A 56,646-nucleotide genomic window follows, 5' to 3' on the forward strand; every position below is an offset into this window, starting at 1 on the left:
GATTTTGTCCTATACTAGTAGACATAGGTAGGGCATCTCCTCTCGAGTTGATTTGGTCGTTAATTCTGAGGATACCCTACCTCTTTTTTTGTCTCAAGGAACTTACACAAACTATCTTACGCTATCAAAAAGAACTGCTGTAACTGCTATTATAGTGAAGCCTAGCTGTTTATCAGCAATTGACATTCCATAAATTAAAATACCCATAAACACTAAAACTAATAAAATATTGATAATTCGATACCGACTAATCCAAACACCTCCTAGTCGTAATCTTTAATCCTAACTGTTGTTTCCCCTTGGTAATCGGTATGTTCATAAAAAACTGTCTTAACCCTTATTCTCTTTCCTTCTACTGGACTCCTCTTGTAATAACTTTTAAAAGATAAATTACCGTGAAATATCTCTCTATAAGAATAAGCGGCACCTCCTAGAAAACTTGCTACCGCTGAGGGAGTCCCACCTATTAAGCCAACTCCTGAAATTACATTTCCTCCTGAATAAGAGCCAGATCGTCTATATGGTTGTTTGTATGAGTACTCGTAAGAATCAGGTAAATGCATAGGGTGTACACACTGGTGAGCTGGATAGCATGATGATGCTTCAGTTTTTTTTTGTGGTACTGTAAATTCGTATGCTGTAAAATAAGAATAACACTGAGAAGAGCCATTATGAGCTTTTTCAATCATATTCCCCTCCATTTTGCTTTAACGTACCAAACATTCATTTTTATGGAAATGGGGAATAAATAATAAAAAAAGACGCACCCTCTCATAGAGAAGAATACGTCTTTTTTGCTGGCTTCACCCTCAGCCTGATAAAAGTGAAGTGTGTATTTTTGCCCCCTGAACCGAGAGCGTGCTTTCGTTTATCCTGCTTCATTTGTTTTCATCCTGACTCTTTGTCGCTCTCAATTCAGTAGTAGGGCCTATGGTATTATGAGAAACCATAATATTTATGTATAAAACAGAGGAAAATCCTAGAAATATATATTCTCTAATATATTTCGTTAGGATATTTTTGGAAACGGCTCTTAACTACTCTTCCTCATTTGTTTCAACAATAACAATACATTCATTATCATTCACCGGTTAGTACCTGCCTTGACATTTATCAGTTGTTCGGAATACTCTGATTTTTACATTGAGATTTACTAATACTCTTTAAACCTATTTCTTGTTGCACCATTTTATTGCGTTTTACCGTTTCACTAATACGTCTAAGACTGGATAGACCTTTCAACTGGGCAAGAATGAACAGTTTCATAAACGATAGAGTATCCAACTTTTTAACATATCGATCGGTCTTGGAAGAATCTATCATTTTTTGTACTACCTTTGTTTCTAATGGATGAATGTATTTCTTAAATACAGTTTTTGTGGTATGATTGTCCATGCTATCTCCTTATAGTTAGAGATTTGGACTGGACTACCACTCTCTAATTATAAGGTTTTTTTATGCATTTCGTAGTTATAATTCACAATATTGACAATATTAGAAATGTGTTATTTCGCTTGACATTTTTATTTTATTTTCCTGCAACGCTAGTGTATTTAAATGGATTCTCATGTTTTGTTATATTTTTTAAGTTTTCACATATTTTTTGTAAAATTTCGGTTAAGGTTAATGTGAATGAAAAAAAGAACTTCTACTTATGTAACGTATGGCCATGTTTTAGAAGCTGCCAAATGAAATGGTCTTTTCTCAAAGAAGAAAATCAGAAATTCATAACTTTGGTCAACAAACGGTCAACAAGGTTAGTTTTTCATAACATCTACCACTCATTATAGTAAAACTCAAAACAAAAAACCCCTCTACCACGAGGGGTTTAGCATTCTTATGTATGGTGTCCCGTACTGGGCTCGAACCAGTGACCTCCACCCTGTCAAGGTGGCGCTCTCCCAACTGAGCTAACGGAACAATTATTTAAATATATGTTTTTACGACACTATTTATTATAGCGCTAGAATCAGAAATCTGCAATACTCGTCATTAAAAAATTTTTTCTATTGATCTTAAAAAGGCGGTTGAAACCGCCTTACAGCCTGCTTTTTATATAATTGTGTATTTTTTTATCGCAGCAATATAAATAACAGCCCTTCATTCCCTCTGGTCAGCAGGGTTTTGTAAGTGTTGCGTACGATATCATACAGGGGATCCCTTTCTCCCTTTTTGGGTTTTCGCGGGCGTGCTCCTCTGTCATGGAATTCTTCTCTTCGCACGATAATGGAATCTGTTTCTTCGTCACAGCCTAAATCTTTACCTATTATTACTCCGACATAATCCATCTCTAGGCCTTGGACGGTATGAATGCAGCCTACCTGGTTTTCGCATTCCGGGTGGATGGCCCAGTCTATTCTATTTGGGTCGTTCCATGGCATCTAACTCTTTACTGGTTTTATTTTTTGTCCATTCCCAGGCGTAGCCGGCTACTAATCTACCGTTTTTCTTATCCACGATTTCTTTTTTTAATTGATGCGGATCGTCTATCACTTGAAAGTCAAAGTCACCTTCTAGCTTTACCTCATTATTTTCAAAGCTTAGCAAATGTTCTATCCAGGAAATATAATTTCCCGAACCAGAGCATCTAAATTGAGATTCCAGCTCCAAGGTATGCACATCCGCTCCTGCTTTTTCTGCTTCCTGCTTCACCATTTCATAGCTGCCCACGTCCTTTCTTGAAACGACCTGGCTGTCATCTACAAAAAAGACGCTTAGCTTGGAGGAGCGGATGATTTGGGTTGCCTGATTTTCTCCCTCGATTTTTCTCTGCATATGCCCGAATTGTTTTAAACGGTGCGCTTCATCGCAAAGCAGCACATCAAATTGACTTTCTGGTGTGTTGACATAATTGGCGGATCCTTTAAAGAGATCTCTTACTTCTACGCGGCCGGAGGTGCCGATTAATTTTTTGCGAAGGACTTCACGGAATGCCTGGTTCGGCGTGATGTATTCCATATTGGCGCCTGCTTCGAGCATATATCTCATTAAATGCAGACCGATCACAGACTTTCCTGTGCCAGGCCCGCCTTTAATTAGTATTACTTTCTTCAAATCTGTTTGGTTTCGAAATTGATTGTAGATAGAAACTACTTTTTCATAAGCGACTTTTTGCTCGTCCAATAAAACAAATTCTTCATTGCCGCTTAGTAATGTTCCTACGGTTTCAACCAGCTTTTTGGACGGCCTTATTTTTCCTTCTTCTATTTTTTCCGCAATCTCCCTGCCATTGCCATTTGCTACGTGGCTTTTTATTTTTTCCGTTAATTCACGATCGTTAAACTTAAAATATAACGGAGATTCTGCTAAATACTTTCGATATCGATCATTTAACAGAGGCTCTGATTTATTCATAATGTAATTATGTAAATAAGCGCAGGAGTGCATCTGGATAAAAGTATTGGAATAAAGAGATTCATTAAAGTTTTGAAGGTATCTTCTATATGAAGTGGCCTGGTAGGACGGGTGAATGGTTTCTCGTTCCCTTCCGCCAAGAAATGTATGCACCACACCGTCTCCTTCAGCCAATGCAGCCTGCTGCCACTGCTTCAACTTTATAATAAGTACATTTTCTCTTCCATTAGAATCGTGGCCTGTAATAAGAAAGTCTATTCTCTTTTCGGTAGATGGAAGCTTGTATTCCAGCAAAACATGAGAGTCGTTTGTAAGATTGGCATCCCTGATAACACGTGCCATCTCCGGCAAAGAATTTTCCCAGGAACGGATTTCACTGTCTGAAACGACTTTGTTTGTTTTCTTCAGCATATTTTCTTTTAATACATATCCTATTTTGTTGTCGTAGATTTGCTCCAAAAAATCAGAAGAGCGTTCGTTGTATATGATCATTTGAAAAAACTCCCATTGATTAGCACTTTAACATATCATCGGAATGATTTTTGTGTATTTTTCATCATTCCAACACTTCCTTTTTTAAAATTTTAATCTATTTCTTCTATTTTGTTAAACAGGGGTATTTATGAACTGCCACTCCCCGCTTCCTGCTGCTTCTGACGCAGCATTCTTTTTTCCACGGTCCAGTTGACTCCTGGGAGCCTAAAATAACCCCGAAACAGGCTCGGGGTTATCCTTCATCGTATTTTATGAAATCATTATTCTTCTTCCCAGTGCAGCGCCTTAATTTTTTCTTTCACAATCTTTGCTTCTTCATAGTCGGTGGTGAGAAAGGCATCTTTTTCGATGCCCTGGTGTTTTCCGACATAAAGCTTAATGGTTACTGCGTAATGGGGCTCGAGATCGGGGTATGTTAATGTATTGATCTCTACCGTCCCCCTCGTCTCGAGCGGATCCTTTTTGTTGAACAATGACATGGTTTCTCCCTCCTCTTTTTTCCTCTGTTCAGGATAGATATGAACGTTAGAAAATATATTAATGCTCGTCTCTCTTTATGTTTCCAACACCTTATTAGACAAGGAGTTGTCCCAAAAGGTAATCAGTTATGGCTTCTTCGGCAGCCATGGAGAACGGACATTTGTTCCGCTAATTTATATAAAACACGGGGAACGAAAAGCATTGGCGGACATCCTTTCCGTCATTGCGTCCCAAGCAATGTATGTTGCTTCCTCTGCAGTAAATAGCGGATTCAATGTCTGCATGACCTCCGTTTTACAAAGATTTCAATGAAATAACGTACCATATGTCCGCGGCTGCGTCCTCCTTCCTCCTAACATGTAAAAAAAGAGAAACCGCAGGGGGCAGCTGTTTTTTGCTGATGGTTCCCTTTTTTTCTCGGTTTCTCTTATGCTGTTTCATGTATTGTTTTTTCTATGAAGTCGTGGTGATGTTATTCTGCTATTTCTTCTTTGTCAAATTCCCAGATTGCTTGCCCGCTTGTGAACGGATCGTCAAAGATGAATTCGTAATACTCGGAGTCTTCTGCGTCAAAGACGACTTCGCCTTTTAAGTTGCGCCCCGGCCCGATTTCGCTGTCGAGATTGCCTTTGCTGTCACCCATCACGGTCTGGTCCTGTTCATATGCATTGGCAGAAAGCAGGCTCATGTTTAGCATGGTGGAAATATCAGCTGATTCTTCGCCGTTATTCTCGATGTCAAGCTCGATTGCAATGAAGTGATCGTTTTCCGGGTCGGAAAATTCATCTGATGTGTATCTAACGTTTGTTAATGTAATAGTTGTATCATCAAAGTTTACAGCATCGCCAAGGCCGTATGTTTCGTTTTCTGGTGCTTCTTCTTCAGCTTCTTCTGTTTCTTCCGCTTCTGCCTGGTTTTCTTCTTGCTGCTCTGTGTTTTCCTGCGATTCTTGGTCTTCTTCTTGGCTGTCTGCTGGAGCTACTTCAGATTCCCCGCAAGCGGCTAATGTTCCTGCGATGGCAACGGCTCCGATCATCATGCTGAATTTTTTCATTGATAATTCCTCCTGTTGTTTTTTCTCATTTCAAACCGGCAGCAATGCGTTTGCGAGATAGCTGCTCTTTTCCTTTGATTGACGTTAAAGCCAATCAATTAGAATGAATTGGCAGAGTTCATATAAAGCAGCTGCTCCGATATCCCTCCCTTTGTATATTTGGATATTCATATTTTCCAATATATTCTAAATATGTATGTTACATGCCAGTTTGACAACTACCTTTCATATATTACACTTTTGTAATCTTTCTGTAAAACTATGTAACGTACTAATTTTGTGGTAATTAATTCCAATTAATGTGAAAATATAATCATTCTAAGAACAAAAGCGCAAGCGCCCTGATCAGCCTCGACAGGTAATCACTTTCGTCGCCAAAAACGCCACGTCCTGTGGCATTGGCGACTTTAGCACGTCCTGTGCGTCGACGTGTGCGTCTTTTAGCAGAAAAGTCCTAAAGGATGTTCGACTAAGAACGTCACGTCCTGTGACAACGTCGAACTGGCTTGCACAGGATGTGCTGACTTTTGCGTTGCGAACACGATGTTCGCGATTCTAGCAAAAGTTCCTTAAACCGTCTTGGGCCTCCGAGAGGCTGGGCAATGAAGCTAGATGCGGATCAAACAATATGGGGATAGTTATCCAAAACTTGTAAAAACATAATTTCCTAAACAATAAAAAAGAGACTGATACATGATCAGCCTCCTTTGTATATCGAAGGGTCATCGGTTGGTGACCACTCCTACTTTTTCGTCGTTTCTCCTGGTTTCAACAAGCGCTGCCGGTTTTAAAAAGGGGCTTACTCTTCTGCGAAAGCAGAAGCGGTGACAAAATAATCGGAAAGCGCCTGCTGCAGGCTTCCTTTGGTTTCTGCTTTGCTTTCAAAGGATATACCTAAATCAATCATTTTTCTGACGACATCTGGGCGCACTCCGGTAACGATTGGGGTGCTTCCCATAATCGATACGCCTTCGATTACTTTCATTAAATGATTGAGGACGTCTTCTTCTAATTCTACAATTCCGGATAGGTCGAGAATAAGCGTCTGGATCCGCTTTTCCCCAATTTCCATAAGCACTTTTTCTTCGATTGAATTCATTCTCATTTTATCAATCGTTCCGATTAAAGGAAGTACACACATTGTTTTTGTGATCGGAATAATCGGCACGGATAAATTTTCAACAAGCTTGCTTTGGGTTTCAATTAATTTATCTTTGTATGTAGAATAGCTCAGGAAGAAGGAATTTAGAAACTTATCCACGAAATCATTGATTTTTTTCTCCATGGCAAAAAATTCATCAATACCTTTTTTTTGATCGGTTAACTGATAATAATATTGTAAAAAATTCCACAATGTTCTTCTTATCGCCTGCACCCATTCGAGCTTAAAGGTCAGGGTTAACGAATATTTCGCCCAGGCGACCCCTTCCTGCTTTGAAAATTCTATAAGCTCGGCTTCTTGTTCTTTAACCACATGCATCACTAATTTATGAGCGTTTTCTATCAGATTAATGTTGCCGATAAGCTGGATTTCTTCAATTTTTTCTCTGACATTTACGGCCTCTTCTAGTAATTGTTCTTCAAATAAATTGCGGTTTTGGATTAAAAATTCCTTCACATCAAGCCCTTCTTGATAAGCTAAGTCCATCGTTATCACTCCACCTTTAATATAAAATAGCCGGGTTAAAGATATTGTTATTTTCTAATGATAAAGAAAGAAAGCAATCAAAAGAGACACCAATGGTCAGCTACCTTATATTCCCTATTTGTTACAATGATAAACAACGATTTTTTTAGGAGGAAAGAAAAATGGACCATATTATATTGACGGGTGCTTCCCATGGGATTGGGCGTGCTGCTGCGGAGCATTTTTTAAACAATGACATCGTGCATTTATATACGTTGTCGCGTTCGAAAGATGAGGGGTTATTAGAAAAAGCCAGGCAAACGGGGGCTTCGCTTGATCATTTTTCCTGTGATTTGACCGATCGAGGTCAAGTCGAGGCGATTCTTCCGGTTATTTTTCAAAACATTAACCAGGAAACGGTTTCTTCACTTACTTTAATTAATAATGCCGGTACGGTGCAGCCTGTCTCCCCTGCTGAAAAATGGGATCCGGCAGACGCGGAATCGGCTGTGCAGCTGAACTTGCTTGCCCCCATGATTTTATCATCTATTTTCGTAAAAGAAACTGAATCATTCGAGGCTCCAAAAACCGTATTAAATATATCTTCCGGAGCTGCTCACTCTCCGATGCACGGCTGGAGTGTGTATTGCACAACAAAAGCCGGGTTGGAGATGTTTACCCATACGTGCGCGCTGGAGCAAAAACAAAGCAGCACCTCCCCGGTTCGTTTTCTCTCCTTTGCTCCAGGCATTGTTGACACCCCGATGCAGGAAAACATCCGCTCTGTTTCTGAAGAAGATTTTAAAGAGGTTGAAAGCTTCCAGGACTACAAAGAAAAAGGAAAGCTTCTATCTCCGGAATCGGTCGCGGAAAAAATGGACAAGTTACTATTTAAACAATCCTTTGAAAACGGCGCTTCCATTGATGCACAACAACTGTAAAATACACTTTTTTAAAACATCCGGTCAGAAAGCCGGATGTTTTTTCTCGTAAATTCGTTGACATTCAAATGATCATTTGAGTAATATGATGGTATATTCAAATATTCGTTTGATTGTTCGTTGCAGAAATGGAGGTGGGCTTTGTGCCTGAAACTGATCAAAAACAGATTTACCGCATCGAAGGTTTGACCTGAGCAGGCTGCGCAGACACGTTTAAAAAAAACGTGGAGCACCTGGATGGTGTGAATCATGCCGATGTCAATTTTGGAGCTTCCAAACTGACAGTATTTGGAGATGCGTCGGTGGAAGAGCTGGAAAAAGCCGGCGCCTTCGAAAACATTTCCGTCCGCCATGAAAAAGACGACACTCCTGTTCATCAAGAGCCTTTTTTTAAAAAGTATTTTTCCTTAATGCTTTCTTTTCTGTTGCTGCTTACTGGGATTGCTTCTCATTTTTTACATGGAGAAAATAACCCTTTTACGATACTGGCTTTTCTTTCTTCCATTATTGTTGGAGGACATTCGTTGTTCCGGACGGGACTTAATAACCTGTTTCGCCTCCAGTTTGATATGAAAACATTAATGACGGTTGCTATAATTGGTGCGGTGCTAATCGGCGAATACGGAGAAGGTGCCGTGGTTGTGATCCTGTTTGCGATAAGTGAAGCGCTCGAACGGTTTTCAATCGATAAAGCCCGCCAATCGATTACGTCTCTCATGGAAATCGCTCCAAACGAAGCGCTTATCCGGCGTGACGGGACCGAGCAAACCATCGCCGTTAGTGATATAGTAATCGGCGATACGCTGCTTGTGAAACCAGGCGAAAAAATTGCCATGGACGGTCGTATTGCAAAAGGCGTGTCGACGATTAACCAGGCAGCGATTACCGGGGAATCCGTTCCCGTTGAAAAACAAGCCGGAAATGAAGTATACGCGGGAACCCTTAATGAAGAAGGATTTTTAGAAATTGAGGTCACAAAGCGTGCAGAAGATACGACGCTTGCGAAAATCATCCACCTTGTCGAAGAAGCTCAGGCGGAAAAAGCTCCTTCCCAAGCGTTCGTCGACCGTTTCGCAAAGTATTACACCCCTGCTATTATGGTGGTTGCTTTCCTGGTGGCTGTTGTTCCGCCCTTATTCTTCGGGGCAGCATGGAGCACCTGGGTGTATCAAGGGCTGGCCGTGCTTGTCGTCGGCTGTCCGTGTGCGCTCGTCATTTCGACCCCGGTTTCTGTCGTCACAGCGATTGGCAGTGCCGCCAGAAACGGCGTTCTTATTAAAGGCGGGGTTTTTTTAGAGGAAATGGGAGCGATACGAGCAATTGCGTTTGATAAAACGGGAACACTCACCTATGGAACTCCTGCTCTAACCGACATCAACTTTTTTACCGACAATAAAGAAGAAACATTTTCGTACCTGGCTGCTTTGGAGCATTATTCCCAACATCCGCTGGCAGAAGCGATCACCAAAAAAGCGGCCCAGGAAAATATTGATTACAAAAACGTAGACGACTTTCAATCGATCACTGGAAAAGGCATACAAGGACGCATCCACGGTACGATGTACTATGTGGGTAAACCTGCTTTGTTCCAGGATTCCTTACCAGCACATGCCGAACAGATCATCGCCGAATGGACGAATGCTGGTAAAACCGTAATGATGATGGGAACAAACGAGGAAATTTTAGGCGTGTTTGCAGTGGCGGATGAAATCCGCAGTTCGAGTCGTGCTGTTCTTCAGCGCCTGCACGAATTAGGAATAACAGATACGGTGGTGCTTACAGGAGACAACGAACAAACCGCAGCAGCGATTGGAAAATTGGCCGGCGTCCAACACGTGCAATCCGACCTTTTGCCTCAAGACAAACTGAACTTCATTAAAAACATGATGAAACGTAACCGAAAAGTGGCTATGGTTGGAGACGGGGTAAATGATGCCCCGGCCTTAGCCAATTCGACTGTTGGAATTGCAATGGGAGGCGCTGGCACCGATACGGCCCTTGAAACCGCCGACATTGCTTTAATGGCAGACGATTTAGAAAAGCTTCCATTCACCGTAGAGCTAAGCCGCAAAGCGCTTAAGATCATTAAGCAAAACATCGCTTTTTCCATTGGAATTAAGCTGCTGGCGTTGCTGCTTGTGATTCCAGGCTGGCTGACGTTATGGATTGCGATTTTTGCCGACATGGGTGCTACGTTACTTGTTACCTTAAACGGGCTCCGGCTTTTAAAAACAAAAACGAAAGAATAAGGCTATCCTTGGGTGGGTCCCACCTCATAGGATAGCCTTTTCCTGTAAGGATGAACATTTAGCTTTCTTTTTTCAGCGTAAATTGATCAACGACCTCTTTTAGTTCTATTGCCATTTGGCTTAGTGATTGGGCTGATGAATCAATCTCTTCCATGGCTGCGAGTTGTTCTTCTGACGCGGCCGCAACGTTTTGGGTGCTGGCTGATGTTTCTTCGGATATGCGTATCATTTCTCCAAACGCTGCAGAGATTTCCTGGCTGCTCGAAGACAATTGTTCGGATGCCGCTGCAATCTGTTCCATTTGCTGATTCACTTCTAGAGTGGAAGTGCGGATGTCTTCGAATTTTTCTTTCGATTCATTAACTACAGTCATACCATCCTCTACTTCTTTCGTTACATGATTGGCTGATTTGGAGGATTCCTCCATATCGGTTTGGATATCTCTTATAATATCAGCGATTTGACTGGAGGACTGCTGAGATTCCTCAGCGAGCTTTCTCACTTCGTCCGCCACGACTGCAAATCCTTTGCCATGCTCACCTGCTCTAGCTGCTTCAATGGCAGCATTCAAAGCGAGAAGGTTTGTCTGCTCGGCAATATCCGAAATGACATTTAAGATTTTTTCAATTTCTTTGGAACGCTCCCCTAATGCCTGGTTTACTTTATTCGATTGATTAACGGCTCCAAGAATCGACTGCATTTTGTTATAGGTGTTTTGAACGGACTGCCCGCCTTCTTTTGCTTTTTCCATCGTTTGAGTAGATGTTTCTGTAATTTCCGAAGCAGAAGAAGCCATTTGCTGAATACCGTCTGACATTTCTTCTAACGCTTGAACATTTTCCTGTGCTTGCATTTTCTGCGTTTCGGCTCCGCTTGCAACCTTCTGGATGGACGTTGTTATATCTTCAGAGGAGGAACTGGACTGCTCTGCGCTTGCGGTTAATTGCTGGGACGAGGAACTAACTAATTCCGCATTTTGTTCGACCTGCTGAATGATGCCTTTTACATTTTTTGTCATGTTGTTAAAATGATCCGCTAATTCTCCGATTTCATCGCGCGTGTTTACGACGGTTTCATCTTCGGACAAATCACCCTGGGCAACCTGTTTTACTTTTTCTGTAATGATTTGAACCGGTCTGCTGATTTTCCGGGCTACCCATAAAGCCGTTAACACAATAAGCACTCCTGCAGCAGCGATAATAATCATCGAGTACAGCTGAATATTATCGGCCACGGTTAAAATATGATCCATCGGGGTTGCCAAATATAAGCCGTAGCCCGCAAGAGATACAGGGGCATGCGATAATACATATTTTTCTCCATTAAGATTTAGCTGGGACGAGCCAATAGACTCTTTTCCTACTTCAAACGCTGACACCCAATTTCCATTTAACCCAGAGTTCTCCACTGTTTCTCCAATAAGCTCTTTCTCCGGATGCAGTTGAATAATGTTTTGTTTATCAATTAATATAGGTTCAGCTCCGTCTAGATTTTCATCTGTCATTTCTAAAAATTGGTCCACCAATGCTTCAAAGTTCACCGAAGCAGACATTACCCCAATGATTTGATCTTCTTCATTGGTTACAGGGGTGGCAATAACAACAATTCGGTTTCCGGTTGAATTGGAAGTGAGAACATCTGATATCGAATCCTCCCCTTCCATGCCGTTTTGAAAATAATCGCGGTCTGATAAATCCAGGGTATCAATATTTTCTTCTGACGTATGAGCGCGGACAATGCCTGTAGGATCGGTGAAAACCACGGTTTCGTAAATATCACCTTGATCTTTTACATAATTCATGATCTCAAGCTGGCTGTCTAATTCTTTAGACATCATATTTTCTGAATGAGCTGTTAACTTCATTTCATTTAGTCTTTTATCCAGCCATTGTTCTAAGCCGTCTGCTGTACTTAAAGAAATATTCTCCATGGCATCTCGTTCTTTTGCCACAATTTCATTACTGCTTAATTGATAAATAAACACAGATGAAATCATCATTGGAATAAGGCCGACTAGTAAAAAACTGAAGATTAATTTTTTTCTAATCGTAAATTTTTTTCTTCTTTTCATTTTACCACTCCTTTTGACCACAACTTAAAGTATAACAAAAGTCATAGGTCTCAGTGGAGGGTAACTTGTTCATTTGTTTATTTTTATTATAAAAGTCCTACGAGAAGTTTTGAAAAATTTACATGGTTTTTTTGCGGCGAAGCTAGTGCATCTTATTAACGAGGAAACATCCTCAGCAACTTTTTTTGCTTCCTTTAATACGCCTTGTGCTATTGAGGGAAAGCAGCTAACAGGAGATGATGATACGTGGCACATCGGGAGGATAAAAACCGACAGGACCAGAAAAACCGTGAGCTGAACAATGCAAACCGGGAGCGAAACCAAAATCATCAGCGTGAGCTGCACATGGACAACATGAATACGGAATTTGCCTGCGAATCAGAATTTCAAGATGATCTTGACAACCTGAATAACCGAGGCAACCGTGAAGAAGACTGCAGCGACTGCTAAATCTCCTGGAGAGCTGTCCCTATTGGGATGGCTCTCTTTTTTAGTTGGGTGTTGAAGGGATGGAAGTAAGGTGTTGAAGGCGAAGGGGTATGCTCAAGACGGCAAGCGTGGAATAAATTCCGCTATTTTCCTCAATTCCTTTCCATTCGGCGTGTTTGCGGACATCTTGGACCTCTGTCAAGAAAGTGTACACCTAAATCTCGGAATCAGTGTCCGCGATCCCCTCTAATTCAGGCTTTGGAAATTTAGCGGAACCAGTTTCCGTTCCCTAACACGGTCTTCTGAGAAGAACAAAAGCGCAAGCGCCCTGATCAGCCTCGACAGGTAAATGTTCTTCAGTCATGAAAGGCGCTCTTACTTCCACAGGATGTGGTGACTTTTGCGTTGCGAACACGATGTTCGCGATTCTAGCAAAAGTTCCTTAAACCGTCTTGGGCCTCCGAGAGGCTGGGCGCTGAAGCTAGGCGCGGATCAAACAATATGAAGATAGTTATCCAAAACTTGTAAAAACATAATTTCCTAAACAAAAACAAAAGCACCCGATTATTCGGATGCTTGGTAAAGGGCGTGACGTCTTAATTGTGATTCAGCTCTTGCGTAAATATTGCCGGCTTCCTCTTCAGAGATGTCAAATTCTTCGCTGGCTTTCTTTTCGACGAAAGTATCATTTTTTGCTTCGTCGTATTTTTCGCCCGCCTTCTTTAAAAGTTCATACTCTTTTTCCATGAAGAGGTATACATCTCTTTCAAATTCTGGTAAGGATTGAAGGCCATTTCTCACGTTTGCGTCGCTCATATGTAATCCCCCTTTTAATTACATGATAGTATATTTTTTCGATAAAGCAAGTACGTTTTCTCTATTCATTTGATAGTAAAAGAAAAAATAATTCCTTTGTTCTCATTTTTTCTGTATAATGAAAAAATTATTCAATAAATCTGAGAGGGAATTTCTTTTTTTCGAAATAATGTTCCAAGCCCGGTTTGAAAATCAAGACGGCCGGCAAGGCGCAAAGCTTCCCAAAAGCTGACTTGATTAGCGGTAAGTACCGGCTTTTGAATGGCTTCTTCTAAATCTTCGAGCCATTCTGCTGAGTGCAGCGCCGTGTCTGGAATAAAAACGGCGTCTGCTTCTTGGGTGTCGCTTTCTTTTGCAAATTGAAGCACTTCTTGTTTTTCTAACGTTCCGACTTCAGCTGCTGTAATAATGCCTTTGCTTTCATATTGAAGGACTTCCATATCAAACGACTCTAATAGCTGTTTGAAAAGCAGGGCCACATCCAGCGGATAGGTTGCCGCTACCGCTATTTTTTTGGCTTCTATCGTTTTGGCGGCCCGCACAAATGCGAGAGCGGTCGTTGAAGCTGGCACGTTAAGGTGTTCTTCAAGCGTTTGGATTTGTTTTTTGATCCCGCCCATCCCCAACACAAAACTTGCACTCGTCGACGTCCAGAGCACCGAATCAATCGGCTTTTCCTTTAGTTGTTCGGCTCCATCTTTTAAACGATTCACACTCCCCATCTCGCTCAGCGCTTCTACCGTGTGGGCATCTACTAAAAAGTCAGTATGAATCAATTCCACGTCCACAGCCGGTTCGACCATGTTTCCTAAGCGAGGATAATCATCTTCTGCAGCAAAGCCTGGATAAAGAAATCCGACGGTTATCTTTTCTTTAAGTTTTACCATTCCAGTTTCTCCTCCATTTTCTCTTTTCTATCTAAAACCATTATTGACATTTATATGAAAACATGCAAGCTTAAAAATATGAATAGTAAAAATAGAGAAGAATATTGTAAAGGAAGCGTGTGCAACCATGGAATATAAAACAACAGACGTATTAGTCATCGGTTCTGGAGCTGCAGGGCTTTCTGCCGCTGTTTATGCCGCCCAAAAAGAGGCAGACGTCCTCGTTCTTGACAAAGGTGCTTTTGGGAAAAGCGGTTCGACCGTTGGAGCGGTTCAAATTGCCGGCATCGGCTCGTGGTCTGTTCCAGAAGATAGCGCCGAAGCTTATGAAAAGGATATATTTAAAAGCGGACGCGGCTTAAGCGAGCCTGCTTTGATTAAGGCATTAACAGCGGATATCGAAAAGCGGCTGCAAGATGTGCTGGAATGGGGACTCAAGCTTGATCAAAATGAGGAAAAAGAAGTTGCCGTATCTTTAACATCTGGACATACGATCCCTCGTTCGATCAGCGCCAAAAAAGGAAAATCCGGCCTCGGTCTTTTGCAGGTTTTAACGAAAGCTGCCCGAAAAAAAGAATCCATTACCAGCTGGAGCGACGTGATCACGCTCGAGCTTCTTCAAATAAATGGCAGGGTGTGCGGAGCAGTGGTATATGATTTGCGAGAAAATAAACCGTATATCATACGAAGTAAAGCTGTTATTTTAGCGGCAGGAGGTATCGGGCAATTATATTCGATGACAAGTAATCCGGTACAAGCCACGGGCGACGGTTTCTCATTAGGCCTTGGCGCCGGAGCCGCTCTTATCGATATGGAGCAGCTTCAATTTTATCCGGTCAGCCTGATGAAGCCGGATTCTCTCGCTGGATTGTGTATGAGCTTTTACCACCTTGGTAAGCTTTATAATGACAAAGGCGAGCGCTTTATGGAAGCTTATGAGCCGGAAACCCTGGAAGATACGACCCGGGACAAGCTTGCTATCGCGATTGGGAAAGAAATTGCAGCCGGGCGCGGCACTACTAACCGCAGTGTCTGGCTCGATGCTTCAGACCAATTAGAAGCGATTCAATTTTATTTTTCTCATGAATATAAATTATGTGTTGATCGCGGGGTGAACCTGGCTGCAGACCGAGCGGAAGTTGGTCCAGCTGCCCATTTTATAATGGGAGGAATTAGAATCAACAGTGATGCTGCATCAGAGGTTCCGGGATTATATGCAGCTGGTGAAACGTCCGGCGGCCTGCATGGCGGCAACCGTCTTGGCAACAATGCTCTATCGGAATGCCTTGTGTTTGGCGCAAGAGCAGGAGAAACGGCTGCAGATTTTTCTAAAGAAGCGAAGCTTGAAGAAGAGCGTGTGCTGCCGGAAACAGTGGAGCACCTGCTAGCAAAGCTTTCTGAGCCTAGCGAAGGAAACCTCCGTCCGCTTCATATTAAAAATAAAATCCGCACCGTGATGGACAGCTATTTAAATGTGATACGAACGACAGAAGATTTAACTCAGGCAAAAAAAGAGCTTGAGGAGATTGCTGCTGATTTTGCGAACGTTTCTGTTACAAATCCTCATAACAGCTATTCTCGCGAAGTGCTGGATTATATTGAAGCTTTTCATATGATCCGTACCGCTCGTGCGATTGCTGAAGCTGCCCAAACCAGAAAAGAAAGCAGAGGAGCACACTACAGAAGCGATTTTCCTGTTCAAAACCCGGAAGCCTGCCATACCATCGTTTCTTTTAACTACGGAGTGCTTCAAAGAACATCCGGCAGGGTGAAAGGAGAGGAAATGCCATGGAAGTCGAAATAAAGCGGTCAGAAAGAGAGACTGCCTGCTATGATATAGATTTTAAACCGGGGATGACTGTATTAGATGCTGTTGAAGAAATTTACAAAAATCATGACCCCACGATTGCATACCGTTACTCTTGCCGCACCGGTCTTTGCGCGACCTGTAATATGATGATAAACAACAGGCCGGGCTTAAGCTGTATGACCCTGGCGGAACCCGGTGAAAACGGCAAGCTGATGATTGCTCCAATGCCTCGCGGCGAAACGATTAAAGATCTTGTGAAGGAAATGTAGCTTGAACGGTAGAAATGGCCCCTGGTTCGGTTATTTCTTGGAAATCGCCTTTTTTAGCAGCTCTTAAGGAAATCAGTTCCGTTATCATCCTTAAACAAGCAGATGGAAACAGCAGCGTAAAAATAATGGCAGGCAAGTACCTTTTCTTCATGTCATTCCCCCCCTCCTTTTGTAAACTTAATCCCACTGTAACATTTTCATAAAAAAACCCGGATCGTTTTCCATATAAACAATCCGGGTACATAACGAAACATCTATACTTTTTTTAAAAGTGCCGCTATTCCCATTCCCCCGCCGATTCCCATCGTGGCAATGCCGATTTCAGCATTGTGTCTTTTCATTTCTGAACAAAGCCTGGTCGTAATAATAGCTCCGGAAGCGCCGTACGGATGGCCGAGTGCAATGCCTCCTCCGCTACTATTCACCTTTTCAAGCGGCATGTCAAGTTCGCGCAGAGAAGCAAGCACTTGGGAAGCAAATGCTTCGTTAAATTCCATGAGATCGATATCCTTTATCGTTAACCCATTTCGGCGTAAGCATTGTTCCACGGCTGGTACCGGCCCGATGCCGAGCAGATTCGGATCAACTCCTGCTGTTACCGTATCCAGTATTTCTGCCTGCGGCTCAAGCTCTAATTCCCGTGCTTTTTCTTCAGACATCATAAAAACAACCGAAGCACCGTCATTTACAGGGCACGAGTTTCCTGCGGTTACGGTTCCATTTTCTACAAAGGAGGCAGGCAGACGGCTTAACATTTTCAAGCTCGTTCGTTTGCGCGGACATTCATCGGTTTGATGTTTCAGCCCGGGGACTGGCACGATTTCTGCATCAAACCTTCCTTCTTCCTGAGCTGCAGAAGCTTTCACATGGCTTTCTAACGCATATTGATCTTGATCCTCACGCGATATTCCGTATTCCCGGGCCACATTTTCTGCGGCTTCTCCCATTTCCGGGTCTCCAATGCTGTCTGGAGAAAATCGAGCTCTTTCATATAACCGCGGCATTCCTTTATGTAAATTTTTCGGCCTTTCCATTTTCCATGGTGCCAGACTCGTGCTTTCTGTTCCGCCTGCGATGTAGATATCCCCTGCTCCCGCTTGGATAAAACGGGCTGCTATGCTGATTGCTTCAAGGCCGGATCCGCACTGCCGATCCACTGTGACGCCTGGGACTGTTACCGGCAGGCCGGCTGTCAGCAGCGAAAGTCTGGCCATATTTCCGCCTGGACCGACGACATTTCCCAGGATCACGTCATCAATCTCTGCCGGATCAAGCTTATTTTCTTCTACCATATGCTGGATAAGCGTGCCCGCCATTTGTTCTGGGGGGACTGTGCGAAGGATTCCATCCACTTTTCCAATTGGTGTTCGTTTTGCGCTTACGATTACGGCTTTTTTCATTGTACCTGACCTTGCCCTTCTGATAGGAATTGGTTTTCCACATTCTTTTTCACTTTTTGTCTGGAAGGCTTTCCGCTTGTCGTAAGCGGAATGTTTTTAGCAGCCAAGATGAAGTGGGGACATTTGTAGCTGGCCAAATGCTTTTTACAAAAGGCTTTTAGGTCTTCTTTTATTGACTTGTCGTCTTTTAAAAACTCTTCTTTTACGACCACCATTGCGGCAACAGCTTCTCCCCAGTATTCATCCTCTATGCCGGTAACAGCTGCACCTTTCACCATAGGGCTCGATTTCAATACCTCTTCCACTTCCTCCGGGTACACGTTCAGCCCGCCGGTCACGATCATATTTTTCTTGCGGCCGGCAAGGTGTAAAAACCCGTCTTGATCCTGCTGCACTAAATCTCCTGAGGAAATAAATGCATCTGGCTTTGAAAAAGCTCCTGGATAGTAGCCGGCAAACACCATTGGACTTCGTACAAACAATTCACCGATCTCTCCAGGCTCAACTTCGTCTCCGGCTTCGTTTAGGACCGATACTTCTACGTTAGAAAATGGATAACCAAGCGCATTGGCACTTCTCAAACGATCATTATGGTGCAGGATGCTGACAAAACTGAGCTCCGAAGCCCCGTAAAATTCGATCCATTCGGCATCCGGCCAGGTGTTTTCTAACACGGTCTTTCTTTGCTGGGACATTTTCGCACCGGATGCGATGCATTTCCTAAGCATTCTTGCATTTCTTTCTCTTTGTTCAAGCGACTGAGCAATAGCTTCGTACATCGTTGGCACTCCGTACATCACAGAAATTCTTTTCGTATTTATTCTATCTATGACAGCTTCAGCTTGAAAACGTTCTTCGAGGAAGCAAACAGCTCCCCGATGTAAAGCATGGAGAGCAGCGAATAAAAAAAGCGAATGAACGAGCGGCCCTGGCACTAAAATATGATCGCCCGGTTGTAATTTCAGCTCTTTATCACATTCTGTAAAGCTTTCTTTCCAGGAGAAATGGGTTCTCATAAACCCTTTTGGAAGACCCGTCGTACCTGAAGTGAAACCCATATAAAATAGTGCATCACCTGGGACGTCCGGTAACACCTCATTACTTGTTTCACTTCCTTCCAGCCACTCTTCACATGCCGTATATAGCGCTGTCTCTCCTTTGCACACGATCACTTGTACCGATGGTGGAAGCTCATCTTTTATATGGATAAATTTTTTTTCGATAAAAAGAAGCTCAGGTGTGGTGTCTTTTATTATGGCTGTAAGTTCTTTATCCGACCATTTCGGATCAAACGTGACAGCAAGCCAGCCTGCTTTTGCAGCTCCTAAGAATATCTCTACAAACTCCACGCTGTTAGAAAGCAGCACCGCGGCTTTAGGCGGCACCGAATTCTCCGTTTTCCGAGACGCTTGACGAAGCGCTTTTGCGATACGATCTGTTTTATGATGAAGTTCTCCATACGTAACCGTTTTTTCTGGAGTGGAAACAGCTGGTTTATCTGGGTTTGCTGCTGCGTTATGAACAAATGAAGCGGCAATCGACATGTTTGGTTCCTTCCTCTCTTAGCCAGCCCTTTTTGTTGATTGTACCACTTGTTTCTGTCCTTTTAACAGGGATGGATGACTTTTAGCAATTTTCACAGCAATGGTCGCAGACACAACTGCTTTTACAGTATCCCCTGGTACAAATCCTAATGATGACACCGCTGCAGCCCATAAAGAAATGTTGGTAATAAATGCTAGATAAACAATACCAAAAGCGTGAATGACGAGAATACCGCCAATAATATTAATGATAATTGCTTTTGCCAGGCTTAAGGTTGGCTGTGCTTTCTGCATCATATATCCAATGAGACATGCAGCGATCGGCCATGCAAGAATGTAACCTCCGCTAGGCCCAAATAATACTCCAAGTCCTCCGCGGCCGCCGGCAAGAATCGGCATACCCGCAGCGACTAAAGCCAAAAAGAGAAGCATGCTTCCTCCTCCAAGTTTTGCGCCAAGCAGGGAACCTGCAAGCATGACACCGAGTGTCTGCGCTGTAATAGGGACAGGAGTAAATGGAAGCGGGATTGGAGGCATTAACCCAAGCACCCCTACCACTGCTGCAAACATCGCCACATACATCATATTTCTGGTCTTCATTCTCAACGTCCTCCTAAGATAAGTATATGGAGAATGTAAAACAAGACACCATATATGTCAACTTAAATTTTAAACCAGTTTACATTAATGGTGTCTTTATGAATTGACAAGGCTTCGAAAAAGAAGAGATACTTATACCAAAGTATACATGTCTATTCCTTTTGGGAAGGAGATGAAGCATGAAAGATGAAGTAATGATCATCCGTATGACGCCTCAAATTGGTGGAGACTGATGTGGAGGAATTACTGATGACGGGTTCATCAGCATGCAGGATACATTTAAAGACATTCGCAGCGAAATGGAAGAGATTGGTGTTCTGTACCGGGAGCTTCGTGCCTTGTATGGGGACGAAATAGAGATTATTTATCTTGATCCCAGAAACACGTTTTCTATTATTGGCTATTTCCTGCGCCATTGGAAAGCAGGATCGATCCGTTTTTCTGAATGCTGCAAAGCTGTCTTTTTTGAGGTTCGCCGCTGCTCTTTTTTTTATAACGGACAGTTGCTGAATCCTGATAAAACGTGGGAGAAAGAAAAGCTGCTGCAAAAGCTTGAAGAAGTGCGGCACTGAAACATTTTTGCCGGACGGACACTGGTTCCGTTATTTGTGTAAAATAGTGCAATTTCCGTTATATCTCAAAAAATTGCTGCCTATCAGCCCTTGGAAGAAAATAAAGGAACGGCTGTGCGCTGCCAATCCTTTTTAAAAGCAAAAAGTGCCCCAGACATCGACCGGGGCACTTCCATTAAACCAATTCTTTCATTTTACTTTGACGTTCGAACCCTTCTTGCCTGAATTTCTTTCTTTTTTTCTTCGACCATTTGTTATATTCTTTCAAGAATGCTTCATAGTCTCCGAGTACTTCTTCCATGGCTCCGAAGGCTTTTTTCTCGCCAAATTCGAGCCACATGATTTTATTGCAAAACTCTTTCATCTGCGCAATTGAGTGGCTGACAAAAAACATTGTTTTACCGCGCTCTTTGAATTCTTTCATCTTTTCAAGACTCTTTTTCGCAAAGGCTTTATCTCCAACAGATAACGCTTCATCGACAATTAGAATGTCGGGGTCGATGCTTACGTTGATCGCAAACCCGAGCCTTGATTTCATCCCTTTCGAGTATGATTTTACCGGCTGGTCAATGAATTTATCCAGCTCTGCAAATTCGATAATGTCCTGCTCCATGTTCTTGATTTCTTTTCTATTAAAGCCGAGCATCAAGCATTTCAGCTCGATGTTTTCTCTTCCAGTTAGTTTGTTGTTTAGACCTGCGGACACATCAATAATCGCTGTTTCGCCGTTAATAGTGATGTCTCCGCTCGTTTCTGGAACAATGCCTGAAATAATGTTGGACAAGGTAGATTTTCCTGATCCGTTCACACCGACCAGCCCGATGATATCGCCTTTATCTGCTTCAAAGGAAACGTCTCTAAGCGCATAAAATTCTTCTCCGAAGCTTTTTGGAAGCAACAGGTCTTTTAAGCGTTCGGATTGAGTGTGGTACAGCTTAAACTTTTTCGTTACATTTTTAGCAACTATCGCTTTTGCCATCTTTATCACTTCCGTCTACAATTTAAGATTCGCTGCTTCATCCATCCGCCAAAACTGTTTATAAAAAGTCTATGAAGTGACGGCGGAAACGCATGTGCAGCATGGAACCTATGACAAAAAGAACGACAACTATGCTCCAAAAATAAAGGGTATACTGCCAATGTTCTATAAAATACCACGACTCACCAAAAAAAGCGGCGCGGTACCCTTCTACTAAATAGTAGAGCGGGTTCAACTGCATTAATGATTGAATTCTTTCCGGAAGCACTTCCGTTACCCATAAAAACGGCGTTAAATATAACAACACACGAATGGTAGACTGAATAAACATCTGTGCGTCCCGGATGACTGTGGTCACTGTAGAAAAAATCAGTACCACAGCAATAATTAATATCAGCATACTAAAAATAAAATAAGGAAACTGCAAATAATAGACATTGACCGGATAACCTGAAAACTGCATATACAATATAATAATTAATAATAGAACAAAATGCGGGTAAAGCTTTGATACCACAACGTAAGCTGGAATCACGCTGGTAGGAAAACTCATTTTCGATACCATGCGTATTTTCGAATAAATGGCTTTGGATCCTTGCGTTACAGCAGGCTGAATGAAAAACCAGATGGTAATGCCGGCCATCATCCAGCTGAGAAAAGGAACTCCGTCTACATCTTCATTGTTTCGAATTCCATATCCAAATACAAACCAATAAATGGCGATAAAAAAGGCCGGTGTAATTAACTCCCAAAGCGGACCTAAATAATTGTTGTTATTCTTAATTTTAATTTCATACAGAGCAAGGCGGTTGATTAAATACATGCTCTGCCACAGTTCTTTTATAATCGTACCAACAGATTTCATCGTCATACCTTCTTTTTATTCCCTTCACTGCTTATCAAACACTTGCTCAATGACACGTTTGGAAGCTTCTCCGTCTTCTAGTGAATGGAACGTATTTTCGAACCATTCGACATGCGGTTTATATCTGGTTCGGATTGTATCAGCCTGCTTTACTTCATCGATGATTTCCTCTGTTGTGGTCACAAGCGGGCCAGGTGCTTCGTTTTCAAAATCAAAGTAAAACCCTCTTAATTGATCACGGTAGCTCTCAATGTCATATACATAAAAGATCATCGGCCTTTTTAATACGCCAAAATCAAACATAACCGAGGAATAATCCGTAATCAAAAGATCACTGATGATATAAAGATCCCGGATATCTGGATAATTGGAGCCGTCAAAAGCAAATCCTTCATAGTCCTTCAAATTCAGCTTGTCGGATACTAAATAATGGAGCCGCAGTACAATGACATATTCGTCACCAAGCTCCTCACGCATGCGATCAAGGTCCATTTGGACTGCGAATTTATACTTTCCGATAAAATGATACTCATTATCCCGCCATGTTGGTGCATATAAAATGATTTTTTTATCGTTTGGAATACGAAGCCTTTCTCTTATTCTTTCCTCATCTTCAGCTGTATAATGAAACAAATAATCATTTCTTGGATATCCTGTTTCCAGCAGCTCCTGGTCAAAATGAAAAGCTCTTCTAAAAATCTCTGAAGAGTAAGTGTTTGGAGAAACGAGATAATTCCATCTGCTTGCTTCGGCTACAAAGTTCCGCTTATACATTTCTGTCGTTGTTCCAGGCATCAGCACTTCATCCATATCGAGGGCAAGCCTTTTTAATGGCGTCCCGTGCCAAGTCTGTAAATACACCGTATCATGCGGTTTTGCGATCCATTTTGGAAGCCGGCTGTTAAATACCCAGTATTTCGCTCTCATCATCACAATAAACCACTTTAATGAAAATCGGTGGATCGTTTTGACGCCATGTTCTTCAAAACGTGATTTAAAGCGGTGGTCAATGCTCCAGTAATAGATATAATTTCTATCTTCTTCCTTTAATGTTTCATAGATAGCTCTTGGGTTACAGCTGTACTGCTTGCCTAAAAAGCTTTCAAATACGATAATATTTTTCTTTTTCGGCAGGCGGCCGACAAGAAGCGAAACCCCGCGGTAAAAGCGGCGTATCTTTTTTGATTTTTTAATTTTTTTCCATCGCTTTGTAAATTTCTTTTTGAATTTTTTCTTAAATTTCTTAAATCGTTTTTTCATTTAATTCAATACCCTTCTGATTCAAAAAGTAATATGGTTACACTGCTTGATCTATTATAAACGTTTTGCCACGTGGAGACAAAAAAGAAAAAGAGAGAAAAAAATCCTCTCTCTTTCTAATAAGCATTTGCAAGAAGCAGTTCTTTTTTAATTTTTGTCGTAGAAATATTAGCCGTTCTTGGCAGATAAATCACTTCGCAATATGGCTTAAGGTAGTCGAATTTCCCTTTCCAGTCATCTCCCATCACGAGAGTGTCCACGTTATAATCTAGAATATCTTCCACTTTTTGTTCCCATTTCTCTTCTGGGATTACTTCGTCTACATAACGAACAGCTTCTAAAATCATTTTTCTTTGTTCATAAGAATAATATGCTTTTTTGTTTTTCAGCGCATTAAACTCGTCTGTGGAAATAGCCACAATAAGATAATCTCCTAAGGCCTTTGCGCGTTTTAGTATATTAATATGGCCCCAGTGTAGTAAATCGAATGTTCCGTAAGTGATAACTTTCTTCATTTTTAAGCCCTCCTAGCTGCATTAGAAACTAGAAATTCACAATTATATGGATTCTTTACTGCTCGTTTACTTTCTCTTAAAAAATTAACCAAAAATATAACTTTATTTAGTTGACTTTCAGAATTATATCACACCCACCAGCTCTGCACTATAAACTAATGATGAAATATCACCAGATTTATATAAAAAAGTATGTGAAAATCTCTATTTTGCAGAAAAATTTACCAGCAGATTGTGATAAAATGCCCTTATATTATGGGTTTTTCATGTATAAAAAAAGAGGCACCTTTGTCACATAATGGACAAGGATGCCTCACTCCTTTTTCTTATGTGCATGATTAATTTTTACAGGTGAATAATTGGCCTTTATAACCATCCTGGGTGGTTCCTTCTGTTCTAGCGATTTTTCCTTCTTCCGCAAGTCTTTCTAGTGAGGCGAGCACATCTTCAAGCGGCTTTTCACTGTCAAACAGCTCTTCATTAATTTCCGCTGGGGAAAACACTTTATCATCTCTTTTGTCTACTTCTATATTCTGGATAAAATCATAAATTTCTTCATCCAAAAAGATCATCCTTTCTGCACTGGTTGTCAACTAAGCTGCTTAAGAAAAAGCTATCTATCTTTAACCATATTAATAAATTGTTAAACTTATATTTATAAAAAGCTAAAAAAAAAACGATAAGAAAAATGTAACTTGGGTACTCCTAATAGCAGGGGTGAGAGACAAAAATGCCAAACAAATTTCTACGTTGGAGCAGTGTTGTTTTTATCATTTTCATACTTGGGGGAGCTATTGCTTTTTTTACTGGCCATTATCGGTTGGCCTACACCCCCTCTTTCGATAAAGTACTGAACAGTAACGAAATTTACCAAAATGGCAGACCTGAAGAAACTTACAACGTTTGGGGAGAGAGTATCTCAAAAAAAGAAGCTGAAACCCTTCTTGCAACGAAGGAAGGAAAAAAGAAGCTGTCACCCGAAGAAGGAGCTGTGAAGGTGGACAACAACCTTCTTGACTTAGGTCGTGACGTTTTTTACCAGGAAACGTTCGGAAATGAAGTTTTTTTGTCGGATGTGATGGGAATTCTTGATGGTCCTATCTCTATTTGGAATATTTCTAAAGCAATTCTAGCTTTAAGAGGAAAAGGAACAAACAATCTGCAGGTCGAATTAAGTGAAACAGTAGAAGTGGGAGATCAAACTTTTGAAAAAGGAGAAAAAATAGACACAGGACTTGCTGTACCAAAAGGTTCTCTTATGCCGCTTGGCATGCCTGTCACACTAGACCGCGGGAAACTAAAAGCAGGGGTGACGTGTGCAGCCTGCCATGCACAGGTTGATACCACTACTGGAAAAGTCGTAGAAGGGGCTACGAATACAAATTTTAACGTTGGGCTTCTGATGGCAATGGCCAGTAACTCAGCAGCTTATTTTACTCATACGGAAAAGAAAAACATTGAGGCATACATCGAAGTCTCGAGTCCTTCTGTGAAGTCCTCTGAAGGGAAAGAAGAACAACTTCCTGATGCCGGCCAGCTGGAAAAAGATGTAGAAAAAACTTTATTGAGCTGGCCGCCCGGCTTTTTTGACGCCACGGTTGACCAAAAAGCTAACCCGACACAAGTCGGCGACTCTTTTACCTTTGGCGACCATCCATACAGCTGGAGTGGAATGGGTATGGCTGGTGCATTTAACGGTTTAACGACACTTAGTAATAATGTACATGCACAAGGAGCAGACGCGCTTGCCCAATCTTCTATCAGCAAAGGAATGTTTGATATAGATAAGGAAGTCTATATTGGCACCATTCTTCAGCGCGCCGCAAACAAAAACTTTCGCTATGATCCGGATACAGGCAAAAAACCTAGCGAATTTTTAAAGGAAGTTGCACCGCATCCCGATACACCAGGAGTCAATCATCTTGTAAAATTACCTTCTTTTCCGAATGTTACACTTGTTGCTCCGGACGGGTTAGTAGTCTCCACCCCTGGTTATAGGGTAAATGAACAAAACAATGCTGTTGCCGCTTATCAAAACACACTTGTACCTCCAAAACCGAACAGAGAGACTGACAAAGCAACGATGGAACAAGGGAGAAAGGTGTTTGAAGATGCAGGGTGCATAAAGTGCCATGCAGGGCGTTATAAAACAAATAATAAAATTATCCCTGCAAAGGAAGCAGGAACCAACCCTTCAAGAGCCAAAGCACTTGCCGGAACGGAAAAAGTTTGGGAAGAAGAAGCATCCATTTACTCTCCGGATACACCAGTCCCTGTTCCAAATGCCGCGAGAAAATTAAAAATACCTTTAAATAATTTTTCAAAAAAAGATGTGGAATTAGCTTTTGCTCATAATGAATCAGATGGCGGTTATAAGGTGAAAGGATTGGCCGGTGTATATTGGCAGGCTCCTTATTTGCATGACGGCGGGGTAGCGGTGGGCCCAGACAAAAATTCGGACCTTGGAATACCTGGTACGCTTCATAAAGGTAAAAGACCAGACCCTTACAACAGCATGCTCGCTATGATTGATGAATCCCTTCGTGACCAAGTTATAGAAGCAAATCACTCTTCACCTGATTTAAGAAAACTAAATATAGAAGGAACTGGACATGCTTTTTGGGCAGATGAAAAACGAGGGTTTACAAAAGAAGAACAAGATGCACTAATTGAATATGTATTACAAATTGACGGAGAAGAGAATTAGACCTCTTCTCCAAATTTTTATGTATGATGCTCTAAAGTTAAAGGGTGTACAGTATGAGAACCAACTTACTAGACGAAATACACGTTTAAAACCTATTCCACTCAGAAAAAAGCGCATCTTAGATAATAATTCTAATTTTTAATGGAAAGCTTTCCCCACCTGATTGTGACTACTTTCCTCCTCGTTATGTCGGTCCTCCAGGGCCACCCGGACCTCCGGGTGAACAGGGGCCTCAAGGAGAAGGGGCTAGTTTGTTTTCCGCGGAATCAAATGAGACTGCATCTCTTCTCCCTGCTGGTACCACAATAACGGTGAAACTCCCACCTTTAACGACAGCCGCAGGTGAAAGCATTAAACTAGATTCCTTTGCAAGAATATATTTTGAAACCACTAATTCCACTAGTCATTCTTTAGAGATTTTGTACGTTTTACAACGATCAGGTGATTCTCCTGAAACCGAACAAGTTCTTCTATCAATCGCTTTAGAGAATTCAGCTCAATCACAACAACTAACGATACCTACACTCCATGGAATAAGCTGAATAGACTCTCCTCCGCCGGGGACCCATATTTATCTTAATCAGTTTGTCAATTTTTACAGCATATTAGAAGGGCCCACTAGTTTGTTTATTGAGGATAACGAAATTAATCATGAAGCCAACTCGGGTAGCGGCGTAATTTTAACAACACCCGTCGATTATTCTCTGGTAGAAGAACTATTAATCCAAAACAATTACTTTGAAAATAATGATCCTACCCGATTAGACAGTTTATTATGCTGGCGGCGGTGGAGGAAGTAATATACCATCTGAAAACCAAATTCAAATTTATTCCCATACAGCTTTCGTCCCCAATGGGTATGGAGAGCGTCAGGGAGACACGGTAGATCCTGAATTTCCGGTTGGCTATAACAGCAGCGCTGCAACCTTTGGAATGACTCTGGATGCATTTGATTTATAGGATAACGAACTTCTTCAACAAAATCCTCCTAATGAATCCTTATAAGCCGCTATTAGCAAAGCTTGCTTGCCGCCAATCCTTTAGCAAAGTTAACCTTTCTTAAAGTATAAAAACTAGACGGAAATATAACTCTCCGTCTATTTACTAGCTGACTCGTAAACTTTTGACCGAAAAAAATGCACGGCATTAGCGATAATGCCGATCCCCCCGGTTACGGCAAAAAGAAGCGGTATCAGCCAGGAGGTATACGAATCATAGGAGATGGTAAACAATCGGTACGTCCCCCAGCCGCATAAAAGAAAAGATCCAAAAAAACCTAAGCCGGGTTTAGTTCTACGACTTGCCATGGCAGCCTCCCTTACAGCTGGCAATTAAGCATCCAGCCAATTCCATATTTGTCGATTAGATTGGCATGAAGTTGCTCCCCCAAAACGTTTCCTGCAGCTCCACTCCTACGTCTGCGTCTTCTTTCAAGGCATCATATACATGATTAATTTCTTCTCCATCTTCAAATTCGAGTAAAACATAAATATTGTTTCCTTGTCTCACCTTGCCATAATCCTGAAAGACGTCTAAAAAATCAATGATTTGATCATTCATATGAAGCTCTGCATGCATATACTTGCCGCCATGCTCCTCTGAAGCCTAAACGTTTTTATTTCTCCTCCAAGCACCTCTTTATAAAACTCCATAACGTGCTTGCAGTTTTCTACCATTATGTATGGATGAATATTTTTCAATATCAACACTCCTTTCATTCCTCCCTTTTTATTCTATAGAAAAGAGCATTATCCTGCTTTTTGTTTTCTTGTATGATGTTAGGCAGAAAGGCACTTAGGAAGGGTGAAAAAACGTTGTCACTTGGTTCCATTCTCATTGTTGAAGATGAAGAAAAATGAGCTCGGGTTCTTACCTTAGTATTGGGTCTGCAGCGCCCCTATTTTCCGGAAATAAAGGTACCTGGGTCCGTTCCCAACATTATGGGAAGCAATCAAAAGCATCCGATTATGGTTCGGATGCTTTTTTCATTTAGGACAGATAAAGCTCAATCCTGATCTATTTTAATGAAATCTTCTTTCCCGTAGTGGCTGAAAGTTGTTTTCCACCAGACGGTTGTAGCGGTCATCTAAATGTTGTTTTATTTTTTCTCTTTTGTTTTCTGGAATCATGCCAAATTCAACGTATTTGTCAACTAGCTCTTTTTTCTGTTCAATTATGTTTTTGTGTAAGGTAGAAAGTTGCTCTTTTTGTTCTTCTGTCAGATCAACGTTTTTTAATTCGGCATGAATGCCATATGCCTCTGCCTGACTTGAAAAACTGCCAAACATTACCGCAGCAACCATGATAACGACAAGCCTGGTCCACTTTCTTTTCACCATCTACACTCACTCCTTTTTCAAACATATCCTTACTTTGTACAAGAACTCGTATTTTATCCCTCCTCTTGTTTATTCTAGAAGAGAATTGTAAATGGTAAGGCATAGCTGGATATTTTTATTTAGGAGGCTTTTGTTTATGAAAGAAGATAAATTAATCCCTGTTACTTCTGTTACCAATGGTTTGGGCCAGACGGTGGCGGACAATCTTTACTGTTTTACAAACCAGGTCGTCAATCTATGCTTTTACGAGTTTCCAGGCCGCTCCAAGGAATGGGTTTTAATTGATGCCGGTATGCCTAAGTCTGCTGAAATTATTAGAGAAACAGCTGATCAGCATTTTGGCAAAAACCATACTCCGCAAGCAATTATTCTCACTCACGGCCATTTTGATCATGTTGGTGCTGTTGAAGAACTGGCGGAAATATGGAAAGTTCCTGTATATGCCCACGAACAAGAAATGCCATACCTCACAGGAGCGAAGGATTATCCGGAGCCTGATACAAGTGTTGAAGGGGGCTTTGTTGCTAAAATGTCACGTATGTTTCCCAATGAAGGCATTGATTTAGGAGAAAAAGTACAGACACTGCCTGAAGACGGCACCGTGCCTGAAATGGAAGGATGGTGCTGGGTTCACACACCGGGGCATACACCAGGCCACATTTCTTTTTTTCATGAAGAAGACAGAACATTAATTGCTGGTGATGCGTTTGTGACGGTGAAGCAGGAATATTTGTATAAAGTGATGATGCAGAAAAAAGAAATCAGCGGGCCACCGCGGTATCTTACAACGGATTGGGAAGCTGCCCGCGCTTCTGTCGAACAATTAAAAGACCTCGATCCGCAGCTGGCTGTGACTGGACATGGGCTGCCTATGGAAGGAACGGAATTAAAACAAGCGCTCGAGACATTAGTGCAGCGCTTTGATGATATCGCCATACCAGATCACGGAAAATTTGTGTGAATAAGAAAATGGAACTTCCCTTGGCTTGCGTTTATTCTTTGGCGTAAGCCTTTTTTCTAAAAGATTTTCCCATAGTAATGTTCTCGAATTATGGTACGATATATGGGTATAGATTTTTAGAAAAGGAAGAGGTAAGTGGAAAGCGGTAACTTTACATTAAACGAATTGTATGAGGCGGCAAATGACATGTGTGTAAAGCATTGGGGAGTGGAATACACTGATCAGATTGAGCTTGTTCATTCAAACTGGAGTATCCAGAATGCCGTGTTCATCTATGACCGCGGAACCGGAGAACGCATTATTCGCATGAGCACAAAACGTAATGAGATTCGTTCTAGAGAAGGTGTATTAAAATCACTTTTACATGAGCTCGTCCATTGGCGCCTGCATTCGCAGGGACTGCCGTGCCGGGACGAAGACCCTGAATTTATAGAAGAGTGCCTGCGGGTTGGAGCGAACATCAGCCTTGCCAAAAAAGCACAATTAGCGTTCGAACAATTTATGCTTGAACGCAAAACGACATAGACACAAAAAATACATGCTCTGTTTTCTTCGTATCTTTTTCCCTCCTTTTGCAAAAGTTAAACCTAAGGGAGGGAGAAAATATGGCACAAGATGTACTTTGTGAAGTTAGCAACTGTCATTATTGGGCAGAAGGAAACCTTTGTTCTGCTGATAGTATTTATGTAGTAAGTCACACAGGTGAACAAGCTTCTGACCAGCATGAAACCGACTGTAAAACGTTTGAAAAGAAACACTAAGTAATAGAGGCCGCTTGCTTCCCTTAGCGGCCTCTTCTTTATATGAAAACTCCCCTTCTATGCCTGTCACGAACCCTGGTTCCGCTATTCCTCCGAATAAAGGTACTATGGAAGGAATTCGAGGACCCTCGTTCCGCTATTGTCCGTTTAAACAGCTACTATAGCCTGTTTTTAGACAAATAACAGAACCTATGTCCGAACGGCACCCAAAGAGGAGATTTTGCTGGAAATAACGGAACGTGTGTCATGTGTCCGTTCTTTTTGTTCAAAGCTTTTTAAAATACCCAATTTATAATTGCACTTACTACTACTACTAATCCAATAATCATCAAAATCGTTCTGATCATTTATATCATCCTCTCTCTGCTTTTAATGTTACCTTTCCCCATTTGTTTTTATTAAAACCAACCAAACAGAGAGAGATGATATTTTAGGACCGTGGTACTGTCTGTTGTTCTACTAATAGAAGAGCGACCTCTTGTACTGCATGCTCTGCCCACTTCTCCAGCGTTTCCACCACAGTTGCTGCAATGGGGTGAGGAATTACAGCAAACGAATAATCAGGTATCCCATGAGCCACTGCCATCGCTTTGCCTGAGCTGATAAATGGTTCTGTTACAATTACTGCTGCAGGTACTTGTTTTTTCTCCATCACAATTCCATCGAGCAAACTGCCCGAGCTGCAGGACCCTCAATCACCAACTCCGGAGATAACAAGGTCACATTGTTTTTTCAGCTGTTCAGCGTCAGCTTCAGGGATTGCATGAGAAAAAGACGGCTTTCTCCGTGTAATAATTTCTTTTAACTGATAACGCTCTTTCAGTTGTCTGCCAATATATTGCAAAACAGTATCAGAGTTACGTTTTCCGTTATCAATTAAGCCCAAAGTTTTGTTTTTTAAGGAAGCTGGTCTTAAAGCAGTGTGCGCTTGTTTTGGAGCAGGGCCGCTTGTCGGATTGTAAACGGTAATACTCATCCAATCACTCCTTTTGTTTTTATAAGGTTTACTTTTTTGAGCCAATCACCGATTGACTGGTATCAGCATTGTCAGGTGAAGCCTGTTTCCGTAAGAATCGATTTTGTGACGGAACGGGAAATGTTAGAGCCGAACCATCCGGGAATGCATGCGGAAAACCGGCCCGCATCTCCTCCCCCTGTCAGTAAAAGAATGCTTTCTGGATAAGGAACAGCATGAACCATCGTTTTTTCATCTTGCTCCTCCATTTCCGCTTCTATATAGCCGCCTTTTTTCAAATCGCTTAGTGGTCTTTTGGCATGTTCATAAAGAAAACGGCGCACCGATGCTTTATTCCATCCCTGTTTGTTCAAATCTCTGTAATGCTCCGGACAGAGCACTACTCCCATTTCTGTTTCTCCGCCCATATTAAAGGTACCAAGCCCAGTCATACGGTCTGCCAGGGTAAGCAGTATATTTTCTGCACGCAAGGAAGCATGATTGTTTATTTGATTCGGTCCTTCAGCCGCAAAAACGGTGACTGTACTGTTTTCTCTATCAAATCCTTTTTCCACGTGCAAAGGCTCCCACTCGGTATCTTCATTTTCTGCGATGCAGTACGTGAATTTTCCTGGATGCCCTAACGTGGACCGGTCAAATTCTTTAGAACCTCCCGCATTCATCATAAGTAATCGAATTGCTCGTCCAATCGTTGCGTTTGCTCGGTTTCCTGGCCCGAATAGATTTTCTCCAGCATTCATCGCCAGCGTTTTAGAAATAGGTCCATTGACAATAATCATAATGGCCGCACCGGCAGTGCTTGCAGTCGGACCATGAAGACCAAAATCAGGATCACCCATAGCCGAAACCGCAGTAACGACAACCGGAAAATAATTGGGTAAGCAGCCTGCCATAACAGCATTAATCGCGGCCACCTCGGCAGTAAACACACGGCCGCGCTCAGGAATGGATCCGATAACGGTATCTTTTTTCATCCCGACAAAATCCAGCATTGCTTTAATTCTTTCTTCTGTTGGAGGGACGATCGGCAAACCGTCCGTCCAGCCTTTTTGGTAGTATAGCTCCATGGCGGCTGATTCGTTTTCAACCGAAATCGCTTCTGCATTAAACGGTGCCACTTGTTCACTTCCTTTCTTTTTATACATTAAAGTTATCATATAAATCAGAAAATTTAAACGGTAAGGGCTTTCTTTTTACGGACGGGACCTCATAGCGCTGCTGCCGTTTGCAAAAAGAGCCTTCCCGGCCCGGGAAAGCTCTAGCTTTCATTATTCATAAATGCTGTCTGCGTTTTTATAGCGAAGCTGTTCGGCATGATTTTCTACCATCGTCGTATCAGGGTGCGGTGTTTCTTCGTTTAATTCCTTCACATCTGGCTGTTCGATTTCTGTTTCCCGTTTAATACGTTCTGGTTGTTCTCTTTTATCAGCCATATCTTCTCCCTCCTTGCGTTTACTTTTTCCTCTCTTCGTGTGGTTATGAGCGTTATTTTAAGACTCAAGAGGTTTTTAATGCAAAATAGAGGGAAAAAAAGTAGTATAAGGACCAAGAATGTTATCGAGCAGCGAGGGGAAGGATCCGACATGAAAATCAAACGACTTTTTGCTTTTGGACAAACGCTGAAAAAGGAAATGATAGAGGACAGAGCAACAGGACTGGCAGCAGAACAGGCGTTTTATTATATGCTTGCCCTTTTTCCGATGATGATTTTATTATTGTCTATCCTTCCTTATTTATCTATGGATGCTCAACGAGTAATGATGTTTATAGAAACCGCTTTTCCCCGTGACACCGCCCGCATGATTGAAGAAAATGTATTAAGCGTGGTCAGTAATTCCAATAGCGGCTTGCTTACCTTCGGGATCATAGGCACGATTTGGTCCGCTTCGACAGGAATGAACGCTTTCATCAGAGCCATGAATGAAGCGTTTAATGTAGAAAACAAAAGATCTTTTATTAAAGGAAGATTTTTGTCTATTTTATTAACGATTGGCATGATGGTAACACTTCTTATTATTTTTGCTCTTTTTATTTTTGGTGAAGTAATCTTAAAGACAGTTTCTAATTATGTGATGATGACAGATGAAACCGAGTCGCTTTTGAAAAACGTGCGATGGGCCATTACGGTTCTTGTTATGATCACCATTCTCTGCTGCCTTTACTATTTTGCCCCTAACCAAAAAATGATGTTTAAGCATGTACTGCCAGGGGCGATTACCGCAACCATTATATGGCAGGTCGTTTCTCTTGGTTTTTCTTTTTATGTGAATAACTTTGGAAACTATTCCGATATGTACGGCAGTCTTGGAGGCGTTATTGTCCTTATGCTTTGGCTGTTTTTAACCGGTCTGGCTCTTGTCGTTGGCGGAGAGCTGAACGCGATTCTGCACAGAAACCGCTCAGCCCGTTAACCGGTCGATTCGTTCCTCTAGTTTTTCCCGCCACGACTCCGCTAACGCATCGACTGCTGCTATTTTTTGCATGGCTTCGACGTCTTTAGAATTGTGAAAAAACGTATGAAGAGAAAAAGCGACAGTAACTTGATCCGGATGCTGTTCTACGAGCTGAATAGTATCTGTTTTTCTTATGGTTCCTTCTTTTAACACGCGGCATAAAAATCCTGTGTATCCCGTTTCCACCACTCTTGATAATAGAGTTGGTATATTTGTCCGCCTGCTGATCGTGTCACATGGAATGCGCCCCTGTGACACCTGGATTATAGCATCTCCTATTTTGTAAGTATCCCCAACACACACTTTATCTTCTGTCATGTTTCGAGCTGTTATGTTTTCCCCAAAAGTGGCATCAGCAAGCGTCGTATTAAATTCACTTTCCCATTTGGGATAGTGGTCATACGGATAAATACAAACCGCCCTGTCGGTGCCGCCGTGATTTTTTTTATCCGCCACATCATCTTTTTCGCAGCCGTGTTCTGCGGCATGTAATACTTCTACACTTTGTTTTTGAATGCCTGTTTTCATGACTTTTCCGTTTTGATACATCATGAGCTGCGGACGTCCGGCCGCAAGGTGTTGGATGGAATAAGAAGCTGTCATCTTTTTTCCTCCCCTTTTTTTAATCTTTTCCAAATAATCATACCATTCTGATGTTTAAAAATAAAAAAGGACGGGAAAATTATAGTGTAGTTTATTATGAAGGAGGTAGGTTTATGTCAGATCCAATTGCGCTTACGAAGATCACCATTGAACAAGACAAACCTCCCCACAGACTGGCGTACATAGACGGTTTTGAAGAACCGTTTCATTACGGGGTTCATGGCGGGGTGAAAGAATTTTACGGAGTCGAGCCGGAAACCGAATATCCTTCGACTCTTGATCACATCGTCGCTTCCGCGGGCGGCTGACTAACCGGAACATTATCCGGCGCGCTGTATGCGCGTCAAATCCCACCCTATCCGGACAAAATTAAAACAACCGCGCAAGGTACGATTGAGGCTCCGGAAGGCGTGTTAAAAATTACGAAAATCAAGTGCCATTATGATTTAAAAATCCCGAAAGGCAAGCGGGAAGCAGCCGAACGGGTGTTGAACGTGTTTGAATCAAAATGCCCAGTGGCACAGACATTAAAGGGCTGCGTAGAGTTTGAACATACTTGGACAATTGAAGAATACGAAGAATAATAAAATGGGGCTGTCTCTCAAGGTTAGTTTAGGAGATGATGGTCATCTATCAACTGGAATATGCGAGACTCCAGCGGGAAAAGCGGTAGTGTGAAGACCCCGTAGTGAGCGGTTTTTGCTCACGAGGAGGCTGAACCGTCGCCCGCGGCAAAGAAGACACTACGAGAACGAGAGAGTTGGAGTAGATGTCGCACTTGTGCCCTGAGGGTGAAAGCGAGTATATTCCAGTTGCGTTTGCCGAGAACTACTTATGGGACAGCTCCGAAGAACAAAAGCGCAAGCGCCCTGGTAAGCCTCGACAGGTAAATGTTCTCCAGTCATGAAAGGCGCTCTTACTTCCACAGGATGTGGTGACTTCTGCGTTGCACTTTCGTCGCCAAAAACGCCACGTCCTGTAACAACGTCGAACTGGCTTGCACAGGATGTGCTGACTTTTGCGTTGCGAACACGATGTTCGCGATTCTAGCAAAAGTTCCTTAAACCGTCTTGGGCCTCCGAGAGGCTGGGCGCTGAAGCTAGACGCTAATCAAACAGTAGGGAGATAGTTATCCACAATTCGAAAAATATAATTTCCTAAATGCGGCCGGCTCCTTTTTTCGGGGCCGGCCACTTTGTTTGGAATATGGAACGGAAAAACGTTCCACTATTCTATTTGTCGTGAAGATTGCCTGCGTGGTCCGGCTTGCCTGGTTTACCAGCATGATCCGGCTTGCCTTTTTTCCCAGCATGGTCCGGTTTACCAATGCCTTTTCCAGGATGTTCTCGGTCTTCTTCATCTTCTTCCTCATCCGTTGTTTCAAAACGATAAGCAAACACAGCCATACCGTTTTCTGCTTCACGGAGGTATGCCACCTCATCTGTTTCAGAAGCTAAAGACTCTGCTTCAGACAGGCTTTTAAATATAATATCTCCGCTTGTTTCGATATGAGACAGTTTCCAGTTATCTGTCGGTTCCGGAGAAATCGGACCTTCTTGCTCCATAATATAGTCAATGATGATTTGCCGGTTTTCATCGGTTGTAGCAAGTACCGTTTCCTGGTCGGCATCCGCCAGATGATCGCCTCCTCCTCCGGCACGGTAGTTATTGGTAGCTACCAGGAATTCCTGTTCGTCTGTCACGTCTTCTCCGTTATACGTCAAATCTTTGATCCGCTCCCCAGCAGGCTCGGTTACATCAATTTCATATTCTACGCCTTCCATAATATCAAAATTGTAGCTGGAGAAACTTTGATCCACTAACTGCTGTTCTTCTTCAGCATCCGGGTCAATCTGTTGAAAGTTCTCCGCAGAGCGCTCGAGCCAATTTTCAAGCTCATCCCCATTCACTTTTACAATGTGAAGCGTATTCGGGTAAACATAAATGTCATTTACGTCTTTAATCGCAATACCCCCAGCTTCTACGTTTGTGAAATTGCCATCACGTCCAGCTCGAAACGGTGCTGCTGCGGAGAGCATCGGTAGATCTTCTTCTGATGTGCCTTCTAAATGCTCTTCCATATAATCAAGCTGAGCGTTATTGATTATTTGAACGACTTCGTTATCCATCACACGTGAAAAATAAGTGTTTAAGTCTATGTTCGTTTCTCCAACGGGTGCATTTACGTATTCAATCGTTTCTTCATGGACGTCACTAATATATTTCTCTATATCCTCGTGGGAATTGTATTCAACGGTCTCCACTGTCTCAGCCGAGGAATTTTCTATGTTCCATTCCCCTTCATCATTTGTTAATGTTAAAGATATTTTGCCAAGGTGGCTTCCCCACGAACCAGGCATGGCAGTAGGTACGTCGTTAATCGTTCCTTGTTTTGCATCTATTCCTTCAATGTCCTCATAAGAACCGGAGCCAGGAAATACATTATGCTGATGGCCAAGAATCATGGCATCAATGCCTTCCACCTGGCTTAATTGATACCCGGCATTTTCACTTGCTTCCTCCGAGGCATCGATTCCTGTATGCGCCATCGCTACAATAATGTCAGCGCCTTCTTCATGCATCTCTGGTATAAATCTTTCCGCAGCATCCGTAATTTCTTGTGTGTATACTTCCCCTTCTAAATGGGTTTGGTCCCACGTCATAATTTGAGGAGGCACAAATCCAATAACCCCAACATTTAATGCTTCACCATTTATTTCTTTTTCAATTATCGTATAAGGCTCGTACAATGGCTCGTCATTTTTTTTCTGTAAAACATTCGCCGACAACCACGGAAAATCGGCCCCGGTCACACTGTCTTCTAAAAATTCAAGACCGAAATTAAATTCATGGTTGCCGACCGCAGCCGCTTCATAGCCCATGATATTCATTGTTTCTATTACAGGATTGGTTTCATCATCAGCCAATTCTTCCGATGCAAGCCGGTCTCCTAAGATGCTTCCTTGAATAATGTCGCCATTGTCCAAAAGCATGGTGTTTTCATTTTCATTGCGAATTTCTTCCACGGCACTGTAGACCTTGGAAAGGCCTATCGTTTCGTCTTCATCATCCGCCATATAATCGTACGGCAGAATATGAGCATGCACATCACTCGTTCCCATAATAACAAGCTCTGTGTGTTCTTCCGCCGCGGCATCTCCCCCGGTAAATGCCAGCGCCGTTAAAGCAGCAGCAGACGATAACAGCCCTGATGCAGGTTTTTTTAACATGATTTCCCTCCTTTGTAAAATCGACTTCATCGTACAAGCGGGGGTAATAGTTTTACAATAAAATTTTCTTAAAAACCTACTATTTTATTGAATTTTCTTAAAATAAATGAAGCAAACAGGACTATGTTTTTAGGACTTTTTTGTGTTTCTTCCCCCTTTCTTCTTTTTCCCTTCCATATATATAGTGAGAAAATCTAAAAGAAGAAAGAGAAGAAGGATAATGAAAAGATCAACCGCCCACCATGAAGCTGCCAAAAAGCACGTTTCTTTTACTACGATTGAAGAAATGAATAATCACGTTATAGAACATATCAAATCCGTTAAGATGAATCATACAGAAAAATACATTCTTACGATTCTAGTCCAACATTCTTTAAAATACCCAGGAGTAAGCTGGATTAAAGTGAAAAACATAGCTGCCCAAATACAAAAAAGCGAACGCATGACAAATTATGCGCTATCCTCTCTTGAAAAGAAAAATGTTATTAAACGCGTTCCTGTAATGAGAGAAAAAACAGGCGGCAACAGTAGCAATTTAATTGTTATTTTGCAGGCTGCAATGTCAGGCCGCTCTGATTGCAGACCGTCTTTTGCAGAGCGCGCACCTTCAGAAAACCTTGATACACCAGATGTTTCAGAACCAGATTTGGGTACAGAATCTTTTTCTTTTAAAAAAAGATTTAAACAAGATAATAAAATATATATAAGCGAAGACCATTTTCATAAATTGATTCAACACATATGGAAAGATAAACAAGTGCGCTACGGATCTGCTTACATGAATAAAGTGGTGGAAACATTCATTAAAGAATATGAAAAAATCGAATTTGCGAAAAGACAGCTTGAGAAAAGACGACAGTCTAAACGCGTGCAAGTTCCGGATTATGACTGGCTTAATGAAATAGATTATATGAATGTTGAAGAACGTACAGCGTGGCTTTGTTAATTGTCTTCTTTTTCCATTCGTTTTCGTACCTTTTCTTTTGGGTCCCAGCAGTTGAATTGATATTTAGGATGTGTTTCATAGCCAAGCCTGATACAGTAAAATGTGGCCTTTTGCCCTTTTGTTTTTCTTACTTCATACCACTTACAGGTTGCACAACAATGATATTTATGATTCATTCCTTCTCCCTCCTAATTAGTTTCAGTATACCGACATAGTGCTGGCAATGACTAGGATAATTGGGAAAATTATTAATTTTCCTTTAAAACTTTTCAACATTTGTCGAAATAAGTAGAAAAGGAGGATTTAACATGCAAAATGAAGAATTAACTCAGGCCATAGAAAAATTTCTACACATGATAGAAACGTATCCAGATGAAAAACATTCCGTGCAGCCATTTAAAAATTTCCTGAGATATTTTTTAAGAATAGAGACAAAAGATGAACCGCTCCCAACTTTAGAAATAATGTCAGTATTAAAATCAGCCAAACCAACGATTTTTTATTATCTGCGCGAACAAGGCAACACCGATATGATGCTTAGTGTTCTTACTAACGCCCCCATTTCTGTAGAAGTTGCAAAAAAGAGACTGAATCAATACATAAGCAGTGATTCAGCTTTGTAATAGCGGCTCATTTATGAAATCCGCAAGCGGTGTCCGCTCATGTAGAAAAAGCGGCGGACCCTGGCTCCGTTATTAAAGAACTCTGTATACCCCGCTTCAACTAATGGTTCTTCTTTCCTCGAAATACGTCTTGAAGCGTTAAAAGGTTAGAAATAACGAATCCTAGGCGTGTTCTACCACCCGTACAGTTTCATGATACGATCAGACAGTCGGCTTTCTCCAGGCAGCCTGCCCGCGTCCAGGCAGAGTCCAGTTCTTCTCTTTTATAAAAAATGTCTTCCTGCACACATACCAAATGAAAATAGTGGAACGTTATTCATATGGGAAATGAATTAGGAGGACAAAAAAATGACACATAGAAAAGACAAAGCCGAAGCTGATATTACTACGCATAATAAAAATCCTTATGACATCGTCAAAGATCTTTTAAAAGATTCGGTTACCGAATTAGGATTGAATGAAAACATCTACCACATATTAAAAAAGCCGAACCGAGTACTCGAAGTGTCACTGCCAGTTCGTATGGATAACGGCAGGATCCGCAATTTTACCGGATACCGCTCACAGCACCTCGATATTATTGGTCCGACAAAAGGCGGTATTCGTTTTCATCCAAATGTCAACCTCGATGAAGTCAAAGCTCTTTCGATTTGGATGTCTTTGAAATCTGCCATATTAGACCTGCCGCTTGGCGGAGGAAAAGGCGGAGTCATTGTGGACCCAAATGAGTTGTCAGAAAAAGAAATCGAGGAATTGAGTCGGACGTATATTCGCAAAATCACACCCATTATTGGCCCGCAAAAAGATATTCCTGCACCTGATGTGAATACAAGCCCGGAAATTATGGGATGGATGATTGATGAGTACGATCAGCTGAGAGGCTATAACATTCCAGGTATGCTTACAGGAAAGCCTATTATCATCGGCGGCTCAGAAGGAAGGCTGGAAGCGACAGGAAGAGGTGTCGTATTAACCATCCGGGAAGCTGCTAAAGTGCTCGGCATGGATTTAAGCTCCTCGACCGCTGCTCTACAAGGCTTCGGCAACGTTGGCAGTATGGCGGCAAAGTTTCTGCATCAATTAGGTGTTAAAGTAGTTGCCGTAACCGATGCAAAAGGCGGCGTATATGACAAAGAAGGGCTTGACGTTCCTGATTTACTGCAATTCGTTCAGGATGGTTACAGTGTATCTGAATACACAAAAGCAGATCCTTTAACAAATGAAGATTTGTTCGGACTGCCAGTGGATATTTTCATTCCCGCCGCTATTGAAAATCAAATTACTAAAAATACCGCACCAGCGATCCAGGCCAAGATTGTAGCGGAAGCCGCAAATGGTCCAACTACACCGGCAGGAGATGAAATTTTAGAAGAAAAAAATATATTTGTGATACCAGATATATTATGCAACGCTGGTGGTGTCACCGTGTCTTATTTTGAGTGGGTGCAAAATGAAATGAATTATTATTGGAAAGCAGAAGAAGTCAATCAAAAGTTAGAAGAGCGCATGGTATTTGGATTTCAAAACGTGTTAAAAATCAGGGAAGAACGTGGTATCCGCATGCGGAATGCTGCATACACGGTAGGCATCAAGCATATTGCTCAGGCTTTAGTGGCACGAGGCTGGATCAAAGATGCCGATATGAGGTAAAAGAAAAAAGCCCCTTTTGCCTGATGGGATGGGCTGGCTGCGTTAAAAGAGACCGTACTTTTTCAGGGATCTGTCAACGCTCAGCGCTCTGTAATTCTGCTGTACTGAGAGGGCGCTGTTCTTGGTTGATTCAGCTTTTCGATCCGATCATTTTCAGCTCTGCTTCAATATGATTCAGCTCTCTTCTTCCTTTTTTCAGCTCTTCTTCCTTTTTTCAGCTCTTCTCTCGCTTTATTCAGCACTCCGCCGCCACTTTCAGCAGCTCCTACTCTCCTGTATTCAGCTTAATCCCGATGAATTTCATTTCAGTCATGTCTTCGATGGCGTATTTGACTCCTTCTCTTCCTATTCCGCTTTGTTTGACACCCCCGTATGGGTGATTGTCCTGACGGTATGTGGAAATTTCATTAATCCAGACTCCACCTGTTTCTAATCGGTCGGCTACCCGCATAGCGCGGTCGATATCCTTCGTAAACACGCCTGCCTGCAGTCCATAATTGGAGTTATTGGCATAAGCCACCGCTTCATCTTCCTTTTCAAATGGAATGACAGACACGATGGGAGCAAACACCTCTTCCGCAATAATTTTCATGTTTTCGTCAACGTTGGTCATTATCGTTGGTGTAAGGATCGTTCCGTTTTGGTCTCCGCCCGTTTCAACGACAGCTCCTTTTGCAGCCGCATCATCAATCCAAAGCTTTGCTCGTTCTGCTTCTTCTTTATTAATCATCGGACCAATCTCTGTTTCTTCTTTCTCTGGATCACCGGTGTTTAATGCTTCTGTTTGTTTGATATATTCTTTCAGGAAGCTCTCATAAATGGGTTTTTGCACATATATTCGCTGAGCTGAAATACATACCTGACCAGAAAAAGCAAACGCACCTTTCACTAGTTCTTTCACCGCAGCTTTCATATCCGCATCAGCAAAAATAAGGTTGGGAGAATTCGAGCCTAGTTCCAGCGTTACTTTTTTAAAACCAGCGTTTTCCTGAATGCTTCTTCCGACCGGCAGGCTTCCGGTAAAGGTAATTTTATGCACTTTATTGTGAGTGACGAGCGGGCTTCCTATTTCTTTTCCTGTACCGATTAACAAATTTAATACCCCGTCTGGAAGGCCTGCTTCTTGAAATAAACGTACAAGTTTATATGCAGATATGGGTGTTTTTTCAGCAGGTTTAAAAACAATCGTATTGCCAGCTGCTATGGCCGGTGCAATTTTATGAAGCGATAAGTTCAGCGGGAAGTTAAAAGGCGTAATCGCTCCTACTACTCCTAAAGGTTTTCGCTTGACAATGCCCATTCTATTTTCTCCGCCGATGGCAGCATCCATCGGGATGACTTCCCCTGTTATATGTTTTGCAAGCTCAGAAGAAAAACGAAGCACTTGAATCGACCGTTTAATTTCGGATCGGCTGAATGTTATAGGTTTTCCAGCTTCTTGGACAATGGTTTGGGCAAAGTCTTCAGCCTGCTCTTCTAACAAATCGGCGGCTTTTCTTAGTATATCTGCTCGTTCATGCGCCGGCATACTTTTCATGGTCGAGTGAAACGTCTCAAAGCTATTATCTACTGCGTCGTTCAAATCGGTTTCCTTCGCTAACGCTAGTTGGGCCACTGTTTCTTGGTTATAAGGGTGAAGAACCTCCATGGTATCCCGGTTATCTTCTTTTCGTTCAATCCCATTTATAATTGAGCCAATTTGCATATTTATCCTCCTGTATCAGCAAATAATATCTCCTAATTTTTCCGTTAATTTCATGTTCTCGCTGTAATCAACCGCACAATCGATAAGTACAGGTTTATTCATGGCAACCGCTTTTTCCAGCAGCGGTTTTAAATCATCTGCTTTTTCCACCTGCAGTGCTTCAAATCCATAAGAAGAAGCGAGCTGTACAAAATCAGGGTTTCCAAATTTAATATAGGCCGGGCGGTTAAAGTTCCTCATTTGGTGCCATTCAATTAATCCAAAGCCTTCATCTCTCCATAACAATACGATGATCGGGAGATTTAACCGTTTGGCTGTTTCTAATTCAGCGCTTGTCATTTGAAATGCTCCGTCCCCGCAAACGGCTACAACGGTTCGGTCTGGATGGACCATTTTTGCGGCGATGGCACCAGGAACAGCAACCCCCATGGAGGCCAGTCCGTTCGAAATAAGGCATGTATTCGGTTCGTACGTATGATACATTCTAGCCATCCACATCTTATGAGCTCCGACATCTGAAATCACGATATCTTCTTTATTCATAACGTCCCGCAGATCGGAAATGATTTTTTGAGGTTTTACAGGAAAAGCTGTATCCTTTTTAAATTCTTCTAGTTCATCGAGCGCCTGTTTTCGAACGTCCAATACCCAATCGTTATCTCGATCCTTCGGCTGTAAAGATTGATTGAGCTTTGCCAGATTGAGCTTCATATCGCCGACAACATTTAATGCAGCCGGATAATGAGCATCGGTTTCTGCTTCCTGGGTATCGATGTGTAAAATGGGGACTTTGCCTTCTGGGTTCCAATTTTTTGGAGGATATTCAGCCATATCAAAACCGATGGCAATAATTAAATCGGCTCCGCTAAATCCGCATGTGATATAATCTTTGCCGCCTATACCTGCCGTTAATAAGCTTCGTTCGTCTTCCCAGGATAAGGCTCCTTTTCCCATAAACGAATGAACAACAGGGATATTTGTTTTATCAACGAGTGCGCGCAAACTCTTTGCTGCCTCCCCTCTTGTTACTCCGTTTCCTGCTAATATAAGCGGATGATGAGCTTTTTCGATCAGGGAAGCCGCCTTTACTATCACCTCGCTGCCAGCTTGGGTTAACGTGTGTTCTGTTTTTTCTAACGGGGACGCGTCAATCTGCATGCTCGCTATATCTTCTGGCACATCAATATGAGCGGCTCCTTTTTTAGCCGCTGTGGCAACCTGAAATGCTTTTCTTATCACTTCCGGCACCGTTTCTCCTTTTTTAATTTGCGTGCTCCATTTGGTTACAGGATCATATACCGAGACTAAATCATAGTACTGATGAGAAATTTTATGCTGCCGGTATAATCCTGCCTGCCCCGTTATCGCAACAATCGGGTTTAAATCCATATTGCTGTTGGCAACCCCTGTTAAAAGATTCGTTGCTCCTGGTCCTAGCGTCGCTAAACAGACCCCCGGCTTTCCTGTTAATCTTCCGTAAGTACCAGCTATAAAAGCTGCCCCGGTTTCGTGTCTTGTGACAATAAATTCAATGCTGGAATCAAGTAACGCATCCATGATGTCTATGTTTTCTTCACCTGGCACGCCAAACATGTATTCGACGCCTTCTTTTTCTAAACATTTTATGATCAATTCTGATACTTTCACGTCACACACCCTTTTTAGTTTAAGGTCCTGTACGCTTAGTATTTTCTGTAATAAACCATATTTTTAAACGATTATTTTCAAAAGATTTGTTTTTGCATTAATGTTCCCTGTCATCACAAATACTGCGAACACTTAAAAAAGGTGGCAAGAATCAGCTTCATCTTCTTCAAACCAAGAATGAGTACAGGGGTTTTTGTTCAAAAAAATCGTACCCAGCCTTAAACTAGCTGGATACGATTTTTTAATAGCCTCTTCGTCTTCGTGTTAATAATCGTTTTCCATATCGAAACAAATATCCAATTATCGCTGTTTTTATAAATTTTTTTATCATATTGCTTTCCTCCCTGCTGGGTGGTTATTTTTTTAAATTTTTATCGATTCCCGCCTGGATTTCTTTGTTTTTCTTATGATCCTTTTCTCTTTCTTTTTCTACTTCAATTTTCTTTTCCACGCTTCTTTTATATTCTTCTTGGGTGACGCCGTGGGATTTGTGCATGCTTTTTTCTAAGTTCTCTGTTGTTTCGAGATGATGGTTTGATTTTTTTTCGTCTGTCATGATGTATTGCCTCCTTCTTTGTTTTTACTATTCCTGATTTTTTCAAGCTTTAAACCTGTAACGCTTCTCAAAAAAACAGGCTTTCTGTAGAATGGTGATCAAGGTGGAAAGGAGAGAAAACATGGAACGTATTCGTATTTCAGAGGATTTGTCCTTTTCTTCTGTCATTCATGGTTTATGGAGATTGGATGAATGGAAGCTTTCAACAAAAGAGCTGCAGGTTTTGACTCGAGTGGAACATAGAACAAGGCATTACTACATTTGATCATGCAGATATTTATGGAAGCTACACCTGTGAGGAAATTTTTGGAGAGGTGTTAAAAGAAAAGCTAACTCTTCGAAAGAAGATGGAGCTCGTTACAAAGTGCGGCATCGTCCTGCCCTCTGAGAACCGCCCCGAGCATAGAACGCATCATTACCATACAAGCAAAAGCCATATTATTGCGTCTGCAGAGCGTTCGCTTCAAAACCTACGTACGGATTATATTGACACCCTGCTTATTCATCGACCTGACCCACTAATACATCCCGCTGAAATTGCAGATGCGTTTAATGTATAAAGAAGGGAAAGTACGCACATTTGGGGTTTCTAACTTCAAACCACACCAGCTTCGCATGATGGAAGCACACATGGATATGAACCTCGTTACGAATCAAGTGGAAGTGTCTGCTTATACACTCGAAAACATATGGGACGGTACCCTCGATTATGCGTAGAAAAAAATATGCCTTTGATGGTCTAGTCGCCGCTCGCAGGAGGAAAAATCTTTACGAGCTCCGATGATAAAGCTATTCGGATTCGACAGGCAGCTGAAAAAGCAGCCTCAGAAATAGGAGCTTCTTCTATCGATGAAGTACTACGCCTGGATTTTTCAGCATCCAGCTAAAGTTATGCCAATTACAGGCTCTCATAAAAAACATCGCATTGAAGCGGCGCTTCGCGGCAGTGAATACACTCTTCCCCGCGATCAGTGGTTTGAGATTCTGCATGCTTCAATGGGCCATGATGTTCCTTGATTTACTTATAAGTTATAGTACTAAAAAGCTGTCCGGCTGCAAAACCGGACAGCCTTTTTGTATCAATTTTCCGGAACCCCGAGGGCAATTTTTGCATAGCGGGACATTTTGCTTTTATCCCATGGCGGATTCCATACGATTTCTACGTCAATTTCATTAATTTCTCCAAATTCCTGAAGCTCTTTTAGAGCCGATTTAATATCATTGACAATTGTTCCGGCAAGTGGGCATCCCATTGCTGTCAGCGTCATTGTAACAAACACATTGTTCTTTTCATCAAGGTCCACCCCGTAAACAAGCCCTAAGTTTATAATGTCCACACCAAGTTCGGGGTCAATGACATTTTCAAGCTCTGCATAAATGCGGTCAATCAGTTCTTGTTTTTCTTCAGACATCCGTTCACCTCCTGCTTTGCCTTATCTTTACTGTACCAAATATTCTGGTTTTTCTAAATGACTTTGCATTTTTTCATTCTTATCTCTATGCCTACCGCTTGTCCTTGTAGTATACTATTTCTTGTTATGTGACATGCATTTTATTTGATAATAATACCCGGTTCCCTATATAGTAAAACGTATGGCACCGGATTCATTTCAATAAGTACTGAACGATTAAATGGGAGGGAAAATTATTGATATGGCCCATCGCTTTACTAGGAATTTTCTTTATTGTGGTTTTTTATAGACGATGGATACCGGTCCCAGGTATAAAGTGTGCACCGCTGCCAAAAAAGCTTACAGCAGATATGGTTATTCTTGATATCAGGGATTACCAGGAGGCCGACCGCTATCCAGTAAAAGGTGCTTATACTTTGCCGTATCCGTATTTAAAGCGCTATTTGGACACGATTAATTCCAATAAGATATTTCTTGTTGCTCCGGACAAAGTGTCCAAAAATCTAAGTATTCGTCTCCTGCAAAAACACGGCATCACTGTCAGCAATTTTGCCGTTGTTCGTGGAGACCGCCATGCCTCCCAGCCGATAAAAGCCCACTGCAGCTAGAAAAGGATGGTTGATTGAGCGGGCATCCGACGGATGGATATTGGCTCATTGGTAACGGACACAGGTTCAGACGTAATCGCGGACAGAGATTCCATTATTTGCTGAAAAACGCTACCATCAGGCCTTCCCTTTTTTATTTAAAGGAACGGAATGAATGTCAGCGCCGTACCCGAAACAGCGCCCGAGCGAAGCTGTCTCAAAAAGCCCTGTATGGTAAACAGCCGGTCGCACGAACGGCTGTTTTGCTTAGATTTCTTTTTTCTGAAAAGGAGTTCCCTCACAAAGCGGCGCCTCTCGCTCGATTTGACTTTCTCGAGCAGGAGCTACCGCAACACCCCTGAAATCAAAGTAAACATGACTTCAAAATCCTTTATTGGCTACCGTTCCTCCTCGCTTGCTCCTGACCGGGTTCTAAGATCCGTTCTTGATGACCGTTTCTCCATTCTTCCTCCGGTTCCACCTTGGCAAGATCCTTACTTAGCGAAGGTGGCACAGCGTACTAATCATATGCATTACTTCAAGAAAGAAAATCAGGTTAACTTCATTCTGAGACAATCCCTTTTGCCTTATTATTTCCCCTTCTAAACCCATGTTTTCCCTCGTATATATAGTACGACACGCCGGCATCAGATCGGTCATTTTGGAAAACTGGGGGGCTATCATGAATCAGCTCACAAAGCGCTTTCCGTTGGTTTTAACGAATTATATGGATATTGAACCATTTAGCGAGCGTATAAAAATTTATGCGCTGCCAAAGGAAGAAGAAATGCCTCTGTTTCTTCAATCCTTAAAACGAGTTGCAATAGCCAAGCAATGCGGTAAACTGATTTTATATGTAAAAAAACAGGATCGAACGAGGAAATCATTAAAACTTTTTCAGCTTGAAGGGGCTATTAAAGGTTTTTTTCAAGGAGAAGATGCATTTATTTATTCGTTATTTCTAAACCGATCCCGAAGCCGTACAGTAGATGCTACCCGGGAAAAATGGGTGATGGAGCAGGCGGCAAAAGTGACCAAAAAAGCAGGCAGACCGCTTCTGCCCGCTAATTATACGATGCGCCGCCCCACCGAGAAAGATGCCGAAGAAATGTCTCGGTTATACCGTTCGGTTTTTAAAACCTATCCGACCCCAATGCATGACCCGGAATTTATCCGGGATGTGATGAAAAACCAGGTTTTTTTTACAGTTATAGAGCATAAAGGCCGGATTATCAGTGCCTGTTCGGTAGATGTTCTCCCAGCGTTTCAATCAGCCGAAATGAGTGACTGCGCTACAATGGAAGAACACCGTAACCGCGGGCTGCTCTCCTACCAATTTTCTTTTTTAATTCGGCTGATGCAGAAAAAAGGCTTATGGACGCTGTTTTCGTATTCTCGTTCTCTTTCGCTTGGCATGAATGTAGTGAACGTCTATCATGGATTTACTTATGGAGGACGAATGATCTGCAACAGCAACATTTCCGGCCAGCTTGAGTCGATGAATATTTGGTACAAACAGCTTCGCAGAACGTAATCTTTTACAGCCACTGAAACTCTTGGCCCCAGCTCTCTCTAGCAAGGCGTTCGATCTCTTCTACATTTTTTTCGTCAACCGCAAAGGAATCACCTTGTTCATAAGGGTTGTAATGAAAAGCATACAACCGTGAAACAAATTCATGAAATGGAAGAGAAGATTCTCCTTCGATCTCATCATGTCCCTGAACTGCAGGTTCAATGCCCTGCCCCCAATTTTGAGAACTGTCATTGTTAGGATTATAAAAATACACGCGGTAATTCCCTTCAGGGTCTTGTGCAATCCGTTGAATAGTTATCGCGTGAAACCCTAAAAAGTTCCCATAAACAGTAGTAATAGCGATCCCTACTGGATTTGGATAAATCATTTCATGGCCTTCATTATATTCCGGATGATGCGTTGCATAAAACAACCTCACAAATCCCTGATAATCTACGATATTCTGCGTATTATGCTGAAATACTTTGCTGAAGCCTTTAGGAATCCAGTCCCCGTAAAACGCTGGATTCACCCATTTATGAGGGTCATCTCCTCTAAATTGTACACGTCGAACCATTTCCGCATAAATTCTATCTAAATGAGGGACCAGCACGAGCGACACGGGATCTAACTCTTCATGCAGCTCCGGCGCAAGCCCTCCTGGCAAATTCTTTGAGTGAATCGGCTGACCTTCAAAGTTGATATCAATGTCCCCATCACGCGCTGCTCTTGGGATTAATTCGAGCAAATATCCTGGAGCATGGATGGACCACAAGCTTAAAGCCCTTGCGCTTTGACAGGTTGGATTCAACCCTTGCCCTATTCCAAGCGGCTGACCGAGTACACTCATTACGCCTGCTACTAATATATCGTTTGCAGTGAGTCCTTCCTTTTTGCTATGCGTCACATCCATTAGCGTATTACGAACATCCTGAAGAATATCCAGTTCAATTAACCGTCTTAATCCGGGTTTTACAGGAGTTTGTGACAACACCCCCCGTTCTAAAAGGCATGCCAGGCCGTACATCGATTGTCTTGTAGGTATGTGAACCGCAACTTTAATTAATTGCTTTACCATGTCATAATGTTCTTCGAGATGTGAATAGGCGCTATCACTCAGCCCCAATGCATTTTTCATCATTTCTTTCTTTTCTTTCCGGCACAAATGCCGCAGTAATATAACATGATAAGGAGAAACAAGTCCAGTATCGTGCAAGGAGTCACCGAATGCTTTTGCTTCGTCTTCAAGTTCTTCATCACTTAATTCTTTTAGCTGCTGCCTGTATTGTCCATAATCCTCATGTTCTCTGCTTAATGGGGTAAGCGTAGAAATAGCATAATGAAAACGCTCGATTTCCTTTCTGTCTTCTTCTTCAACATCTTCATGCATCAGTTGTTCCGCTTTTCGAATCATTAAACGAATGCGGTTGGTCATGATCGGACGCTGTACGGTGAGTCGTTTGATTTCTGAAATAAGCGTGCTCGAAATGGACTTGAGCGTCAACTCATCCACAACCAGCTCGAACAGCCGCTGCGCTCTTTCTGTTTCTTTTCCTTGTTCGTCTCCGTCTTCCTCTACTTCTTCTGGAAAAATAAAATCTAGATTGTTTGCCATGACCTCGTTTAAATATTCATTTGCTTCTTCTGCTGTAACGTTAGAATGAGTATATTTTTCTTTTGCAAGCGCCAGCATACGAAGTTCGCTCAAGAGCGCCACAATCGATTCGACGCCATCTACCCGTAAAGAGCCGTTCACTAACGCCGGCTGCAGTTTAGATGGGTCTTCCCACGCCCCCCCTTCAAACAAACCAGCTTCTTCGAATTTCGGCGCATATTCATATAACTTCCTTATACCTTCTCGTGTTTCCGCTAACTTTTTCGCCACTTGAAACACATGATTTTGATACATTTCTTTTGCATACGGTGCTGCCTGATTTAAATTATTAAACGCAGCTTCAAATGTGCTTGATACTCCACCAGTATTCATTTGTACGGCCATACCTTTCCCACCTTTGCTTCATCAATTTTTTGTATATTTACTTATATAAAAAAGTCATGTTCTGCGTAGTCCTGCAGCGGTTGTTTCACATGATCATACTCATCATGATGGAAGAAAACCACCCCATGCGGATTACCGAACCCTTCTGATTCTTCAACTTTTCGCTGTACAGGCGTAAACATCGTATGACGGTCAAAACCTGGGTGCTCTTCTAACTCTTGCGGTACATTGAGTTTTTCTATTTTTTCTACACGAGGATATACCATCAAACTTCCTGCATGTCCTTTTGCTTTATTTTCTTTCGGAAAAAGTTTTTTCAGCTCCTCTTCCGGGGTGTTTGGATCTGACACGAGAATGTAGGCCTGGAACGGATTAAAGTTATACGTTTTTTGGATCAAATCAAATATATTGCCGCCTGGAATTCGGTTGGCGACTTCTATAAAACTAATCGAACCATTTTCATCTATAAAAAATTCCGGATGAATGAGACCGTGTTTGATATCAAATGCTTTGATTAACGCTTGGACTGCTCCGCGTATTTTTTTCCGCTGCTTTTCTATAGGAGGGGAAGGCGGCGCCATCATAGAATAACCAAATACGATATACTCTGTAATATTTAAAAATTGTATTTTCCCGTTATGAATAAACACTTCACATGAAACCTCGACACCATCGAGATGACTTTCTAATAAACAAGGGAAAGAATCACCCTTCAGCTGGTCGGCATCCTTCTCTGAACGAATGATATGATGACCTACATCCCCTGCCTTGTTGAAGGCTTTGACGTGGATAGGATCTATTTCTTCTTCCTCTTTTAAAAGTGCATCATTAATCCGTCTTAAAAATTGTTTGACTTCCTCTTTATCCCTTGCTTCTTCAAATACTCCTACTTTCAATCCGCCCATCAGCGCCCGTCGTTTCATTTTTGCTTTATCCCGGAATAACAAGGCATGCTTAAAGATTTTAGGATCATTTTGTAAACGAGAATTAATCGCTGCCGCCCATTCGACGGTGTCTTCGAATAGCGGAATAGCAAGCTTTACATTCTCTTTTTCTAATTTGTTATACAGCTCTTCACAATGATCACAAACTTCTTCCATGGAGACTCGTTTTTTAAAATCTTCAAAGTCCCAAGAAATATAAGGAAGGTCATACTTTTTTGCGTAGTCTTCCATTCCTGGAGGCCCTACAATCACAAATGGCCTGTTGAGTTGGTCAATCGCTTCGATGGAAGGCAGACTCCAGCCAATTAATGCTGTTTTATAGTCTATGTCCCGCTTTGTTTTCGTCATTTTCGGCATCCCCTTTACCCTTCTATTTGGCTGATTACACAATATATTTTGACCCTGAAGGGAGAAGATTATGACTCACAATTTTATCAAATAAGAAAAAACCTGAACTGATTTACCAGTCCAGGTTTCTCACGGTTTTATTGTTTATATCCATTTAAGGTGCTGGTTCCTTTCATTGTTACTACGTTTTCTTCCTTTGCGGAGTCAAAGGCTTCAATATCGACCATTCTATTCATCGTTCCTTTGCTCGTTTCAAATGTTAGATGTTCTTTCCGGCTGTCTCTTAATGCATCTGTGAAAAAACGCTGATTTTCGACTCCGTATATTTTTACTTCCCAATCTTCAGGATCGTCATTTTTCACGTTAATCTCACCTGTATTAAACTGAATTTCTTCATTTTGTTCATTAAATAGCTGATCTACTTTCATCATAGCCCTCCTGTCTGTTTGTTTTATTGCGTCTGTGATCCTCTTCCCTGCTGCAGCCTCTCTCAAACGTATTTGATCATCACCGGTACGGCAGACTCCGATGAGAAACATCGTCAATCACTGGTATTAGTTTTTTCTACGTTTGCTGTTTTCCACTCTTTTGCTGTAGGGGATGGACCCTCGTTCCGCTATGTCTCAAAAAAAGAGCTTTATGGATAGGCTCGCGGCCCCTCATTCCGTTATTCTATATAAACACAGATATAAGGTGATCTGCGGGAAACAACGGAACCACGGTCCACGTAAGGCCTCCAAAAAGAGAAAATAATGAAAATAACGGTAACCTGTGTCCACCGCCTCAAATATTTGAGCCATACAGACGCATGGTATTATGCAGAATTTGTTCTTTTAGAGTGTGGATGTTCATTTTTCTTTCTTTTGCTAAAAAAGCTGCGATGTCCGGCAGAAATAATGGTGTGGTTTCTTTTCCTTCAAAAGGCCCTTTAAACGGCCATGGGCCGTCCGTTTCCATTAACAATTGTTCCATTGGAATAAAGGTAGCTAAGACTTGATCTCTCTCGCGATAGCATACTTCTGGTGTGAGGGAAACGTAATAACCCGCAGCTGTAATTTGCCGGACCACTTCCATCTGGGCTTTCAGCCAGTGGAAATGCGCAGCGATGTCAGGGGTTTCCTGCTGCAGGATTTCATAAACGATGGCTGCTTTATCATAAACAGCATGAAGAGCTGCAGGAAGAGAGTGTTCTTCCGCTGTATGTAAACACCGTTTGAAAAAGTCCATATGTGATTCAAGAGAATGCGGGAGTTTTTCGAGTTCATAATGAGGCAGACCTATTTCTCCAATGCATGCTATGTTATTACGTTCCTGGCGGATAAGCCGCTGCCATTCTTGAAAATCGGATTCCTTTGGCAAACCTTTTTCCGGATGAAAACCGGCACCTGCCAAAATAAAATCAGGAAACTTTTCTTTTAGCTCCAATGTTTTATACGAGGAAGCAAGATCGTAAGAAACGGCAATTACTTTTTTGATGCCGGCTTTTTGCCAGGAATTTATTTTCATTTCTATGTTTTCATATTGATCTAAATGGATATGAGCATCTATCATGGAAGGACTCCTTTTACCTTTTATATCCATCGTAACGCAGGATGGATAAGACAAAAATGAAAAAGGTGATTGATGAAAAGGATTAATCCAGCGGGTCGAGGTGGTAGACAGGATGTTTATTTTAAACCTAACGTGTTTTTAATACGGTACACATCTCTTTTGTTCGTCCAGGTTTCGTCTTTTAATACGTCATAGCTTGCTTCAAGGTTCTCTAACCGGTCTTTTATATCACTAAATTCTTTGGCATTCTGCCTTTTCATGCCATCGATTTCAGCTTTTAATTCCTCCTGGCCTGTTTTTAAAGCAGACAGCATTCGTCCGTGCTCTTTTAGAGTTTCTCCTTGCTCTGTTAAAGTCTCTTGAATATGGTTAAGCGCTCCTAAAATCCGTTTTTCCATTTCCATTGTCTTTCTCCTTTTTCGACGAATTTAAATGTATTATAGCACGAGCGTTCTGTTTTAAAAAAGAAATCTGGGAGCGGCTGATGGAAAATGTCTACTGTTGAAAAGGAACGTTTGTTCTCATATAATAAAATTATCTCAAGTCTTTTTAGTGGAGCGATGATGATGGAGAGGATCGTATTTTTAGTGGATATGCAGTCGTTTTATGCGAGCTTTGAAAAGGTCTGCCGCGCAGACCTTGAAGATAAACCCGTAGTCGTGGCGGGAGATCCAAAAATCCGCAGCGGCGTCATCCTTGCGGCCTGCCCAATCGCCAAACAATGGGGCGTGAAAACGGCAGAAGCTCTTTGGGAAGCAGAAAATAAATGTCCGGATCTCGTGGTCATTAAACCGCGTATGCAGGCCTACTTGGATGCCTCGGTTGAAATTGCTGCCGTGCTTGAAACGTTCAGCGATGAAGTCGAACCGTACAGCGTGGATGAAATTTTTGTAGAAATGACCTATTCCCTTGAACCGTTCGGCGGCGATCCAGTAAAAGCAGCAGAGCGTATGAAACGGCAAATTAAACGAATGCTTGGCGTAAACGCCCGTGTTGGCATTGGTCCGACAAAAGTGCTTGCCAAGATGGCTTGCGACCATTTCGCGAAAAAAGCGCCGGAAGGAATTTTTACATTAACTCAAGATAATTTGGAGCAGAAGCTATGGCCGCGTTCCATCGGGGACTTATTTGGAGTTGGAAAACGAATGGAGCGCCACCTTCGTAATATGGGCATCCGCACCATCGGCCAGCTTGCCCGCTTTCCGCTCGAACAAATGAAAAAACGCTGGGGCATAAATGGAGAGCTGCTTTGGCGGACTGCTTACGGATGGGATCCCTCCCCCGTAACAGTCAACACCCATATCCGCCGCAAAGGCATCGGCCACCATATGACGCTTCCCCGCGATTATTATACGTGGGACGAAGTCAAAGTCGTTTTGCGGGAATTGAGTGAAGAGGTGGCCCGCCGTGCCAGGCAGAACGGCTATATGGGCACGACTGTTTCTGCAGGGGCGGGCGGCCATGATTTTGATTTTCCGGCCGGTTTTCACCGCCAGACAAAGCTTGAGGATTATACCAATGACGGAAGAGTCATTTACGAAGCAGCTGCCGGGCTTTTTCATGAGCATTGGGATGGATATCCGCTGCGAAGTGTCGGCATTACGCTCGATCAGCTCGCAAATGATACCTTTCGCCAGCTCAACCTGTTTCACCCCATTCAAGACCGCGAAACCTTGAATCAAACAGTAGATGATTTAAAAGAGCGGTTTGGGAGCGGTACGCTTCTTTATGCTTCTTCTCTTACCGATGCAGGCCAAGCCCAGCTGCGCGCACAAAAAATTGGCGGCCATTACAAATAATCCTCCTCAAAGACGCGGCGTCCATCGACCACGTCTTTCTTGATAAAAAAAGATTTCAAAATTTTATTTATTTTAGTATAATAAAAAGAGAACTCGAGTAGTCTTAGAAGATCTTGACGGGAGGGGATTTTTTGAAAAGAGAAGATTTAATTGCTCCAGAAAAGTACAATGTAACAAATGAATTGGAAGCGTTTACAAACAATGAGCACCGGGTGGCGGTTCGCTGGCTGAGTGAAGACGGCAACAGGCGGGAAGTCTCCTACTCTGAACTGATTAAGCGCACCAATCAATACGCCAACGCCCTTATAGCAGAAGGTTTTCAAAAAGGCGACCGTATTCTTATTATTCTGCCACGGCTGCCGGAGGCTTATATGGCTTATCTTGCCTGCCTGAAAGCAGGAATTATTGCTATACCTTGTTCTGAAATGCTGCGGGCAAAAGATTTAAGTTACCGCATTAACCACTCCACAGCTAAAGGTGTGATAGCTTTTCACAAGGCTACCGAAGAAACAGATAAAATAGACGAAAGCACGCCTTCCTTAGAAAAGAAATTTGTTATTGGCGGAGAACAGAACGGCTGGAAAGCATTTGAAGAAAGTGTCATTCTGCAAAGTGACCAATTCAGCGGTGAAAACACCTCCCGGGATGATATTGCTTTTCTATCTTATACTTCAGGTACGACAGGAAATCCAAAAGGAGTGGTACATACCCACGCCTGGGCGTATGCACATGTTCGTACAGCAGCAAAGGAATGGCTCGATGTACGGGAAAACGATATTGTCTGGGCTACGGCAGCTCCTGGGTGGCAAAAATGGATATGGAGTCCGTTTTTATCAACAATCACCCTTGGTGCGACTGCATTTGTTTATCAAGGCAAATTCGATCCGAATACGTATCTCAGCCTGCTGGAAAAAGAAAAAATTAACGTCCTCTGCTGCACCCCGACAGAGTACCGGCTCATGTCAAAAGTCGACAGCCTGTCTTCGTATAACTTGCCGGAGCTCCGAAGTACAGTGTCTGCAGGCGAGCCTCTGAACCGCCCGGTGATCGAAGCTTTTAAAGAGGCTTTTGACGTGGATGTCCGCGATGGATACGGACAAACGGAAAATACGCTGTTAG

General features: G+C 42.2%; 58 protein-coding genes, 1 tRNA gene and 1 pseudogene (1 of these 60 only partly in view). 22 read left to right on the forward strand and 38 right to left on the reverse strand.

Annotation, left to right across the window (positions count from 1 at the left end):
- Positions 1-263: 263 nt before the first annotated feature.
- The 8 genes from ACE1TI_RS14000 to ACE1TI_RS14030 all read right to left on the reverse strand — a co-directional run bounded on the left by ACE1TI_RS14000 (position 264) and on the right by ACE1TI_RS14030 (position 7,031).
- The gene (locus ACE1TI_RS14000) at positions 264-689 is read right to left on the reverse strand and encodes a hypothetical protein (RefSeq protein WP_375008204.1); all 426 of its coding nucleotides are present in this window, start codon (positions 687-689) and stop codon (positions 264-266) included.
- 424 nt (positions 690-1,113) lie between these two features.
- Positions 1,114-1,395 (reverse strand): DUF4372 domain-containing protein, encoded by a 282-nt coding sequence (locus ACE1TI_RS14005; protein ID WP_375008205.1) that lies wholly within the window; start codon positions 1,393-1,395, stop codon positions 1,114-1,116.
- A 449-nt stretch (positions 1,396-1,844) separates the two neighbouring features.
- Positions 1,845-1,920 (reverse strand) — tRNA-Val (locus ACE1TI_RS14010).
- A gap of 152 nt (positions 1,921-2,072) precedes the next feature.
- Positions 2,073-2,381: a DNA/RNA helicase domain-containing protein gene (locus ACE1TI_RS21915; RefSeq protein ID WP_483860650.1), complete on the reverse strand. Its 309-nt coding sequence runs from the start codon at positions 2,379-2,381 to the stop codon at positions 2,073-2,075.
- Positions 2,359-3,846, reverse strand: coding sequence for a DNA/RNA helicase domain-containing protein (locus tag ACE1TI_RS14015; protein ID WP_483860651.1), 1,488 nt, complete (start codon positions 3,844-3,846; stop codon positions 2,359-2,361). Before ACE1TI_RS14015 ends, ACE1TI_RS21915 begins: the two co-directional genes overlap by 23 nt.
- A 263-nt stretch (positions 3,847-4,109) precedes the next feature.
- The gene (locus ACE1TI_RS14020; RefSeq protein ID WP_375008206.1) at positions 4,110-4,328 is read right to left on the reverse strand and encodes a hypothetical protein; all 219 of its coding nucleotides are present in this window, start codon (positions 4,326-4,328) and stop codon (positions 4,110-4,112) included.
- Positions 4,329-4,801: 473 nt separating this feature from the next.
- Entirely contained in the window at positions 4,802-5,383 is a 582-nt protein-coding gene (locus ACE1TI_RS14025; protein WP_375008207.1) for a DUF4352 domain-containing protein, read from the reverse strand.
- Positions 5,384-6,182: 799 nt separating this feature from the next.
- Entirely contained in the window at positions 6,183-7,031 is an 849-nt protein-coding gene (locus ACE1TI_RS14030; protein ID WP_375008208.1) for an STAS domain-containing protein, read from the reverse strand.
- Between the two features lie 161 nt (positions 7,032-7,192).
- Between ACE1TI_RS14030 and ACE1TI_RS14035 the strand changes: the two genes are divergently transcribed.
- Together ACE1TI_RS14035 and ACE1TI_RS14040 are read left to right on the forward strand one after the other, a co-directional pair.
- Positions 7,193-7,951: a (S)-benzoin forming benzil reductase gene (locus tag ACE1TI_RS14035; RefSeq protein ID WP_375008209.1), complete on the forward strand. Its 759-nt coding sequence runs from the start codon at positions 7,193-7,195 to the stop codon at positions 7,949-7,951.
- A 128-nt stretch (positions 7,952-8,079) separates the two neighbouring features.
- The gene (locus ACE1TI_RS14040) at positions 8,080-10,200 is read left to right on the forward strand and encodes a heavy metal translocating P-type ATPase (RefSeq protein ID WP_375008210.1); all 2,121 of its coding nucleotides are present in this window, start codon (positions 8,080-8,082) and stop codon (positions 10,198-10,200) included.
- Positions 10,201-10,258: 58 nt separating this feature from the next.
- Here ACE1TI_RS14040 and ACE1TI_RS14045 read toward each other — a convergent pair whose 3' ends face one another.
- Positions 10,259-12,271 carry a methyl-accepting chemotaxis protein gene (locus ACE1TI_RS14045; protein WP_375008211.1) on the reverse strand — a complete coding sequence of 671 codons (2,013 nt, stop codon included), beginning with the start codon at positions 12,269-12,271 and terminating at the stop codon, positions 10,259-10,261.
- A gap of 246 nt (positions 12,272-12,517) precedes the next feature.
- On the opposite strand from ACE1TI_RS14045, the gene ACE1TI_RS14050 reads away from it, so the two are divergent.
- On the forward strand, positions 12,518-12,721 hold the full coding sequence (locus ACE1TI_RS14050) for a hypothetical protein (RefSeq protein WP_375008212.1): 204 nt from the start codon (positions 12,518-12,520) through the stop codon (positions 12,719-12,721).
- Between the two features lie 543 nt (positions 12,722-13,264).
- Here the strand turns inward: ACE1TI_RS14050 and ACE1TI_RS14055 are convergent.
- Positions 13,265-13,516 carry a hypothetical protein gene (locus ACE1TI_RS14055; protein WP_375008213.1) on the reverse strand — a complete coding sequence of 84 codons (252 nt, stop codon included), beginning with the start codon at positions 13,514-13,516 and terminating at the stop codon, positions 13,265-13,267.
- A gap of 131 nt (positions 13,517-13,647) precedes the next feature.
- On the reverse strand, positions 13,648-14,403 hold the full coding sequence (locus ACE1TI_RS14060; RefSeq protein ID WP_375008214.1) for a maleate cis-trans isomerase family protein: 756 nt from the start codon (positions 14,401-14,403) through the stop codon (positions 13,648-13,650).
- 127 nt (positions 14,404-14,530) lie between these two features.
- On the opposite strand from ACE1TI_RS14060, the gene ACE1TI_RS14065 reads away from it, so the two are divergent.
- A complete protein-coding gene (locus ACE1TI_RS14065; protein ID WP_375008215.1) occupies positions 14,531-16,207 on the forward strand; it encodes an L-aspartate oxidase in 1,677 nt (558 codons plus the stop codon).
- On the forward strand, positions 16,192-16,482 hold the full coding sequence (locus ACE1TI_RS14070; RefSeq protein ID WP_375008216.1) for a 2Fe-2S iron-sulfur cluster-binding protein: 291 nt from the start codon (positions 16,192-16,194) through the stop codon (positions 16,480-16,482). Before ACE1TI_RS14065 ends, ACE1TI_RS14070 begins: the two co-directional genes overlap by 16 nt.
- Here the strand turns inward: ACE1TI_RS14070 and ACE1TI_RS14075 are convergent.
- The 4 genes from ACE1TI_RS14075 to ACE1TI_RS14090 form a co-directional block, all read right to left on the reverse strand.
- The gene (locus ACE1TI_RS14075; RefSeq protein WP_375008217.1) at positions 16,457-16,633 is read right to left on the reverse strand and encodes a hypothetical protein; all 177 of its coding nucleotides are present in this window, start codon (positions 16,631-16,633) and stop codon (positions 16,457-16,459) included. The genes ACE1TI_RS14070 and ACE1TI_RS14075 overlap by 26 nt on opposite strands.
- Positions 16,634-16,736: 103 nt before the next feature.
- The gene (locus ACE1TI_RS14080; protein ID WP_375008218.1) at positions 16,737-17,882 is read right to left on the reverse strand and encodes a thiolase family protein; all 1,146 of its coding nucleotides are present in this window, start codon (positions 17,880-17,882) and stop codon (positions 16,737-16,739) included.
- Positions 17,879-19,426 carry an AMP-binding protein gene (locus tag ACE1TI_RS14085; protein ID WP_375008219.1) on the reverse strand — a complete coding sequence of 516 codons (1,548 nt, stop codon included), beginning with the start codon at positions 19,424-19,426 and terminating at the stop codon, positions 17,879-17,881. Before ACE1TI_RS14085 ends, ACE1TI_RS14080 begins: the two co-directional genes overlap by 4 nt.
- A gap of 18 nt (positions 19,427-19,444) precedes the next feature.
- Positions 19,445-20,026: a biotin transporter BioY gene (locus ACE1TI_RS14090; RefSeq protein WP_375008220.1), complete on the reverse strand. Its 582-nt coding sequence runs from the start codon at positions 20,024-20,026 to the stop codon at positions 19,445-19,447.
- A 266-nt stretch (positions 20,027-20,292) separates the two neighbouring features.
- Here ACE1TI_RS14090 and ACE1TI_RS14095 point away from each other — a divergent pair, with 266 nt between their 5' ends.
- Positions 20,293-20,598: a hypothetical protein gene (locus ACE1TI_RS14095; protein WP_375008221.1), complete on the forward strand. Its 306-nt coding sequence runs from the start codon at positions 20,293-20,295 to the stop codon at positions 20,596-20,598.
- A 175-nt stretch (positions 20,599-20,773) separates the two neighbouring features.
- Here ACE1TI_RS14095 and tagH read toward each other — a convergent pair whose 3' ends face one another.
- The 5 genes from tagH to ACE1TI_RS14120 form a co-directional block, all read right to left on the reverse strand.
- On the reverse strand, positions 20,774-21,577 hold the full coding sequence (gene tagH / locus ACE1TI_RS14100) for a teichoic acids export ABC transporter ATP-binding subunit TagH (RefSeq protein WP_375008222.1): 804 nt from the start codon (positions 21,575-21,577) through the stop codon (positions 20,774-20,776).
- Between the two features lie 58 nt (positions 21,578-21,635).
- Positions 21,636-22,442, reverse strand: coding sequence for an ABC transporter permease (locus ACE1TI_RS14105; protein ID WP_375008223.1), 807 nt, complete (start codon positions 22,440-22,442; stop codon positions 21,636-21,638).
- A 24-nt stretch (positions 22,443-22,466) separates the two neighbouring features.
- Positions 22,467-23,702 carry a CDP-glycerol glycerophosphotransferase family protein gene (locus tag ACE1TI_RS14110; protein WP_375008224.1) on the reverse strand — a complete coding sequence of 412 codons (1,236 nt, stop codon included), beginning with the start codon at positions 23,700-23,702 and terminating at the stop codon, positions 22,467-22,469.
- A gap of 116 nt (positions 23,703-23,818) precedes the next feature.
- Positions 23,819-24,217, reverse strand: a complete 399-nt coding sequence (tagD, locus tag ACE1TI_RS14115) for a glycerol-3-phosphate cytidylyltransferase (RefSeq protein WP_375008225.1) — start codon at positions 24,215-24,217, stop codon at positions 23,819-23,821.
- Positions 24,218-24,555: 338 nt separating this feature from the next.
- Positions 24,556-24,780, reverse strand: a complete 225-nt coding sequence (locus tag ACE1TI_RS14120; RefSeq protein ID WP_375008226.1) for a hypothetical protein — start codon at positions 24,778-24,780, stop codon at positions 24,556-24,558.
- A gap of 167 nt (positions 24,781-24,947) precedes the next feature.
- Here ACE1TI_RS14120 and ACE1TI_RS14125 point away from each other — a divergent pair, with 167 nt between their 5' ends.
- Both ACE1TI_RS14125 and ACE1TI_RS14130 read left to right on the forward strand, forming a co-directional pair.
- Positions 24,948-26,924: an electron transport protein gene (locus ACE1TI_RS14125; protein WP_375008227.1), complete on the forward strand. Its 1,977-nt coding sequence runs from the start codon at positions 24,948-24,950 to the stop codon at positions 26,922-26,924.
- A 251-nt stretch (positions 26,925-27,175) separates the two neighbouring features.
- Positions 27,176-27,466, forward strand: a complete 291-nt coding sequence (locus tag ACE1TI_RS14130; RefSeq protein ID WP_375008228.1) for a hypothetical protein — start codon at positions 27,176-27,178, stop codon at positions 27,464-27,466.
- Positions 27,467-28,021: 555 nt separating this feature from the next.
- On the opposite strand, the gene ACE1TI_RS14135 is transcribed toward ACE1TI_RS14130, so the two are convergent.
- The 3 genes from ACE1TI_RS14135 to ACE1TI_RS14145 all read right to left on the reverse strand — a co-directional run bounded on the left by ACE1TI_RS14135 (position 28,022) and on the right by ACE1TI_RS14145 (position 29,263).
- Positions 28,022-28,231 (reverse strand): hypothetical protein, encoded by a 210-nt coding sequence (locus ACE1TI_RS14135; RefSeq protein ID WP_375008229.1) that lies wholly within the window; start codon positions 28,229-28,231, stop codon positions 28,022-28,024.
- Positions 28,232-28,286: 55 nt separating this feature from the next.
- Positions 28,287-28,502, reverse strand: a complete 216-nt coding sequence (locus tag ACE1TI_RS14140) for a VOC family protein (protein WP_375008230.1) — start codon at positions 28,500-28,502, stop codon at positions 28,287-28,289.
- Between the two features lie 443 nt (positions 28,503-28,945).
- Positions 28,946-29,263 (reverse strand): YckD family protein, encoded by a 318-nt coding sequence (locus ACE1TI_RS14145; protein ID WP_375008231.1) that lies wholly within the window; start codon positions 29,261-29,263, stop codon positions 28,946-28,948.
- Between the two features lie 136 nt (positions 29,264-29,399).
- Between ACE1TI_RS14145 and ACE1TI_RS14150 the strand changes: the two genes are divergently transcribed.
- The 3 genes from ACE1TI_RS14150 to ACE1TI_RS14160 all read left to right on the forward strand — a co-directional run bounded on the left by ACE1TI_RS14150 (position 29,400) and on the right by ACE1TI_RS14160 (position 30,985).
- Positions 29,400-30,224, forward strand: coding sequence for an MBL fold metallo-hydrolase (locus ACE1TI_RS14150; protein WP_375008232.1), 825 nt, complete (start codon positions 29,400-29,402; stop codon positions 30,222-30,224).
- A gap of 135 nt (positions 30,225-30,359) precedes the next feature.
- Positions 30,360-30,749: a hypothetical protein gene (locus ACE1TI_RS14155; protein ID WP_375008233.1), complete on the forward strand. Its 390-nt coding sequence runs from the start codon at positions 30,360-30,362 to the stop codon at positions 30,747-30,749.
- An 80-nt stretch (positions 30,750-30,829) separates the two neighbouring features.
- A complete protein-coding gene (locus ACE1TI_RS14160; protein WP_375008234.1) occupies positions 30,830-30,985 on the forward strand; it encodes a DUF1540 domain-containing protein in 156 nt (51 codons plus the stop codon).
- 430 nt (positions 30,986-31,415) lie between these two features.
- On the opposite strand, the gene ACE1TI_RS14165 is transcribed toward ACE1TI_RS14160, so the two are convergent.
- From ACE1TI_RS14165 to ACE1TI_RS14175, 3 genes are all read right to left on the reverse strand, one after another.
- Entirely contained in the window at positions 31,416-31,961 is a 546-nt protein-coding gene (locus ACE1TI_RS14165) for a UGSC family (seleno)protein (RefSeq protein WP_375008235.1), read from the reverse strand.
- A 71-nt stretch (positions 31,962-32,032) separates the two neighbouring features.
- The gene (locus ACE1TI_RS14170; RefSeq protein WP_375008236.1) at positions 32,033-33,079 is read right to left on the reverse strand and encodes a hypothetical protein; all 1,047 of its coding nucleotides are present in this window, start codon (positions 33,077-33,079) and stop codon (positions 32,033-32,035) included.
- Positions 33,080-33,229: 150 nt separating this feature from the next.
- The gene (locus ACE1TI_RS14175) at positions 33,230-33,394 is read right to left on the reverse strand and encodes a hypothetical protein (RefSeq protein ID WP_375008237.1); all 165 of its coding nucleotides are present in this window, start codon (positions 33,392-33,394) and stop codon (positions 33,230-33,232) included.
- Between the two features lie 150 nt (positions 33,395-33,544).
- On the opposite strand from ACE1TI_RS14175, the gene ACE1TI_RS14180 reads away from it, so the two are divergent.
- A complete protein-coding gene (locus ACE1TI_RS14180; RefSeq protein WP_375008238.1) occupies positions 33,545-34,372 on the forward strand; it encodes a YihY/virulence factor BrkB family protein in 828 nt (275 codons plus the stop codon).
- On the opposite strand, the gene ACE1TI_RS14185 is transcribed toward ACE1TI_RS14180, so the two are convergent.
- Entirely contained in the window at positions 34,361-35,017 is a 657-nt protein-coding gene (locus tag ACE1TI_RS14185) for an MOSC domain-containing protein (protein WP_375008239.1), read from the reverse strand. The genes ACE1TI_RS14180 and ACE1TI_RS14185 overlap by 12 nt on opposite strands.
- 113 nt (positions 35,018-35,130) lie before the next feature.
- Here ACE1TI_RS14185 and ACE1TI_RS14190 point away from each other — a divergent pair, with 113 nt between their 5' ends.
- The gene (locus tag ACE1TI_RS14190; RefSeq protein WP_091585069.1) at positions 35,131-35,325 is read left to right on the forward strand and encodes a hypothetical protein; all 195 of its coding nucleotides are present in this window, start codon (positions 35,131-35,133) and stop codon (positions 35,323-35,325) included.
- A 60-nt stretch (positions 35,326-35,385) separates the two neighbouring features.
- A complete protein-coding gene (locus ACE1TI_RS14195) occupies positions 35,386-35,601 on the forward strand; it encodes an OsmC family protein (protein ID WP_375008267.1) in 216 nt (71 codons plus the stop codon).
- 648 nt (positions 35,602-36,249) lie between these two features.
- On the opposite strand, the gene ACE1TI_RS14200 is transcribed toward ACE1TI_RS14195, so the two are convergent.
- Complete coding sequence (locus tag ACE1TI_RS14200) at positions 36,250-38,247, reverse strand: bifunctional 2',3'-cyclic-nucleotide 2'-phosphodiesterase/3'-nucleotidase (RefSeq protein WP_375008240.1); 1,998 nt, start codon at positions 38,245-38,247, stop codon at positions 36,250-36,252.
- Between the two features lie 220 nt (positions 38,248-38,467).
- Between ACE1TI_RS14200 and ACE1TI_RS14205 the strand changes: the two genes are divergently transcribed.
- Positions 38,468-39,193, forward strand: coding sequence for a hypothetical protein (locus ACE1TI_RS14205; RefSeq protein WP_375008241.1), 726 nt, complete (start codon positions 38,468-38,470; stop codon positions 39,191-39,193).
- On the opposite strand, the gene ACE1TI_RS14210 is transcribed toward ACE1TI_RS14205, so the two are convergent.
- Positions 39,190-39,369, reverse strand: a complete 180-nt coding sequence (locus ACE1TI_RS14210) for a hypothetical protein (protein ID WP_375008242.1) — start codon at positions 39,367-39,369, stop codon at positions 39,190-39,192. The two genes, ACE1TI_RS14205 and ACE1TI_RS14210, sit on opposite strands and share 4 nt — an antisense overlap.
- 132 nt (positions 39,370-39,501) lie before the next feature.
- On the opposite strand from ACE1TI_RS14210, the gene ACE1TI_RS14215 reads away from it, so the two are divergent.
- The gene (locus tag ACE1TI_RS14215; protein ID WP_375008243.1) at positions 39,502-39,816 is read left to right on the forward strand and encodes a hypothetical protein; all 315 of its coding nucleotides are present in this window, start codon (positions 39,502-39,504) and stop codon (positions 39,814-39,816) included.
- A gap of 348 nt (positions 39,817-40,164) precedes the next feature.
- A complete protein-coding gene (locus ACE1TI_RS14220; RefSeq protein WP_375008244.1) occupies positions 40,165-41,466 on the forward strand; it encodes a Glu/Leu/Phe/Val family dehydrogenase in 1,302 nt (433 codons plus the stop codon).
- Between the two features lie 265 nt (positions 41,467-41,731).
- Here ACE1TI_RS14220 and ACE1TI_RS14225 read toward each other — a convergent pair whose 3' ends face one another.
- The 3 genes from ACE1TI_RS14225 to ACE1TI_RS14235 all read right to left on the reverse strand — a co-directional run bounded on the left by ACE1TI_RS14225 (position 41,732) and on the right by ACE1TI_RS14235 (position 45,374).
- Entirely contained in the window at positions 41,732-43,171 is a 1,440-nt protein-coding gene (locus ACE1TI_RS14225; RefSeq protein WP_375008245.1) for an aldehyde dehydrogenase family protein, read from the reverse strand.
- 15 nt (positions 43,172-43,186) lie between these two features.
- Complete coding sequence (locus tag ACE1TI_RS14230) at positions 43,187-44,818, reverse strand: acetolactate synthase large subunit (protein WP_375008246.1); 1,632 nt, start codon at positions 44,816-44,818, stop codon at positions 43,187-43,189.
- Between the two features lie 355 nt (positions 44,819-45,173).
- Positions 45,174-45,374, reverse strand: coding sequence for a YuzK family famiily protein (locus tag ACE1TI_RS14235; protein WP_375008247.1), 201 nt, complete (start codon positions 45,372-45,374; stop codon positions 45,174-45,176).
- Positions 45,375-45,495: 121 nt separating this feature from the next.
- Between ACE1TI_RS14235 and ACE1TI_RS14240 the strand changes: the two are divergent.
- Positions 45,496-46,391: pseudogene (locus tag ACE1TI_RS14240) on the forward strand (aldo/keto reductase).
- A 62-nt stretch (positions 46,392-46,453) separates the two neighbouring features.
- Here ACE1TI_RS14240 and ACE1TI_RS14245 read toward each other — a convergent pair.
- Positions 46,454-46,786: a metal-sulfur cluster assembly factor gene (locus ACE1TI_RS14245; protein ID WP_375008248.1), complete on the reverse strand. Its 333-nt coding sequence runs from the start codon at positions 46,784-46,786 to the stop codon at positions 46,454-46,456.
- A gap of 236 nt (positions 46,787-47,022) precedes the next feature.
- Here ACE1TI_RS14245 and ACE1TI_RS14250 point away from each other — a divergent pair, with 236 nt between their 5' ends.
- Positions 47,023-47,394, forward strand: coding sequence for a hypothetical protein (locus tag ACE1TI_RS14250; protein WP_375008249.1), 372 nt, complete (start codon positions 47,023-47,025; stop codon positions 47,392-47,394).
- A gap of 661 nt (positions 47,395-48,055) precedes the next feature.
- Entirely contained in the window at positions 48,056-48,907 is an 852-nt protein-coding gene (gene ablB / locus ACE1TI_RS14255) for a putative beta-lysine N-acetyltransferase (RefSeq protein ID WP_375008250.1), read from the forward strand.
- 4 nt (positions 48,908-48,911) lie between these two features.
- Here the strand turns inward: ablB and ACE1TI_RS14260 are convergent, their stop codons facing one another.
- From ACE1TI_RS14260 to ACE1TI_RS14280, 5 genes are all read right to left on the reverse strand, one after another.
- Positions 48,912-50,885, reverse strand: coding sequence for a hypothetical protein (locus ACE1TI_RS14260; RefSeq protein WP_375008251.1), 1,974 nt, complete (start codon positions 50,883-50,885; stop codon positions 48,912-48,914).
- A gap of 41 nt (positions 50,886-50,926) precedes the next feature.
- Entirely contained in the window at positions 50,927-52,177 is a 1,251-nt protein-coding gene (locus ACE1TI_RS14265) for an ATP-grasp domain-containing protein (RefSeq protein ID WP_375008252.1), read from the reverse strand.
- A gap of 137 nt (positions 52,178-52,314) precedes the next feature.
- A complete protein-coding gene (locus ACE1TI_RS14270; protein WP_375008253.1) occupies positions 52,315-52,605 on the reverse strand; it encodes a hypothetical protein in 291 nt (96 codons plus the stop codon).
- Between the two features lie 355 nt (positions 52,606-52,960).
- Positions 52,961-53,728, reverse strand: a complete 768-nt coding sequence (locus tag ACE1TI_RS14275) for a TatD family hydrolase (RefSeq protein WP_375008254.1) — start codon at positions 53,726-53,728, stop codon at positions 52,961-52,963.
- Positions 53,729-53,844: 116 nt separating this feature from the next.
- Positions 53,845-54,132, reverse strand: a complete 288-nt coding sequence (locus ACE1TI_RS14280) for a hypothetical protein (protein ID WP_375008255.1) — start codon at positions 54,130-54,132, stop codon at positions 53,845-53,847.
- Between the two features lie 159 nt (positions 54,133-54,291).
- On the opposite strand from ACE1TI_RS14280, the gene ACE1TI_RS14285 reads away from it, so the two are divergent.
- Positions 54,292-55,527, forward strand: coding sequence for a DNA polymerase IV (locus ACE1TI_RS14285; RefSeq protein WP_375008268.1), 1,236 nt, complete (start codon positions 54,292-54,294; stop codon positions 55,525-55,527).
- A 131-nt stretch (positions 55,528-55,658) separates the two neighbouring features.
- On the forward strand, positions 55,659-56,646 hold the 5' portion of the coding sequence (gene mbcS, locus ACE1TI_RS14290; protein WP_375008256.1) for an acyl-CoA synthetase MbcS. It continues 596 nt past the right edge of the window; 988 of the gene's 1,584 nt are visible here — the first part of the coding sequence; it begins with the start codon at positions 55,659-55,661; its stop codon lies off the right edge, out of view.

Source organism: Alteribacillus sp. JSM 102045 (genome assembly GCF_041949975.1).
Taxonomy (GTDB): Bacteria; Bacillota; Bacilli; order Bacillales; family Marinococcaceae; genus Alteribacillus.

Excerpts from the sequence above, each read along its gene's own strand:
- ACE1TI_RS14000 (WP_375008204.1), bottom strand. The coding sequence starts at position 689 with ATGATTGAAAAAGCTCATAATGGCTCTTCTCAGTGTTATTCTTATTTT.
- ACE1TI_RS14005 (WP_375008205.1), bottom strand. The coding sequence starts at position 1,395 with ATGGACAATCATACCACAAAAACTGTATTTAAGAAATACATTCATCCA.
- ACE1TI_RS21915 (WP_483860650.1), bottom strand. The coding sequence starts at position 2,381 with ATGCCATGGAACGACCCAAATAGAATAGACTGGGCCATCCACCCGGAA.
- ACE1TI_RS14015 (WP_483860651.1), bottom strand. The coding sequence starts at position 3,846 with ATGATCATATACAACGAACGCTCTTCTGATTTTTTGGAGCAAATCTAC.
- ACE1TI_RS14020 (WP_375008206.1), bottom strand. The coding sequence starts at position 4,328 with ATGTCATTGTTCAACAAAAAGGATCCGCTCGAGACGAGGGGGACGGTA.
- ACE1TI_RS14025 (WP_375008207.1), bottom strand. The coding sequence starts at position 5,383 with ATGAAAAAATTCAGCATGATGATCGGAGCCGTTGCCATCGCAGGAACA.
- ACE1TI_RS14030 (WP_375008208.1), bottom strand. The coding sequence starts at position 7,031 with ATGGACTTAGCTTATCAAGAAGGGCTTGATGTGAAGGAATTTTTAATC.
- ACE1TI_RS14035 (WP_375008209.1), top strand. The coding sequence starts at position 7,193 with ATGGACCATATTATATTGACGGGTGCTTCCCATGGGATTGGGCGTGCT.
- ACE1TI_RS14045 (WP_375008211.1), bottom strand. The coding sequence starts at position 12,271 with ATGAAAAGAAGAAAAAAATTTACGATTAGAAAAAAATTAATCTTCAGT.
- ACE1TI_RS14055 (WP_375008213.1), bottom strand. The coding sequence starts at position 13,516 with ATGAGCGACGCAAACGTGAGAAATGGCCTTCAATCCTTACCAGAATTT.
- ACE1TI_RS14060 (WP_375008214.1), bottom strand. The coding sequence starts at position 14,403 with ATGGTAAAACTTAAAGAAAAGATAACCGTCGGATTTCTTTATCCAGGC.
- ACE1TI_RS14065 (WP_375008215.1), top strand. The coding sequence starts at position 14,531 with ATGGAATATAAAACAACAGACGTATTAGTCATCGGTTCTGGAGCTGCA.
- ACE1TI_RS14070 (WP_375008216.1), top strand. The coding sequence starts at position 16,192 with ATGGAAGTCGAAATAAAGCGGTCAGAAAGAGAGACTGCCTGCTATGAT.
- ACE1TI_RS14075 (WP_375008217.1), bottom strand. The coding sequence starts at position 16,633 with ATGAAGAAAAGGTACTTGCCTGCCATTATTTTTACGCTGCTGTTTCCA.
- ACE1TI_RS14080 (WP_375008218.1), bottom strand. The coding sequence starts at position 17,882 with ATGAAAAAAGCCGTAATCGTAAGCGCAAAACGAACACCAATTGGAAAA.
- ACE1TI_RS14085 (WP_375008219.1), bottom strand. The coding sequence starts at position 19,426 with ATGTCGATTGCCGCTTCATTTGTTCATAACGCAGCAGCAAACCCAGAT.
- ACE1TI_RS14090 (WP_375008220.1), bottom strand. The coding sequence starts at position 20,026 with ATGAAGACCAGAAATATGATGTATGTGGCGATGTTTGCAGCAGTGGTA.
- ACE1TI_RS14095 (WP_375008221.1), top strand. The coding sequence starts at position 20,293 with ATGCAGGATACATTTAAAGACATTCGCAGCGAAATGGAAGAGATTGGT.
- tagH (WP_375008222.1), bottom strand. The coding sequence starts at position 21,577 with ATGGCAAAAGCGATAGTTGCTAAAAATGTAACGAAAAAGTTTAAGCTG.
- ACE1TI_RS14105 (WP_375008223.1), bottom strand. The coding sequence starts at position 22,442 with ATGAAATCTGTTGGTACGATTATAAAAGAACTGTGGCAGAGCATGTAT.
- ACE1TI_RS14110 (WP_375008224.1), bottom strand. The coding sequence starts at position 23,702 with ATGAAAAAACGATTTAAGAAATTTAAGAAAAAATTCAAAAAGAAATTT.
- tagD (WP_375008225.1), bottom strand. The coding sequence starts at position 24,217 with ATGAAGAAAGTTATCACTTACGGAACATTCGATTTACTACACTGGGGC.
- ACE1TI_RS14125 (WP_375008227.1), top strand. The coding sequence starts at position 24,948 with ATGCCAAACAAATTTCTACGTTGGAGCAGTGTTGTTTTTATCATTTTC.
- ACE1TI_RS14135 (WP_375008229.1), bottom strand. The coding sequence starts at position 28,231 with ATGGCAAGTCGTAGAACTAAACCCGGCTTAGGTTTTTTTGGATCTTTT.
- ACE1TI_RS14140 (WP_375008230.1), bottom strand. The coding sequence starts at position 28,502 with ATGCATGCAGAGCTTCATATGAATGATCAAATCATTGATTTTTTAGAC.
- ACE1TI_RS14145 (WP_375008231.1), bottom strand. The coding sequence starts at position 29,263 with ATGGTGAAAAGAAAGTGGACCAGGCTTGTCGTTATCATGGTTGCTGCG.
- ACE1TI_RS14150 (WP_375008232.1), top strand. The coding sequence starts at position 29,400 with ATGAAAGAAGATAAATTAATCCCTGTTACTTCTGTTACCAATGGTTTG.
- ACE1TI_RS14160 (WP_375008234.1), top strand. The coding sequence starts at position 30,830 with ATGGCACAAGATGTACTTTGTGAAGTTAGCAACTGTCATTATTGGGCA.
- ACE1TI_RS14175 (WP_375008237.1), bottom strand. The coding sequence starts at position 33,394 with ATGGCTGATAAAAGAGAACAACCAGAACGTATTAAACGGGAAACAGAA.
- ACE1TI_RS14180 (WP_375008238.1), top strand. The coding sequence starts at position 33,545 with ATGAAAATCAAACGACTTTTTGCTTTTGGACAAACGCTGAAAAAGGAA.
- ACE1TI_RS14185 (WP_375008239.1), bottom strand. The coding sequence starts at position 35,017 with ATGACAGCTTCTTATTCCATCCAACACCTTGCGGCCGGACGTCCGCAG.
- ACE1TI_RS14190 (WP_091585069.1), top strand. The coding sequence starts at position 35,131 with ATGTCAGATCCAATTGCGCTTACGAAGATCACCATTGAACAAGACAAA.
- ACE1TI_RS14200 (WP_375008240.1), bottom strand. The coding sequence starts at position 38,247 with ATGTTAAAAAAACCTGCATCAGGGCTGTTATCGTCTGCTGCTGCTTTA.
- ACE1TI_RS14205 (WP_375008241.1), top strand. The coding sequence starts at position 38,468 with ATGAAAAGATCAACCGCCCACCATGAAGCTGCCAAAAAGCACGTTTCT.
- ACE1TI_RS14210 (WP_375008242.1), bottom strand. The coding sequence starts at position 39,369 with ATGAATCATAAATATCATTGTTGTGCAACCTGTAAGTGGTATGAAGTA.
- ACE1TI_RS14215 (WP_375008243.1), top strand. The coding sequence starts at position 39,502 with ATGCAAAATGAAGAATTAACTCAGGCCATAGAAAAATTTCTACACATG.
- ACE1TI_RS14220 (WP_375008244.1), top strand. The coding sequence starts at position 40,165 with ATGACACATAGAAAAGACAAAGCCGAAGCTGATATTACTACGCATAAT.
- ACE1TI_RS14225 (WP_375008245.1), bottom strand. The coding sequence starts at position 43,171 with ATGCAAATTGGCTCAATTATAAATGGGATTGAACGAAAAGAAGATAAC.
- ACE1TI_RS14235 (WP_375008247.1), bottom strand. The coding sequence starts at position 45,374 with ATGACAGACGAAAAAAAATCAAACCATCATCTCGAAACAACAGAGAAC.
- ACE1TI_RS14245 (WP_375008248.1), bottom strand. The coding sequence starts at position 46,786 with ATGTCTGAAGAAAAACAAGAACTGATTGACCGCATTTATGCAGAGCTT.
- ablB (WP_375008250.1), top strand. The coding sequence starts at position 48,056 with ATGAATCAGCTCACAAAGCGCTTTCCGTTGGTTTTAACGAATTATATG.
- ACE1TI_RS14260 (WP_375008251.1), bottom strand. The coding sequence starts at position 50,885 with ATGGCCGTACAAATGAATACTGGTGGAGTATCAAGCACATTTGAAGCT.
- ACE1TI_RS14265 (WP_375008252.1), bottom strand. The coding sequence starts at position 52,177 with ATGACGAAAACAAAGCGGGACATAGACTATAAAACAGCATTAATTGGC.
- ACE1TI_RS14270 (WP_375008253.1), bottom strand. The coding sequence starts at position 52,605 with ATGAAAGTAGATCAGCTATTTAATGAACAAAATGAAGAAATTCAGTTT.
- ACE1TI_RS14275 (WP_375008254.1), bottom strand. The coding sequence starts at position 53,728 with ATGATAGATGCTCATATCCATTTAGATCAATATGAAAACATAGAAATG.
- ACE1TI_RS14280 (WP_375008255.1), bottom strand. The coding sequence starts at position 54,132 with ATGGAAATGGAAAAACGGATTTTAGGAGCGCTTAACCATATTCAAGAG.
- ACE1TI_RS14285 (WP_375008268.1), top strand. The coding sequence starts at position 54,292 with ATGATGGAGAGGATCGTATTTTTAGTGGATATGCAGTCGTTTTATGCG.